We start from the raw sequence: 57,102 nt of genomic DNA, 5'->3' as shown, positions 1-57,102 counted from the left end.
ATCGAGGCCGGGTTCCAGTGCACGGGCACGGCCTCCGACGCCGTCTGCGTCGCCGTACGGGACACCGGGGCGGGCGGCCGGCCAGGGGACGGCACAGGGGATGGCACGGTGGATGGCACGGTGGATGGCACGGGAGAGCTCTTCGGCGGCCCGAGATCCACGTGGGGTGCGCGGATCGCCCGAGCCGTGCACCGGGCTGTGCTCGCGGGAGCCGAACAATGGACGGCGACGCACCTCGGATGATGGAATTTCGTGATCCGCACCTGCATGCCCCACACGCGGCCCGGCCAGACCCCCCCACGCCAGCGCACCCGGAGAGCCTCCATGACCTCAGCGTTAGAGATCACCGGACTGTCCAAGACCTTCGCTGACAAGGTCGCGGTCGACGGCATCGACCTGGTGGTCCCCCAAGGTTCGTTCTACGGTCTGGTCGGTCAGAACGGCGCGGGCAAGACCACGACGCTGTCCATGGCCGTCGGCCTGCTGCGGCCGGACGCCGGCGGCTCCCGGATCTTCGGCGCGGACGTCTGGACCGACCCCTCCACGGCCAAGGCCCTGGTCGGCGTGCTGCCCGACGGTCTCGCGATGCCGGAACGGCTGACCGGGCGCGAGGTGCTCACCTATCTCGGGCTGCTGCGCGGCCTGCCCAGGGACGTCGTCGCCGAACGCGCCCACGAGCTGCTCGCGGTGCTGGAGCTCGACGAGGCGGAGAAGACCCTCGTGATCGAGTACTCCACGGGCATGCGCAAGAAGATCGGGCTGGCCATCGCCCTGCTGCACGCCCCGCGGCTGCTCGTGCTCGACGAGCCCTTCGAGGCCGTCGATCCCGTCTCGGCGGCCACGATCAAGACGATCCTGCGGGGCTTCGTGGCGGGGGGCGGCTCCATCGTCCTGTCCAGCCACGTCATGGCCCTGGTCGAACAGCTCTGCGACCACGTCGCCGTGATCGACAAGGGCAGGGTCGCCGTGGCGGGGCCGCTGGAGGAGGTCAGGGGCGGCCGATCCCTGGAGGACACCTTCGTCGAGCTCGTCGGAGCGTCCGACCTCGGGACGGAGGAGCTGTCGTGGCTGTCGCGCTGACCATGGTCGCGATGAAGGCGGCCATCCTCCGGAACTCGATGACCGGCCAGAAGGGCAGCCTCATCGCGACCGGCGGCGGGCTCGGGCTGATCCTGGTGGCCGGGACCATCGCCGCCGCGGTCCTCGACGGCGACCTGCTCGCCGCGGCGTACGCGATCTGGATGCTCGGATGGATCTTCGGCCCGGTCTTCGCCGGGGGCGGCGACGAGACGCTCCGCCCCGAGTACTTCACCCTCATCGGCCTCCCGCCGCGCCGCCTGGCGACCGGCCTGCTGGTGTCGGCCTTCGTCGGCGTCGCGCCCGCGATCAGCCTGCTCGCCCTGACCGGGCTCGTGGTCGTCGGCGTACGGCAGAGCCCGCTGGCGGGCCTGGTCGCGCTGCCCGCCATGGCCCTGCAACTGGCGATCTTCGTCCTGCTGTCCCGGGTCGCGGTGGCCGTCCTGGGCATCGCCCTGCGCTCGCGTGTGGGCGCGATCAGCGCCGGCCTGATCAACGGCGTGATCCTGGCCGCACTCGGCCAGGGCTGGATCCTGGCGGTGGCCCTCGGCCAGGCGGGCGGGCTCCCCGCGGGGGTGTCGGCGACGGTCCGCTACCTCCCGTCCGGCTGGGGGCTGATCGCGGTCGAGGCGGCGGGCGCCGGTGACTGGGGGCACACGGCCCTCGCGGTCGGCGCGATGGCGGTGCTGGTCGTGCTGCTGCTGGCCGCCTGGGCGGCGCTGCTCACCCGGCGGGCGGGCGCCACCAGACCGTCCACCCGAGGCCGGCGGCCGATGAGGGCCTCGACCGTGTCGGGCGCCGTGCTGGCCAAGGAACTGCGCACCTGGTCGCGGGACCTGGTGCGGACCCACCAGCTGACCTTCGCCCTCGCCTACGGCGTCTTCTTCACCGCGGCCCCGCTCGCCCTCGGGTGGAACGGCATGCTGCCCCTGGCCGGGCCGATCTTCATCGTCATGGCCGCCGCCATGTCGGCCAACGTGTACGGCATCGACGGCACCGCCTTGTGGCTCACGCTGATGTGCCCGGACGCGGCCGACGTGCGGGGCAGGCAGCGGGCCTGGCTGCTGACCGTGGGGCCCGTGGCGGTGACGCTGACCCTGGCCTTCACCTCCGTGACCGGAGGGCCGTGGCCGCTGGTGCTGGCGCTCACGCCGGCCCTGCTCGGCGGCGGCGCCGGGATCGTGGTCCTGATGTCGGTGTACGGGCTCATCCCCGGCACCGATCCGCATCGGCGCGGCGGCAACCCGCTGCGCTTCACCGAGGACGACGGCGCCATGACCGGCCAGGCGTACGCCGTACTGGCCCTGGTGGCGCTCACCGGGGCGCCCGCGGGGGTGGCGGCGGCGTTGTCCGGCTGGCCGGGCGTGGCCGTGGGCGTGGTGACCGGCGTCCTGTGCTTCTGGTTGTTCGGGCTGCTCGCCCAGCGGCGGCTGCACAGCAACGGGCCCGAACTGCTCCACATGATGCGCACGGGCAAGCGGCCCCCCGCCGCACCCGGGAGCCGATGGGGCTGGGTGAGGTTCGAGGATCTCCCGCGCCGCGTGCGGATCGTCTCGGTCGTCTGCTGGTCGACCGGAGCCATCCCGCTGTTCCCTCAAGGCATCGTGGCCGGCGTCTTCAAGATCAACGCAATTTCGGAACGGAGCTGGTTCCTCGCGCTCTATCTGCCCGAGGCGCTCCAGTGGCCGGTGATCGTGCTCATGGTCCTGCTCGGCCTCTCGATGTACGGCCTGGGCCTGTGGCTGCCCTACCGTCACCGCGCCCGTCACCGCGACAGCACGGCCTCGCGCGGTGACGTCCAGAGCCTCACGGAGTGAACTGCACGGTGTTGACCATGTGGTCGATCAGGCTCTGGTCGCACTTCGCGCAGAAGAACGTGATCAGGACCGACGACTCCCCGGTCTCCTGCCGTACGACGTAGGCGGAGAAGTCGAGCCGGCCGCCCTGCTGGGGGTCTCCCGCCACGCCCGTCAGCTTCACGGCGGGCCGCGCGCCCACCGTGACCGCCATGGGAGCGCCGGTGAAGGCGACGTTCCCTGGTAGCGCGGACTGCAGGCTCTGCTGGAGTTCCACCGGTGAGTCCGACGTGCTCAGGGCGTTGTTGACCTGGGCGAAGATCCCCGAGGCGCGTTCCGGCTGCCCGCTGATGATCGGGTTGACCGTGGACCAGTCGGTGTTGCCCGGGATGGCGAACAGCGCGTTGAATTCGTCGGTCGCGGGCGTTGCGATCATCCACTGGTCGCCGTTGGTCTTCGCGGTCCCCCAGGTCGACGGGTAGGCGATGGTGAAGGGCGCCGCGACAGAGCCGGGATAGGTGTTCCAGCTCGCCGAGGTGTCCCCGCCCCGGGTGAGGATCAGCGCGGCGGCCACCACGATCGAGACCAGTACGGCACACCCGCCGATCAGCGGCCCCAGCGGCAGCCGGCGGCCCCGCTTCGCCGGGGCGGTGGCCGCGCCGTCGTCCCGTGACCCGGGGGGATTCGACGTGGGATGCGACGTGGGATGGGACGTCGGGGGATACGACGTGGGAGGACGGGAGGTGGACGGGTGTGACACGGGAGGGTACGACGTCGACGCCGACGATCCCGGCGGGTAGGACGAGTGGCCGGAGGAGGGGCCGGACGCGAAGCCGGGCCGCCCGTGCGCCGGGCTCGCCGCCGCCTCGTCCCCGTCGCCGCCACGAACGCCGCCATGAACGCCGCCGGAACCGCTGATCGCGTCGCGCAGGGCCGAGACGAACGCCTGGCACGTCGGGTAGCGCTCCTCCGGTGACTTCGCCAGGGCACGCGCCGTCACCTGGTTGACCGCGTGCGGCAGGTCCGGGCGGTACGGCGTGAGCGGGGGCGGCTCGTGCGAGACGTGCGCGTACAGCAGGGCGAGCTCCGTGTCCCGCTGGAACGGCGGGAGCCCGGTGAGGGCCTCGTACGCCACGCAGGCGAAGGCGTACAGGTCGCTGCGCCCGTCCACGGGCAGTCCGCGTATCTGCTCGGGGGCGACGTACCGCGGCGTGCCCATGAAGTGCCCGTGACTGGTCAGTCCCGCCTCGGCGGACGAGCTCTTGGTCAGCCCGAAGTCGGTGAGGTAGACGTGGTCGTCGTCCGCCACCAGGATGTTGGCCGGTTTCACGTCGCGGTGGACCAGCCCGTTGGCGTGCGCGGAGTCGAGCGCCGAGGCGATCTGCGCGAACAGCCGGTTCGCGCGCGCCACCGGCAGCGGTCCCGCCGACTGCACGAGCCTGCGCATGTCGCTGCCCTCGACGTACCGCATGGCGATGAACAGCAGCTCGTCCTTCTCGCCCGCCTCGTAGATCGGGATGATGTTGGGGTGGTCGATGCTCGCGACCAGCCGCGACTCCCGGACGAACCGCTCGCGGAACCTGTGGTCGTGGGCGAGTTGCGGCGCCAGGATCTTCAGGGCGACGGCACGCCCGAGCCGCCGGTCCCTGGCGCGGTAGACGGTGGCCATCCCGCCGCGGCCGACGACCGCCTCGATCGTGTAGTCGCCCAGCGTGCGGCCGACCAGCCCGGCCGGCGTCGAGGGTCCTTCGGTCATCGCGAGTCCGCCGGATGCCCGCAGAATCCGCAGAACCGGTGGCCCTGCCCGAGCCGCATCCCGCACTGCGTGCAGAACTTGAGCTGCGCCTGTCCGCGCGGCGGTGACGGGTCGCCCGGGGGCCGTACATCCAACGGCCGGACCTCGACCGGCCGCGCGTCCTGCGCTCTCTCCGGGACCTCCGGCGTGCCGGAGGCGGGCGTCGCGGACACCGGCACGTCGAACGAGGGCGCGTCGAACGGATGGGCCTCGAACACCTGGGTCCTGGCGGGTGGCCAGGACGAGACTGGCACGGCGTCCTGACGTGGTGCCGCCTCCTGATGGCCGTCCTCGTGCCGTCCGGGCTCCCACAGGCCGTCCGGAGCGGGCGCGGGCTTCCCGGCGCCGGACCCCCTGCGGCGCAGCACGGCGGGTACGGCCACCGCCGCGATCACGATGATCACCGCGGCTCCGCCGCCCACCCAGAGCAGCGGTGACACCCCGGACGACCGCTTCTCCGCGGGCCCAGCCGACGGCGACGGCCGGTTGCCGGTGTCCTCGGCGGTCCCCGCCTTGGACCTGGCGACCTTGAGGTGGTCGAGCGCGACCGCGTGGTCCGGCCGCAGGTTGAGCACCTGGAGCAGCACGGGGACCGCTCCGGCGTAGAGCTTGTTGTGGTAGGACGCCAGCGCGCTCTCGTACACGACGTCGACCGGGCCGCGGCGGGGCGTGACCCCGGCGGCGACCAGCGAGGTGCGGATCTCCTCGACCGGTGTGATCGTCAGAGGGGTGCTGGAGTCCCCGGCCAGCAGTCCCACGACCTCGCTCTTGTTGTCGTCGATGAGCGCTCCGCCCGCGGCGCCGTCCTTGAGCAGCTTGGCGAGCTTGTCCCGGTCCTCCTGCTTGAACGTGCGGGTTCCGGGCGGGTCGAGGTGGGCGGTCTCCGCCTTGGCGGGCTGCTTCGCCGACGGGCGGCCGGCGAACGAGATCACGTCGAGGGCGACCGCGGACTGGCCGAGCGAGACGCCCATGGGGACGGTGGGGAGGGTCTGCTTCTCACCGCCCTTGGTGACCTTCAGCACCGCGGGGGCGGCGGGGGAGGTGCCGGTCGTCAGGATCTGCGCGGGCAGCCCGTCCGGTAATGGGGGGTCGAGATAGGGGAAGACGGTCACGTTCGTGGTAACGGTCGCGATGCACGTCGAGTTCGGACCCTGTGGCGGGTAGCAGGCCTGTAACCGCCGGTTCAGGTCGGCGTCGTCGAGGGAGTGCCGGGAGAAGTCCGCCGGGACCTTGACCTTGAAGTACTCGGCGAAGACCTTGTTCGCGGCGTAGACCCTGGGGTCGCGGCTCGACTGCACCACGCCGGTCGCGGTGACGACCACCCCGTCCGGGGTGACCGTGAACCCGCTGCCGTCGGCCAGGTCGGTGTCGTACTCCCGGACGATCTGCTGGATGACGCTGCGGTCGTCGAGCAACGTGATCGAGACGTGCGAGGTGGACTCGACGCGTACGGCGCCGGGGGTGACCCGGTCCGTGGAGCCGCTGGGATGGGGGTGCAACGGCAATGAGAGCATGCCGAGGGCGCCCAGCCCCGCAATGAGGGAGTGCAGGGAGGGCATCTCCGCCTCCTATGACCCGGTGGGAACAGTCCAAGGGTCCCAGTGCGGAGAGTGATGTTCAAGGGTCCGCACAGTGACCGACATTCAGTTGATACCGGTGCTCGATCGCGCGGCCACTTGTAAATGGCTTGGCAACGAATTGAAGACGTGGTCAGGCCCGTATCCCCGACAAGTGGGGCATATTAGTGTGCCCCGTATGCCCTCCCTCATCCGGCATCTACGTACGCTTCCCCTGGTCGATCTCCTGATCGGCGTCGCGGTGATCGTTCTCGGCACCGTCGAGGCGCTGACGGTCGCGACGTCGTACGGCGCGGCGGAGAACCCGGAGTTCTGGTGGATGCTCCAGGCGATCGTCACCGGCGTGCTGGTCGTCTACCGCCGCAGGTTCCCCGTGGCGGTCTTCATCCTGATGCTGCTCGCGCAGTACGCGTGGCACCGGCAGGGGAACGAAGAGTGTCCGGTCTGGCAGCTCGCCTCGCTCCTCATCGTCTTCCACACGCTCGGCGCGAAGCTGCCGCCGAAGCCGGGGGCGTCCTGGGCGATCGTGGGCATCCTCGTCTTCGACTCGGGCGCCGTGGACCACCGGACGCTTCCCCTGGAGGAGGTCATCTTCTTGACGGTCATCTTCGGCTCCGCGTACCTGACCGGGCTGGCCCTGCGTGGCTACCAGATGCGCGCGCAGCGGATGACCGAGCGGGCGGTCCACCTGGAGCTGGAACGCGAGCGACGGGCCGCCGAGGCGGTCGCCGCCGAGCGCACCCGGATCGCCAGGGAGCTGCACGACGTCGTCGCCCACAGCGTGAGCATGATGGTCATGCGGGCCGGGGTGCTGCGCCGCAGCCTCGGGGGCGACAACGAGATCCTCTCCGGCATCGAGCAGACCGGCAGGGAGGCCGTCGAGGAGCTGCGCATCATGCTCGGGGCGCTCAGGATGCCGCAGGACGAGGCGCTGCCCCAGCCGGGCCTGGACATGGTGGACAGCCTCATCTCCACCGTCGGCTGGTCGGGGCCGCGCATCGGCCTCACCGTCGAGGGCGACCCGGTACGGCTGCCGCCCGGTCTCGACCTGTCGGCGTACCGGATCATCCAGGAGGCGCTGACCAACGCGGTGAAGTACGCGGGCGAGGCCGAGGTCGCGATCAGGATCGCCTACCGAGAGGACGTCGTGGAGCTGGACATCGTCGATAATGGCACGACCGGCCAGCCTGCGGCCGGGACCGGGCTGTCCACCGGCAACGGCCTCATCGGCATGCGCGAGCGGGCCGAGCTGTTCGGCGGCTCGCTCGAGGCGGGCCCCACGGCCGAGGGCGGTTTCCGGGTCCACGCCAGGCTTCCCATCTCCCAAGGGATCTCCATGAGCGAGCGTGCGCGATGAGCGCCGAACCCCCGATCCGCGTCGTCCTCGCGGACGACCAGGCCATGATCCGCGCCGGGCTGCGGATGGTCGTCGAGAGCGAGCCCGGCATGGAGGTCGTGGGCGAGGCCGCCGACGGCGTCGAGGCGGTGGCCATCGCGCGGCGGTTCCAGCCGGACGTCGTTCTCATGGACATCTCGATGCCGCGGCTGGACGGCCTGACCGCGGCCAGGCAGCTGCTCGACACGCCCCGGCCCCCGAAGATCATCATGTTGACGACCTTCGACACCGACGAGAACCTGTACGCCGCGCTCCGCGCGGGGACGAGCGGGTTCCTGCTCAAGGTGTCGCCGCCGGAGCAGCTCGTCGAGGCCATCAGGGTCGTCGCCGGAGGCGACGGGCTGCTGGACCCGGCCGTGACCACCCGGGTGATCGCCTCCTTCGCCGGGCGGCACGAGCCGGTCCGCCCACCGCAGCTCGCCGAGCTGACGCCGCGCGAGCTGGAGGTGCTGCGGATGCTCGCCCGCGGCCTCACCAACGCCGAGATCGCCGGGGAGCTCTTCGTCGGCGAGGCCACGGTCAAGACCCACGTGGCCCGCGTGCTCATGAAGCTGAACCTCCGCGACCGCGCTCAGGCGGTCGTGTTCGCGTACGAGTCGGGCGTGGTGACCCCGGGGGCGGCGGGGTAGTAGGCCGCCCACGCGTCGTCGCCCATGCGCAGCACCTTCAGGCCGACCGCGCCGAGAGCGACGACGGGCAGCGCCCAGAAGAGGATCGTGAGCGGGCCGTACGGCACGGGGAACGACGCGATGTAGCCGATCGCGACCGTGAGCGGCACCCACCAGTGGACCGCCCCGGCCCGCCACACGGCGGTCAGCAGCAGGGGCAGGGAGACGAGGCCGATCATCCCCGGGAGCACGAAGGCGAAGGTCTGGTGCGGCAAGTCCATCATCTCGTTCAGGATGCGCTGTGCCTCCTCCGGCGGGTAGTGCTGTCCGAGCCACCACTCGACCGGGTCGGTCATCAGCAGCGATGACAGGTTGATGTAGCCGAGGACGGTTATCACGCCGGCGATGTGGCCGAACACCACGGCGCGGCGGCGTACGAAGTGGAGCAGGCCGACGGCCGCGACGGCCATCAGCAGCCAGCTCCAGTGATAGAGCGCGGATTCGAGCTGGGCGAGGGCGGGGTTGGCGCCGTAGCTGACCGCCTCGCGGTCGTCGCCCCAGGTGCCGGGGTCGACGATCACCGCGATGAGCTGCAGCAGCGGAGCGAGGATCAGCAGGGTGCCGGTGGCGACGCGCCTGAACCGGGTCGAGTTCTTGAGCATGGACGTTCCTCACGATGACGCGCGTGCGATCGCGTTCCGATCGCGTTTCGATCGCAGCGGGACGTTAGGTCTCCGTCCCGCCGGCGTACGTCCACCGGCGGGGTGATTCACGGTCCACCGCTCGGGTGACTTGTGGTCACAGGTGTCGGTATGTGTATATTTTCCTGCAGATAGGTCCTGATTCGGGAGATATTTCATGACGACGTTCCCCTCGATCCTGTTCGACGAGGCACACAGCGAGGCATGGACCATCCGCCGTGAGGTCGCGGAGGCCATGAATCCGGCGCATCCCGACGACAACAGCTACGCCAGAGCCGCGGCGACGCTGCGGGAGCTGGGCCACGCGGTGACCGCCCACACCGGGGGGCCGATCACGCCCTCGCTGCTGAGCGCCCACGACGTCTTCGTCGTCGCGCACCCGTCGGGCGAGCTGTGGGAGCGGACCACCGGGCTGGGCAGCCCCGTCTTCCCCGCCGAGGAGCTGGACGCGATCGAGGCGTACGTCGCCGACGGCGGCGGGCTGGTCGTGCTGGCCGAGTGCGAGCAGGAGAAGTACGGCAGCAACCTCGCCGACCTCCTGGCCCGCTTCGGTGTCGGCATCGAGCACGTCACCGTTCAGGATCCCGCTAACTGCCACAACAAGGTCGCCACGTGGGTCCTCGGCACTCCGCTGACCGGCCCCGTGCCGGCCGCCGCTCCCGCGAAGAGCGACGAGCCCGCGCAGGATCTGCTCGCGGGCGTCCGGCGGGCCTGCTTCTACCGTTCCGGCACGTTGGTCCCGCCGCTCGGCGCGACCGTGCTGTTCGAGACGTCGGCCACCGCTGATCCCGCCCGTCGCCCGCTCGCCCTGGCCGTACGGCACGGCAGGGGACGGGTGGTCGTGCTGGCCGACTCCGACCTCTTCGGGGACGACTCGATCGGCGAGTTCGACCACGAGCGCCTCTGGGGGAACCTCGTCACCTGGGTGGCCAGGGACCCCGCCGAGACCGCCCACGCCGCACGGCCGGCGGAGGGCTCCGGCCAGAACTCCGCCGAGAACTCCGCCGAGAACTCCGCCGTGAACTACGCCGAGGTGTTCGCCGGGCTCAAGGCGGCCGTCGAGGAGCTGCGCGGCCTGCAGGCCAAGGACGGGTCTGTGGTGGGCGACCGTGACCGGGCCGTCGCGCTCGTCGGCGACATCGTGGACCACGTCGTACGGCTCATGCCGCGCTTCCCGCACGACCGCGTGTACCTGGAGGCGGTCGTCGCCGACTTCCGCACGTGGGTGGCCGACGGGCTCGGCGTGCCCGACTTCCTCGACTCCCTTGAGGCGTTCCACCCCGACACCCAGCGTGTGGACGGGCTGGAGCACCTCGTCGTCTTCCCGATGTACACCCAGAACGGCAACCTCGACCGCAACATCGAGGCCGTCTGGATCCGCACCGTCTGGCCCGAGTGGCTGGCCGAGCTGGAGCGCGGCGGCTACGACAACCCGATGTTCGTCCCGATCGCGTTCGAGGACTTCACCTCGGGCTACGACACCAACTCCGCCGTGCTGTTCCCCGAGACCGTCGCCGTCAGGCGCACTCCGCCCGCGTTCACCTGGGGCGGCATCTTCTGCGACCGCGAGGCGGCCAGGTTCCGCGTGGTGAGCCGGGCCGCGGCGGCCACGCTGAAACTGGCCCTGCCGCCGGACGCGGCCCGGCTGCTCGCCTCCCAGCAGCTCGCCCAGGACACGTTCGTGCTGTGGGACCTCGTCCACGACCGCACCCACAGCCACGGCGACCTCCCGTTCGACCCCTTCATGATCAAGCAGCGGATGCCGTACTGGCTGTACTCGCTGGAGGAGCTGCGCTGCGACCTGACCGCGTTCGGCGAGGCGGTGAAGCTGGAGGCGGACGGCGTTCCGCAGGCCAGGTACGTCCAGTACGCGATCCTGTTCGACCGGCTGTTCCGCTTCCCGATCACCGGTGACCGGGTGCGCAACTACGACGGGCTCGGCGGGCAGCTGCTGTTCGCCTACCTGCACAGGAACGACATCGTCCGGTGGACGGACAACCGGCTCACGATCGACTGGGACCGGGTCGCCGGCGGTGTCGCCGACCTGCGCGGCGAGGTCGAGAAGCTCTACCGCGACGGCATCGACCGGGCCAAGCTCGCCCACTGGCTCGCCGCGCACCAGCTGGTGGCCGCCTACGTCGAGCCGCATCCCGCCTCGGTGTGGCACAAGGGAGTGGACGCGCTGCCGGTCGAGGGCTTCCCGAAGGCCGTCGTGGACGCCGTCCTCCCGGACGAGTTCCCCCTGAGCATGTTCTACGAGGCCCTGCGTCGTAAGCTCGCCGATGTCGTCGAGTCCACCAGGGGTATCCGGGCGTGAGCCGGTCCACCCGCACGAGCCGTACGCGAGAGAGTGAGTGAGCGATGAGCAGAGTGATCCTGGTCGCCGGCGCGGCCGGTCCGGCCGGGCAGGCCGTCGTCCGCCGGTTCGAGGAACTCGGTGACACCGTGATCGGCGTCGACCGCACCGGCGCCGACGGGTGCCTTCCGATCGACCTCCTCGACGAGCAGGCCGTACGCGAACTGGCGAAGCGGATCGGCGACGAGCACGGACGGGTGGACGGCATCGTCCACCTCGTCGGAGGGTGGCGCGGGTCGAAGACCTTCGCCGAGACCTCCCTCGACGACTGGAACCTGCTGCACGACCTGCTCGTCCGCACGCTCCAGCATGTCTCGCTCGCGTTCGAGCCGCTGCTGCGCGCCAGCGACGACGGCCGGTTCGCGATCGTCTCGGCCAAGGCGGCGCAGGCGCCCACCCAGGGCAACGCGGCGTACGCGACGGCGAAGGCGGCGGCGGAGGCGTGGACGCTCGCGCTCGCCGACGCCCTGAAGGGCACGGCGTCGGCGGCGACGATCCTGGTGGTGATGGCCCTGGTCACCGAGGCCATGCGGGCGGCCAACCCGGATCGGCCGTACAAGGGGTACACCGACGTCGCTACCCTGGCGAAGGCCGTTTCCGACCTGTGGGAGCGTCGCCCCGAGGACGTCAACGGGCAGCGGATCGACCTCACGGCCGTCTGAGTACGCCTGAGGAAATGTGAGAGGACAGGGGGAGCTTTCGTGACCACGGATGCCGTTCGGCGGCACGATCCCGAGATCAAGACGTTCGCGAGCGACAACTACGCGGGCGTGCATCCCGAGATCCTGGAGGCCATCGCTCTCGCCAACGGCGGTCACCAGGTCTCCTACGGCGACGACGTCTACACGGAGGCGACGCGGGAGATCTTCCGCGGGCACTTCGGCGAGCAGGCGGACGTGTGGCCGGTCTTCAACGGCACCGCGGCCAACGTCATCTCACTGCGCTCGATGTGCTCCCCCTGGGAGGCCGTGGTGTGCGCGGAGACCGCGCACATCAACACCGACGAGGGCGGCGCGCCCGAGGTCACCGGTGGGCTGAAGCTGCTTCCCGTGCCGACCCCGGACGGCAAGCTCACGCCCGAGCTGATCGACCGCCAGGCGTGGGGGTTCGGTGACGTGCACCGGGCGCAGCCGCGGGTGGTCTCGATCTCGAACACCACCGAGCTGGGCACGCTCTACACGCCCGGCGAGATCAAGGCGATCTGCGACCACGCCCACGAGCTCGGCATGCTGGTCCACATGGACGGTTCGCGCGTCACCAACGCGGCGGCCGCCCTGGACGTGCCGCTGCGCGCGATCACGACCGACGCCGGCGTGGACGTGCTCTCGTTCGGCGGCACCAAGATCGGCCTGCTGCTGGGAGAGGCCGTGGTCGCGCTCAACCCCGCCGCCGTCGCCGGCCTGCCCTACCTCCGAAAGACGAGCATGCAGCTCGCCTCCAAGATGAGGTTCGTCTCGGTCCAGTTCGAGGCGCTCCTCGGCGGCGACCTGTGGCTGCGCAGCGCCCGCCAGGCCAACGCGATGGCGGCCCGGTTGGCACACGCGGTCCGGGACATCCCCGGCGTGGAGGTTCCGCGGCCGGTCGAGGCGAACGCGGTGTTCGCGATCCTGCCCGCCGACGCGGCCGACCGGCTGCGCAAGCGCTTCCGGTTCTACAACTGGAACGAGCAGATCGGCGGCGGCCGGGTCGAGGTCCGCTGGATGTGCGCCTTCGACACGACGGAGGCGGACGTCGACGCCTTCGCGGCCACTCTCGCCGCCGAGATGCACGCCTGAGCGTGTCCGGACACCCGGGCCGCTCGTGAGGGATCCGGAGACCGGCCACAAGCTCTGCGCCCGCAGGCTCAGAGCTTGTGGCCGGTCTCTTTCTCGAAGGCCGTGAGCTGCTGTTCGAGCGCCTTCATCAGTTCGAAGACCTGGGCCGGTGGAAGCCGGATCCGGCTGACGATCCGCGTCGGCACGCTGACGTACGGCGTGCCCGACTGCGGGTCGTCCGCGAGAGCCGGTGGCCGGGTGATCACCGCGAAATCCAGGATGAACCCGTCACGGGTATGCCAGACCGAGGCGAAGTTGGCGTACTGCCCCGCTTCGACCTCGGCCGAGATGCTCACCTCGAGGCGGCTCTCCGGCTCTTCAATCAATGTTCGACTCTCCTCCGGACACTTCCCCTCATGTTGCCCTGGCGAGCGCGATTCCGCGCGTTATGACACGACTCGATTCCCAGAGGTCGATTCATCGCGTACCGGCGGACGATCGAGGGTGACTGAGGGCGACTGAGGGCGACTGAGGGTGACTCAGGGGTGATGCGCGGGAGTTCTGAAGGGGCGGCTCAAGGAGTCAGGATCGACGCGAGCGGCTGCGCGCCGCGCGCGCGGAGGAAGTCCTTCATCAGCGTGATCTCGGCGGTCTGGCCGTCGACGATGTGCTGGGCCAGCTCCCTGACCTCGGTGCGGTCCGACAGCCGCACGACACCCCTGGCCATGTCCACGCCGCCCTCGTGGTGACGGATCATGAGCTGAAGGAAGAGGATCTCCGCGTCCCGCCCCTTGGCCGCGCGCAACCGGTCCATCTCCTCCGGCGAGGCCATCCCCAGCATCGCGCCCTGCGCTCCGTTCACGGCCGCGCTCTGGGTCGTGGCGCCGTGGCCGTGGCCCGACATCCACGCCATCGGCGGGCGGTCCGACGCCTGGTCGAGGCCCCACTGCTGGAGCCAGCCCATGAAAATTCCACGCTGGGTGGACTGCGTGGTGATGATGTCGTAGGCCAGGTTCCTGATCGGGCCGTCCGTGCTCACGTCCCGGACGGCGAAGGCCATCTCGACCGCCTGCGCGTGGTGGGTGGACATGTCCCTGGCGAATCCGGCCTCCGGCGACGTGTCGCCCGGGGTCCCCGACCCGCCCATCAGCAGCAGGAGCGCGGCCGCCGCCGCCACGAGGGCGATCAGGACCACCAGGAAGGCGTTCCTGCGGGGCCGCGCCGCCATGCCGGCCGCGGGATCGGCGGCCGGTTCCGCGGCAGGGGGAACGGTCTCGGTGCTCATCGCTCCACAGGCTACTCGGCGCGACGGCGCGACGCGGCCTCACGACGGGGGCATCGCGCGGGGCGCCGACCGCTCCGGCCAACCCACTATTCTCCATACGCAATGCGGGGCGTTTCGTGACCAGTTGCTGGAGGACCGATGAGTAAGGAAAAGGCGCAGGCGCGGCGCGAGCACCTCGCCCGCATGCGTGCGGAGCAGAAGCGCAAGGAGCGGCGCTCCGCGCTGCTGATGTGGGGGATCGGCGGTCTCGTCATCATCGTGCTCGTCGGCCTCGTCGGGTTCTACGTCATCAACGACCAGGCGCAGAAGTCGCTGACCGGTGTGAAGACGTTCGCCTACAAGGGGTCGGAGCACACCTGGGACAAGGTCTCCTACACCGAGTCCCCGCCGGCCGGAGGCCCGCACAACAACTACTGGCAGAACTGCGGCATCTACGACCAGCCGATCCATAACGAGCACGGCGTGCACTCGCTTGAGCACGGCGCCGTGTGGATCACCTATCGGCCTGGGCTGCCGCAGGGCGACGTGGACGCGCTCAAGTCCCTCGCGTCGAGTGACTACATGCTCCTCAGCCCGTACGAGGGGCTGAAGAGCGACGTCGTGGTGAGCTCGTGGAACCACCAGCTCGCCCTCAACGGCGCCGACGACCCCCGCCTCCCGGCGTACATCAAGAAGTACAAGCAGAACCCGACCTACACCCCCGAGTTCGGTGCCGCCTGTGACCGGGGCATCGGCACCACGTCGGCCCAGCAGGCGCTCCCGACGCCCGACCCCTCGGCCGATCCGCACTCCGACGCCACGGCCCAGCCGTCCACTGAGCCGTCCACTGAGCCGTCCGCCGCTCCGAGCCCGGCCGCTTCCTGAGCCGTCACGCGAACGCCTGCTCCAGGGGCACCGCCTCCAGCCCGTGCGCCTCGGCCACTGGCCGGCTGGTCAGGTGCCCCTCGTGGGCGTTGAGCCCCCTGGCGAGCGCGGGATCGGCCATCAGCGCGTCCCGCCAGCCGAGGTCCGCGATCGCCAGCGCGTACGGCACCGTCGCGTTGGTCAGGGCGAACGTCGAGGTGTGCGGCACCGCGCCCGGCATGTTGGTGACGCAGTAGAACACCGAGTCGTGCACGCGGTAGACGGGGTTCGCGTGCGTCGTCGGCCGTGAGTCCTCGAAGCAGCCGCCCTGGTCGATCGAGATGTCGACCAGGACGGAACCGCTCTTCATCCTGGAGACCAGGTCGTTGGTGACCAGCGTGGGCGCCTTGGCCCCCGGCACCAGCACCGCGCCGATCACCAGGTCCGCGTCCAGCACCGCCCGCTCGATCTCGTACGCGTTGGACGCCACGGTCTGGCAGTGCCCCTGGTAGATGACGTCGGCCTGGCGGAGCCGGTCGATGTCGAGGTCCAGCAGGAGCACCTCGGCCTGCATTCCGAGGGCGATCACCGCGGCGTTCATGCCGGAGACGCCCGCGCCGATCACCACCACCTTGGCCGCGTAGACGCCGGAGACGCCGCCCATCAGCACCCCGCGTCCTCCGCCCTGCCGCATCAGGTGGTACGCGCCGACCTGGGGGGCGAGCCGGCCCGCGACCTCGGACATGGGGGCGAGCAGCGGCAGCGCCCCCGTCGCCGTCTGGACGGTCTCGTACGCGATGGCGGTGACGCCCGAGTTCAGCACGGCCCGGGTGCACGGCTCCGACGCGGCCAGATGCAGGTAGGTGAAGAGGACCTGTCCCTTGTGCATCCAGTGGTATTCCTGGGGGACCGGCTCCTTGACCTTGAGTACGAGCTCGGCGCGGGACCAGACCTCTTCGCCCGATTCCAGGATCTCCGCGCCCGCCCCGATGAAGTCGTCGTCGGTGATGGCGGATCCGACACCGGCCCCCCTTTCGACGAGGACCGCGTGGCCGTGCCGTACCAGCTCGTGGGCGCCGGCGGGGGTGAGGGCGACACGGTATTCGTGGCTCTTGATCTCGCGCGGAACTCCGACCTTCATGCCTTCACTGTCCGTGCCGTGGAACCGTAGCGGCAGGTCACCCGACGCAACCGATTGCATATCGTTCGTCACAAATTGTGGTGAATGTGTATTCGTGAAATACCGCTGATCATCCGATTACCTCGCCATGGCATAGCTCGATAGGCTCTGCGACGATGTCAGGGATCGAGGTCGGGATGCAGAACACGCCGGTTCCAGGTGACCAGGGGCCCGATCACAGGCCGGACGGTCCGCAAGCCCCGCCGGGAGCCCCCCTGGCGGCCCCATCGCCGGCTCCGCCGGGCGCCGATGGCCCGCCAGGGCCAGGTGCCGCACCGGGCCCCGCTCCGGCCGTCACGCCGGGCTTGCCGGGTATGCCGGGTATGCCGGGTACGGCCCAGCAGGGTCCCGCGCAGGCGACCCGCGGGACCACGATCGTCCTCGCCGTCGCCCTCGTTCTCGTCGTCGTCATGACCGGCGTGCTCGGCGCGGTCGCCGTCCTGATGACCCGCAACCAGGACACGCCCCCGCTGTCCCGTACGGCGCCGCGCACCCTGCAGACGTCGATCCACTTCGCGCCGGTCACCGGGGTCCGCCAGGGGCCGTGCACGGGGACCGACGCGGTGCCCGACGACGCGGGGACCACCTGTTACCAGCTCGATCCGGGGGTCACGGTCACCACCGTCCAGAAGATCGAGCCGGTGGCGGAGCAGAACGGCACGTACTCCATCCGCGTGGTGCTCTCGCCCGCCACCCGCGAGCAGGTCGCCGAGCTGACCCGGGAGACGGTGAAGCAGCAGCTCGCCATCGTCGTGGGGGAGAAGGTGGTCGCCGCGCCGCGCGTCGCCCAGGAGATCACCCAGGACAGCCTCAGCATCGCGGGTTTCACGAAGGCCGACGCGGACGCCCTGATCGCCCGTCTCCTCGGCAGCGGCGCGGGAGACACCGGCACGGGCACGACCGGTGACACCGGCGGCGGTGCGGGAGACACGACCGGGGGCACCGGCGACACGACCGGAGGCACCGGGGGGCCGAACCCGCAGCAGTCCACAGCCGGGACCCAACCGCCCGGCCCCACCGGAGCCGCCACGGGCGCCGACACCGGCAACACGACGGGCAACACGACGGGCAACACGACGGGCAATACGACTGGGGCGACGCAGGGCCATGTCACCCAGGGCGGCCAGTCGAGGGAGCCCGGACGCTACGCGACCTGCAAGGAGGCCCGTGCGGCCGGCTACGGGCCGTACACCAAGGGCGTCCACGAGGAGTACGCCTGGTACGTCGACGCCAACAACGACGGCGTCGCCTGCAACTCGCCCGACCTCTGACCTCCTTGGTGAGGCGCGGCCCGGGAGCTCACCACCGCGCCGAGGACGGCCGGATCGGACGAAACGATCCGGATGCCGCCGATCAGCTCGCGCGGCCGAACGCGATGTCGTCGGGGCGGATCGGGACGCGGGGCAGCCCGAGCCCCGTCGCCGCCCGTACGGCCGCCGCCACCGCGGGCGTGGACGACAGCGTGGGCGGCTCCCCGGCCCCGCGCAGGCCGTACGGCGCGTGGGGGTCGGGGTTCTCCAGGATCGACAGCCGCATCGGCGGCATGTCCAGGATGGTCGGGATCAGGTAGTCGGTGAACGACGGGTTCGTCACCTTTCCATCGCGCACCTGGATCTCCTCCATCAGGGCGAGGCCGAGGCCCTGCGCGGAGCCGCCGTGGATCTGGCCCTCCAGGGCGAGCGGGTTCAGGATCCGCCCGACGTCCTGTACGGCGGCGAGTTCGACGACCTTGACCAGACCGAGGTCCACGTCCACGTCCACGACCGCCCGGTGGACGCACAGCGCGAGCTGGGTGTGCGAGTCGCCCTGACCGGTGACCGGGTCCATGGGGAACGTCGGCCGGTGGCGGTACTCCCGCGTCTCCTCGACGGGCCCGAACCGGTCGAGCAGCTCCTCAAGGGAGAACCCGGGGTTGGCGGCGCCGAGCTCGTCCAGGCGTTCCCGTACGGCCGCGCACGCGGTCTTGACCGCGCCGCCGGTGACGTAGGACTGGCGTGACGCGGACGACGAGCCCGCGGAGCCGACGGAGGTGTCCGCAGGGGCCACGGTGACCCGGTCGACGCCGAGCTCGGTGCGGGCGATCTGCGCCTGGACCGCGACGAGGCCCTGCCCCACCTCGGCCGCCGCCGTGTGCACGAGCACGTGCGGCTCGCCGCCGAGGAGCTCGATCCGGACCCGGGCGGTCGAGTAGTCGTCGAAGCCCTCGGAGAAGCAGATGTTCTTGATGCCGACGCCGTACCCGACGCCGCGCCGTACGCCCTCGCCGTGGGTGGTCTGGGCGACGCCGCCCGGCAACGACCGCAGGTCCGCGGGCCCGGGAAGCGGCCCGGGAAGCGGCCCGGGAAGCGGCCCGGGAAGAGGCATCGCCTCCAGCTCGCGGAGCATCGAGGCGAGCGGCGCCGGGGTGTCGATGAGCTGCCCGGTGGCCAGTCGCGACCCCTGCGCGACGGCGTTGCGCACCCGGATCTCGACGGGGGACAGGCCGCATGCCTCCGCGAGCCGGTCCATCTGCGACTCGTAGGCGTAGCACGCCTGGACCGCGCCGAAGCCGCGCATGGCGCCGCACGGCGGGTTGTTGGTGTACGTGCCGTACGCGTCGATCGACACGTTCGCCACCTCGTACGGCCCGACGCCGAGGGAGGCGGCGTTGCCGACGACGGCGGGTGAGGACGAGCAGTAGGCGCCGCCGTCGAGCAGGATCTCGGCCCGGACGTAGACGAGCCTCCCGTCTGCGGTCGCCCCGTGCTCGTAGCGCATCCACGCGGGATGCCGGTGGACGTGCCCGAAGAACGACTCCTCACGGCCGTAGACGATCTTCACGGGGCGGCCGGTGCGCAGGGCCAGCATCGACGCGTGGATCTGCATCGACAGGTCCTCGCGGGCGCCGAAGGCGCCGCCGACGCCCGCCAGTGTGAGCCGTACCTTCTCCTTCGGCAGGCCGAGGCACGGCGCGACCTGGTCCTGGTCCACGTGCAGCCACTGGGTGGCGACGAAGAGGTCCACGCCGCCGTCGTCCGCCGGTACGGCGAGGCCGGACTCGGGACCGAGGAACGCCTGGTCCTGCATGCCGACCTCGTACTCGCCGGTGACGACCACCTCGGCCCCGGCTCCGTCGCTCGTGCGGGCCTCCGGCCCGGCCGATCCCACCCTCACCGGTTGGTGCCGCACGATGTTGCCTCCGGGGTGCACCGGGGGACAGGACGGGTCGAAGGCCGCCCGGCGGGGATCCACGACGGCCTCGCGGACCTCGTACTCGACGACGACGGCGGCGGCCGCCCTGCGAGCCGTCTCGGGGTGGTCGGCCGCGACGACGGCCACCGGCTCGCCCTGGTAGCGCACCTGGTCCACGGCCAGCACCGGCTGGTCCTTGTGCTCCAGGCCGTAGAACTTCTCGCCGGGCACGTCCTCGTGGGTCAGTACCGCGAACACGCCCGGCATGGCGAGGGCCGGGCCGACGTCGATCGAGCGGATCCACGCCGACGGGTGCGGGCTGCGCAGCGTCGCGCCCCACAGCATGCCGTCCAGCCACAGGTCGGAGGCGTAGGCGAACTCGCCGGTCACCTTCAGCGTTCCGTCGGGGCGTGGGGCGCTCGTGCCGACGCCCATGCCGGTGCGGGTCTCGGTCTGCAACGGTCGCTCCCCACTTCCGGCCTGCCTTCACGCCGCCGCCGACCTGGCCGTGTCCGCCGGGCCCGGGGCGTACCGGCAGTACATCAGCCCAGGTCACGGGGGCCAATTGCCGTCGTGATGAAACGCTGTGACCGCAGGGGATGTTGATTGTAGATTTCTCCAAATAATCTGATTCGCATGCTTCTGCTGCGGGATCTGCTGGCCGTCGAGGAACTCCGCCTCGCCCTGCTGGCCGGAGCCGGCGGCGTGGACCGCGAGATCGGCGGCGTGCTGGTCACCGACCTGCCCGATCCCGGACGCTACGTCTCCGCGGGGGACCTGGTGCTCACCGGGTTGATGTGGCGCCGGGATCCCGCCGACTCCCGGGCGTTCGCCGACGCGCTCGTCACGGCCGGTGTGGTCGCGCTCGGTGCGGGGGACGCCCGCCTCGGCATGGTGCCCGACGACCTGGTCGCGGCGTGCGAGGAACGGGGCCTGCCCCTCTTCGCGGTACCCGTCGAGGTCTCGTTCGGCGCGATCGCCGACCTCGTGAACCGGCGGCTGGCCGGGGCCCGCGCGGGGGACCTGCGCAGCGTGCTCGGCAGCCGCCGCAGGATCGTCGCCGCGGTGGCCGAGGGCGCGGGCCTCGACCGGCTCTTCGCGCTCATGGCGAGCGAGCTCGGGGTCACCGGCGCGGTGTTGTCCGCAGCCGGTTCCGTCATCGCGGGAGACCTGCCCGAGGAGCAGGCCGTACGGCTGGCGGGCGAATACCTGCGCGCCATCCGTCTTCCCCGGGTGGTCAGGGCGGGCACGGGCGGGGACGCCAGGCCGTTCACCCTCTTCGCGGTGGACCGCGCACACCGGGCGGCGGGCTGGGTGCTCGCCTGCCGGGGCGAGCTCGACGTCGAGATCGGGTACGAGCTCGCCTCGTGCGTGGCCATGGAGCGCGCCCGCATGGAGGAGGGGCGCCGCGTCGAACGACGGCTGGCCGAGGAGCTCATCGGCCTGGCCACGTCGGGCCGCGCGGACCTGGCCGAGCTCTCCGCCAGGCTCAGGACCTGCGGGATCGACGCGGCGGAGCCGTACGCCGTGGTCGCCGCGACGGTGACGCGGCCGGGAGCGGCGGACGGTCCCGACCCGGCGACGCTGGGCGGCCAGGTCGTCGAGGAGGTGCTCGGCCGCCGGGCGGTGGCCGCGGCCGGGGCGGACGGCGCGGTCGCGCTGGTGCCGCTGCGGGATCACGGTACGGCGGCCGCGCTGGCGGCCGAGGTCGGGGAACGGGTGGCGGTGATCGCCGCGGGGCTTCCGCGGGTTCGCGTGTCCGTGGGGGTGAGCGCCGGGCTGGCCGGGGCCCCGGCGATCCGCGGCGGCACCGAGGAGGCGGGGTACGCGAGGCGGATGGCGGAGATGCGCGGAGGCGGCGTCGTCACCAGCGACGAGATCTACACGCACGCGCTGTTGCTGGCGACGGTGCCGGACGGGGTCCGCAGGTCGTTCGCGAGCCGGTTACTCGACCCGCTCTTCGACTACGACCGGAGCCACCAGGCGGAGCTGGTGCTGACCCTCGGCACTTTCCTCGACTGCGCGGGCTCGTGGAACGGGTGCGCGGAACGGCTGCACGTCCACGTCAACACGGTGCGCTATCGGATCCGCCGCATCGAGGAGTTGATCGGTAAGGATCTCTCCTCGATGGCGGATCGGGTCGATCTCTTCCTTGCGTTGCGGGCGGGATGACGTCGGTCGCCGGACAGTGTCGTGGACCCGATGGATGTGGAGGCTAGATAACGACTCAGCAGCACCAGTCGGCCACCACGTACTTGGGGGAAGACGTGTCAGCACTGGCGGCCGTAGCATTTGCCCCGACAACCACACCGGTTGCGCAGAGAACGGCCAGGACAGAGACGATGAGTCGGCGGCGCATGAGCAGCTCCTGTCGGGAAATCGTCTGATTTAACACCATTCTTGCAGGGGGAGCCCGTGACCAGTCAAGATCTAGTAGGCCAGCGCATCAAGATGATCCGCCGCCAACGTGGTCTTTCTCAGGCTCAACTGGCTCATCCGGAGCTCTCGGACAGCTACGTCTCCCTTATTGAGAGCGGCAAGCGGACGCCCACTCCGGCCGTTCTGGAACTGCTCTCGCAGAAGCTCGATTGCTCGCTCACTTATCTGGTCAACGGCGTGACCGCCGAGCAGATGGAGGAGCTCGAACTCGGCCTGCGCTTCGCCCGGCTCGCCCTGGACAACGGTGAGGTCGAGGAGGCCAGGCGCCGCTTCGGCGAGCTGCTGGCCGACCGGAGCCTGGTCGGCCTCTCCCAGCTGCACCAGGACGCCGAGTTCGGCTACGCGCTCGCCACCGAGGCGTGCGGCCACCTCGGTGAGGCCGTCACGATCCTTAACGGCCTCCTCGAGACCGAGGCCGGGGCGATGCCCGAGGACCGCCGGGTGGCGATCGCCGTCGCGCTGTGCCGGTGCTACCGCGAGAAGGGCGACCTCGGGCTGGCCGTCCAGGTGGGCGAGACGATGCTCAAGGACATGAACCGCGCCACCTGGACCGACGACCTGATCGAGCTCGCCGCGACCCTGCTCGCCGCGTACGGCGTGCGCGGCGATCTGCTGCGCGCCAGCCAGTTCGCGAACGAACTGCTGGCCGCCGCCGACCTGCTCGGCACGCCCCGCGCGACGGTCGCCGCGAACTGGAACGCGGCGAGGATCGCCGAACTCACCGGGCGCGGCGAGGAGTCCCTCGCGCTCGCGGAGCGCGCGCTCGCCGTACAGGGTGAGACGGGCGACTCACGCAACCTCGCCCGGCTCCGCCTGGCGTACGCCATCCTGCTGCTCCGGGTCCGCCCGGACGATCTGGAGACCGCCCGTGACCTGATGGAGCGGACCCACCGCGAGCTCGGCGAGTCGGCGGCGAGCAAGGCGGACATCGCCCGCTGCTCCGTGTTCCTGGCCCGCACCGAGCTGGCGCTGCACCACCCGGAGCAGGCCGCCGAGCACGCCCAGGCCGCGAAGGACCTGCTGGAGGAGCCCCTACGCGAGCTTCGGGCCGAGGCGCACCTCGTGCTCGGCCAGGCGTACGAGCAGCTCGGCAGGCGCGACGAGGCGGCGGCCGAGCTCGCCGCGGCCGGCGAGTGGCTGGAGCGGTCGCCCAAGGTCAGGATGGCGGCGCAGGGTTGGCTGGAGGCGGCCGAGGCGTTCCAGCGCATCGAGGACCACTCCGCCGGCGCCGTCGCCTACCAGCACGCGCTCGCCTGCGTCGGCCTGTAGCCGCTCGGGCCGCTCGGGCCGCTCGGGCCAGTACGTCCTCCGGCCTCCGGGGCGTCGATCGCGTCGCCCCGGAGGCCGCGAGGCCGGTGCCGTGGGGATTCCGGGCCGGGTGGGACGCCGGGGTCGGCGGGGACGTGGCGTTACGCGAGTGTCCCGTCTCTGTGGGTGACGCGGGGTAAGGACCGGACCCACGCGTCGGTAGCCTTGGAGCTGCCATGAGAAAATCCCCGCTTGCGGCCCTGATCGCGTTCGTCGCGACTCTCCTGCTGGGCACGGCTCTCGCCATGCCCGCGCTGGCCCACACCTCGCTCAAGAGCAGTGACCCGAAGGAGAACGCCCGGGTCGACGGCCTCACGAAGGTGAGCCTGGTCTTCACGGAATCGGTCCGCTTCCCGGTCGTGCTGGTGCGCGGCTCGGACGGCAAGCGATACGAGACCGGCGACCCGACTCTCGACGGGCCCAAGGTGACCCAGGCCGTCGCCGACTCGCTGCCCGCCGGCGCGTACAGCGTGGCGTGGCGGGTGGTGTCCACCGACGGCCATCCCATCGAGGGGGAGATCCCGTTCACCGTGGTCGCCTCCGAGGCGGCGCGGGCCACCCCGGACACCGATGCGACGCCCACGGCGTCGGCCCCCACTCCCGGCATCGAACCGAGCGTCCAGCCGAGCGTGGAGCCGAGCGTCGAACCGACGGCCGGGCCGACCTTCGTACAGGCGGGTGACGACCAGGCACAGGACGCACAGGACGAGGGCGGCCAGGGTGGCGTCCCCGCCTGGGTGTGGATCGCGGTCTTCGGAGTGGCCGGCATCGGCATCGGAATGGCGCTCAGCATGCGGAAGAAGCCGTGAGCCGGACCGCGCGCCTGGCGGTCGCCGCGATCTGCGCGGCGGCCGTCGCGTTGATGATCGGGATGGTCGCCGGTGGCGCGGCGACCCCCCGGATCATCCCCGGGCTGCCCGACGAGGGCACGCTCACCCGGTGGATGCTCCCGCTGTCCAAGCTCGCCATGGACGGCGCCGGGCTCCTCACCGTCGGCCTGCTGCTGATGAGCGCGGCGTTCCTGCCCAGTGACAAGGGCCTGCTCGGCAAGCCCGCCCAGGACTACGTCAAGGCCGCCTCGTGGTCGGCGTGCGTCTGGGCGGCCGCGGCCGCGTCCACGCTGGTCTTCAGCCTGTCGGAGACGCTCGGCATGCCGGTCGGGGACGTCCTCGGCGGCAACGAGCTGACCAGCTACGCCAGCCAGGTCCCGCAGGGTATCGCGCTCACCCTCGTCGTGCTCTTCGCGGTCGCCGTCGCCCTGTTCGCGCGCGGCGCGATCACGGTCGGCTCGGCGGCGGGGCTGCTGGTGTTCGCGCTGGCCACGCTGCTGCCGCCCGCGCTGACCGGGCACTCCTCCTCGTCGCCCAACCATGGGCTCGCCACCACGTCGGTGGCCTTCCACGTGCTCTTCCTGGCGCTGTGGGTGGGCGGGCTCGGCATGCTGTGCGTGCACTCCTTCCGCGACGGCACCCGGCTCGACGTCGCCGCCTCCCGGTTCTCCCGGATGGCACTGTGGTGCTTCGTCGGGGTCGGCGTCTCCGGCGTGGCGAGCGTCCTGGCCCGGCTGGCCTCCGTCGAGGCGCTGTTCACCACGCCGTACGGCCTGCTGCTGGTGGCCAAGATGGCGGCGTTCGTCGCCCTCGGCGTGATCGGCTGGTGGCACCGCCGCCGCACCGTCCCCGCGCTGACCGCGGGGCAGCCGGGATCGTTCTTGCGGCTGGCACTCGGCGAGATCCTGCTGATGGCCGCGACGACCGGTGTCGCCGTCGCCCTCGCCCGCACCGCCCCGCCGGAGATCAAGGGCCCGATCGACCGCGCCTACGAGCTGCTCGGCTACATCGTGCCGCCCCCGATCTCGCTGGGCAACCTGGTGACGCTGTGGTGGTTCGACCTGTTCTTCGCCGTGGTCGCCGCCGCGCTCGCCGGCCTCTACGCGGCCGGTGTCGTACGGCTGGCCCGTCGCGGTGACTCGTGGCCGCACGGCCGGACGGCCTCCTGGTTCCTCGGCGTCGTCATCCTGGTCCTGGCCACGCAGAGCGGCATCGCGAAGTACGCGCCGGTCCTGTTCAGCGTCCACATGGCCGAGCACATGGTGCTCGCCATGCTGGTGCCGATCCTGCTGGTGCTCGGCGCCCCCGTCACGCTCGCGCTGCGCGCGCTGAAGCCCGCCGTACGGCGCGGCGACCGCGGCCCGCGCGAGTGGATCACCGTGATCCTGCACAGCCGGTACGTCAAGTTCGTCGCACACCCGGCCATCGCGACCGCGATCTTCATCGTGTCGACGTACGCGCTGTACTTCACCCCGTTGTTCGCCTCCGCGATGCAGGAACACCTGGGGCACATCGCGATGACGGTGCACTTCCTGGTCAGCGGCTGCCTGTTCTTCTGGGTGATCATCGGGGTGGACCCCGGGCCGCACCGGCTGCCCCACGTCGGGCGACTGCTGCTGCTGTTCATCACCATGCCGTTCCACGCGTTCTTCGGCATCGCGCTGATGAGCATGGGCACGGTCCTCGCCGCGGACTGGTACAACCAGCTCGGCCGCACCTGGGGCGCGTCGTCGGTGTCCGACCAGCAGACCGGTGGAGCGATCGCCTGGGGCTTCGGTGAGATCCCCACCCTGATCGTGGTCATCGCCCTGGCGATCCAGTGGTGGCGGGCCGACGACCGGGTGGCCCGCAGGGCCGATCGCCGGGCCGACGAGCGGGCCGCGAAGACGGGCGGCACGGGCGACGCCGAGCTGGACGCCTACAACGACTACCTGGCCAAGCTGCACAAGCGCGACACCGCCCAGTGACGCGTCGTCGCGCCGTCGCGCCGTCGCCGGGTCCGCCCGGTCGAGTCGGTCGTTGACCCGTCCTCTGACGCCGCCCGCGGGTACGGTGGAAGCGCGTGACCTGCTCGGAGAACGGGCATAACCACGTGTGCGACCGGCCCGTGCCCTGGGCGGAGTCATGTGGTCGGTAAGCCCGTTCAGAGCTCGTGCCGTTGGCGTCCGCGTCGCCGTCCGCCGGGATGACGGCACGGCGATTGAGGAGGGGCGGGTTGGCGGAAGAACTGCGGATCCGGTCGAACGGCGATCTGGCGTCGGCTCTGGAGGACTATCTCGCGGAGTGGTCTGGCCGTTCGGGCATCGCGGTCGAGATCTGGGCGCTGCCGGGTCAGGCGGTCTCGCGGCGCGTCGCCCAGGCGGTGTACGCCACCGTCGTCGAAGCCCTGGCGAACGTCGAGCGGCACAGCCACGCGCGGCTGGTCTCCGTCGCCGTCACCACGGGCAAGGCGGGCCTGCGGATGACCGTGAGCGACGACGGCGCCGGGTTCGCCGTGGACGAGGCGGCGCCGAACGCGGCGCGGGGGCTGACCGCCATGCGCGCCCACTTCGCCGGCGTCGGCGGCACACTCACGGTCAACAGCGTCCCCGGTGGCGGGACGACCGTCACCGGGGTGGTCCGCGCCGGCTGACCCGGAGGTCGGGAGGGCGCTAGGGCAGCGTGAGGATCTCGTGGCCGGAGTCGGTGACCAGGATGGTGTGCTCGAACTGGGCGGTCCGCTTGCGGTCCTTGGTCACGGCGGTCCACTGGTCCGGCCAGATCTCGTAGTCGATGGTCCCGAGCGTGAGCATGGGCTCGATCGTGAACGTCATGCCGGGCACGAGCGTGACCGCGAGGGAGGGATCGTCGTAGTGCGGGACGATCAGGCCCGAGTGGAACGACGTGCTGATGCCGTGGCCGGTGAAGTCGCGGACGACGCCGTAGCCGAATCGCTTCGCGTACGCCTCGATCACCCGGCCGACCACGTTGAGCTGGCGTCCGGGCACGACCGCCCTGATCGCGCGCATGGTGGCCTCGCGGGTGCGCTCGACCAGCAGCCGGGACTCCTCGTCCACGTCGCCGACGAGGAACGTCGCGTCGGTGTCGCCGTGCACGCCCCCGATGTAGGCGGTGATGTCGACGTTGACGATGTCGCCGTCGTTCAGCACGGTGTCGTCCGGGATGCCGTGGCAGATCACCTCGTTGATGGAGGTGCACAGCGACTTGGGGTAGCCGCGATAGCCCAGGGTCGAGGGGTAGGCGCCGTGGTCGAGGAGGAACTCGTGACCGATCCGGTCCAGTTCGTCGGTGGTGACGCCGGGAGCGACGTGCTTGCCGACCTCCTCCAGCGCCTGGGCGGCTATCCGGCCGGCGACCCGCATTCTCTCGATCGTCTCGGGAGTCTGGACGTCGGTGGTGCCCTTCTTCGGGGCGGCCTTCCCCACGTACTCCGGGCGTTCGATGTGGGCGGGGACCTTACGCATGGGCGACACTCGCCCTGGCCGGAGGAGTGTTGTCATGCCGCCAAGTCTAGATGCGGTACGGAGGGGGAGGATTAGCCCCGTGAGCGATCAATGGTGGTTCTGCCTCAAGCACATGCGTGTCGAGCCGGACGAGGGTTGCCCCAACAAGGATCGTATGGGCCCGTACGCCACGGAGGCGGAGGCGGCGAACGCCCTCCAGACGGCCTCCGAGCGGAACGAGGTATGGCAGGCCAAGGATGAGGAATGGGACGACTAACGCCTTGACCTGAAATTGGGGGACATGCCCGCCGATGGCCTGCGAAGCTGGCCTGGGGCGGGAGGTGGTACATGGCGGAGCCCAAGGAGCCCGGTGCTCTGAGCGGTGTGGACGAGGGCGCGCGCCGCATGTCGGGCGCGGAGCGCCGCGTGGCGGCGCTGCTGGCCGCCGAAGGACACCAGGTCGTCGCCGTCGCCCCCGTCGACGGCCGGAGAACCGGTCACCGGCATCCGGCCGGCCGCGCCGACGCCCTCGTCGACGGACGGCCGACCGACTTCGTCGTGCTCACCGAAGGGGACACGGGTGTGGCGGTGACGATGGCGCTCAGCCGCGCCGCCCGCCACGCCGACCGCGCAGTGATCGACGCGCGCGGCACCGGGCTCGGCCGGGCCGCCGCCGAGGCCGGGGTCCGCTGGTTCACCGCGGTCCCGCACAGCCACGTGCTCAGCGGATGGCGGGTCGTCGGCGACGGTTACGACATCCGCTTCGACGCGGACCTCGACCCCGGCCCCGACGCCCGGACGGATGCCGGGCCCGTGCCGTCCGGCTCGCCGCCCCGCCCCACCAGGCGGCGGATCAGTCCGGGACGCGCGGCCCGCTGACCCGGTCCATGAGGCGGGCCAGGCGTTCACGCAGGCCGAGCCGCCGGACGTCGCCCGCCGCGCTGCTCACCAGATGCTGGGCGCCGTCGAAGCTGAGCGGGCCCTCCAGGCGCGGTACGGCCAGCGAGTCGTGGGCGAGCGACTCCAGCGTGGGATCCCCGACGTCGAGCGCGAGGATCGTCGCGCCGGTCCGGCGCGCGTCGTCCACACGCTCCAGGAGTGGCACCGGAGCCCGCTCCTCCGCGACCACGAAGAGCGTCTCGCCGCGCCGGGCCTCGCGCAGCCGGTCCAGACCGATCCGCAGATGGGCGGGCGCGTTCGCGGGCGGTGACCAGCGCAGCAGCGTCGGGGAGAGTTGGGGGAGGCCGGACAGCCGCGCCTCGTCGGACAGGTGGGCGGTCAGGTGCCAGGGTTCGTCGTCGGGCGTCCCCACCAGGAGCAGACCTCCGGGAGAACGGGTCGCGCGCAGGGCCAGCCCCAGCTCCCGGGTGCGCTCCAGCCAGCCGGTCGAGGCGAGCACCTCGCGGAGAAGGCCTACCGAGTCAGCATCCACGAAGCCCATGGTGCCTGACAGGTTCGGACGCGGTCCGGTGAATCCCGATCTCGGCGCGGTGCTCCGCGCCGCCCCTGCCAGCGGCGAGCCGGAAGCGCCCTGGCATGATCTGCCTATGGCAGATCTGAATGACTTTCCGGACGTTGCGGACCTCTCCATCGGGATCCTCGGAGGCACCGGTGACCAGGGCAAGGGCCTGGCGCGCAGGTTCGCCCTGGCCGGTCACACCGTACTGATCGGTTCCCGCAGCGCCGAGCGCGCGCGGGAGGCCGCAGAGAGCATCGGCGTACGCGGCGCCGAGAACGCCGCCGTCGCCGCCGAGGCGGACATCGTGATCGTGGCCGTGCCGTGGGACGGGCACAAGGCCACGCTGGAGTCGTTGCGCGGCGAGCTGGCCGGGAAGATCGTCGTCGACTGCGTGAACCCGCTCGGTTTCGACAAGCAGGGCGCGTACGCGCTTCCGGTCGAGGAGGGCAGCGCGGCCCAGCAGGCGGCGGCCGTACTGCCGGACAGCCGCGTCGTCGCGGCGTTCCACCACGTGTCCGCGGTCATCCTGCTCGACCCGGAGGTGGACGAGGTCGGACTGGACGTTCTCGTGCTCGGCGACGACAGGGAGGCCACGGACCTCGTGCAGGCGCTCGCGTCGCGCATCGCGGGCGTGCGGGGCGTCTACGGCGGCCGGCTGCGAAACGCGGGCCAGGTGGAGGCGCTGACCGCCAACCTGATCTCGATCAACCGCCGCTACAAGGCGCACGCGGGATTCCGGATCACCGACGTCTGACGGTCCCCGCGCACCCCGAGATCATCCCCTGGTGGCGGATCTGATCAGCCACGAGGCGACCGACTCGGGGTCGGTCAGCTGGTGCAGATGGCCGCCGGGAATGCGCTCGACCGGCCACCCGCGCTCGCTCGCCTCCTTCGCCGTCTCGGCGTACGGCGAGTCGAACCACAGGTACGCGCCGCGGACGTGGTCCCAGCGCGAGGGGACCGGGATGTCCAGCAGGTAGTAGTCGAGCGGCAGGCGGGGCTGCTCGGCCACGACCACGCGCCGCGTCGCCTCGTCGGGGAAGAGGTCCGCGACCACCTCGTCCGGCCACCAGTCCGTCCAGCGGGGCAGGATCCCCGCGTCGTCGGCGAGATCGCGCAGGAAGGCGGCCGGCTCGGGAGGCTCTCCCGGGACCGGACCCCTCCGAGGCGGGAGCGCGGCGTCGACGAACAGGCAGGCGGAGATCCGGCCGCGCAGGGCCTCCGCGATGAGCGGGACGAACCGGCCGGCGTTGCTGTGCGCGACGATGACCAGCGGGCCGTCCGGCGGGGCGGCGGCCGTCACCGCGTCGACCACGCGCGGCCAGTACGGCGCGGGCCCGGCGGTCACGTCGACGAGCGACGGCACCACGGCGGCATGGCCGCGGGCGCGCAGGACCTCGGCCACGGGGTTCCACGTCGAGGGGCCGACGGAGGGGCTGTGGACGAGCATGAAGGTGTCCATGCCCGCCAGCATTCACAATCCCGGCCGGCCCGGACAGGGTGATCCTCTGAGCGCGTAACGGTTTCCCCGCCACGCGGTGACGGCTCCCTGATCTGACATCGTTCGGGAAACCAGGTAATTCTTGTAGGTATGACCTCTTTGCGCCCGGAGACGCGAGCCGTCCACCTGCCCCGACCGGATCTGAACGGCAGTACGCCGATCACGATCCCCATCTACCAGACGTCGGGTTTCGCGTTCGACAGCCCCGCCGTCTTCGCCGACGGGATGGGTCGGCCGGACGGCGCCTTCGTCTACGGGCGGCTCTCGAACCCCACCGTGCGGGCGCTTGAGGAGGCCGTCGCCGGGCTGGAGGGCGGCCCGGGCGCCATCGCCACCGGTTCGGGGATGGGCGCCATCAACACGGTGCTGCTCGCGTTGCTGCGGCCGGGCGACCACGTGATAGCCCAGCGGGCCCTGTACGGAGGCACCGCGCACATGCTGGCCGACCTGACGGCGCGGTTCGGCATCGACGTGACCTACGTGCACGAGGCGGACCCCTCGGCGGTGCGCGACGCCGTACGGCCGGAGACGAAGCTGCTCTACCTGGAGACGATCGCCAATCCGATGACGCAGGTCGCGGACCTGCCCGGGATGGCGGCCGCCGCGCGCGCGGCGGGGTTGCTGACCGTCGTGGACAACACCTTCGCCTCGCCGATCCTGTGCCGGCCGATCGAGCACGGGGCCGACGTGGTGGTCCACTCCACCACGAAGTACCTCTCCGGCCACACGGACGTCCTGGGCGGTATCGCGGTATTCGCCTCCGATGACCTGCACCGGAAGGTCTGGTCGTACGCGATCGAGCTCGGGGCCACGGCGGATCCGTTCGCCGCCTGGCTGACCCTGCGCGGGACGCAGACCCTGGCGCTGCGCATGGAGCGCCATTGCGCCAACACGCGCCTGCTGGCCACCCGGCTCGCCGAGCACCCCGCCGTGGCCGCGGTCCACTGGCCCGGCCTGCCCTCGCATCCCTCGTACGAGGTGGCCGCCAAGCTGCTGCCCGACTTCGGTGGCGTGTTCTCGTTCGACCTGACCGGCGGGCGGGCGGCCGGTGAGGCGTTCATGAGCTCCGTACGGCTCGCGCTGCTCGCGCCCTCGCTGGGCGGTGTCGAGACGCTGATCCTGCACCCCGCGACGACCTCGCACCGGTCGCTCGACGCGGCGGGGCTGGCCGCCGCCGGGATCGGCGAGGGGACGGTCCGGGTGTCCGTCGGCATCGAGCATCCCGAGGACCTGTGGGCCGACTTCGAGCAGGCGCTCGGCTGACGACCCGGATCAACCGGCCCTGATCACGACGGCCCTGATCACGACGGCCCCGGCCACGGCGTACGCGTGACCGGGGCCGCCGGGCGGTGGCGCCGGGAGATCAGTGGTAGCTGTGCTCCGGAGCGGGGAAGACGCCGGACACGACCTCGTCGGCGTACGCGCGGACGGCGCGGTCCATCTCGCCCGCGAGGTCGAAGTACTTCTTGACGAACTTGGCCGGGCGCGGCGTGAGCCCCATGAGGTCCTGCCAGACGAGGACCTGGGCGTCGGTGCCCGCCCCCGCGCCGATGCCGATCGTGGGAACGCTGAGTGACGCGGTCACCCGCTCGGCCAGATCGGTGGGTACGCACTCCAGGACCACGCCGAACGCCCCGGCGTGCTCCAGGGCCTTGGCGTCGGCCATCAGCTCGTCGCCCGACTGGCCGCGGCCCTGCACGCGGTACCCGCCGAAGACGTTCACCGACTGCGGGGTCAGGCCGATGTGGGCCATGACCGGGATGCCCGCCGAGACGAGCATCTCGACCTGGGACAGCACACGACGGCCGCCCTCCAGCTTCACCGCGTGGGCCCCGGCCTCCTTCATGAAGCGGGCGGCCGTCTCCAGCGCCTGCTGCGGCGACGCCTGGTAGGACGCGAACGGCAGGTCGGCGATCACCATCGCGCGCTTGGAGCCGCGGACCACGGCGGCGGTGAGCGGGATGAGGTCGTCGACCGTCACCGGAAGGGTCGAGTCGTACCCGTAGACGACCATGGCGGCCGAGTCGCCGACCAGCAGGACGGGAATCCCCGCCTCGTCGAACACCCTCGCCGTCATCGCGTCGTACGCGGTGACCATCGGCCACCGCTCATGACGCTCCTTGGCCGCGGCGAGATCGCGGACGGTCACCCTGCGTCCCGACGCGCCCCCGTAGAGCGCGGTGGACGCGGCGGATGCAGCGGAAACAGAGGACATGGCTACCTCCAGGTCTCGTGGCGCCCCTGTGGCGTCCCCGGACAGTCAGATCATCGCATGCGACCCGCAAATAGAACACCCGAGGGACTGGCCGTAATCCAGTGGAAACCATGTCGGTGGGACACGGCACAATGCCATTCCGGAGGTAGACAACCAAATGGCACTCGAACCTTACCGGAGGGTTCTCGCCCTGCCGGGCGTCCCCGCGCTGCTGCTGGTCGGCATGCTCGCCAGGATCCCGATGACCGGCACGGGCATCACACTCACCCTGCACGTGGTCAACGGGCTGGGGCTGGGATTCCTACAGGCCGGATTGATCGGCGCGGCCAACCTCGTGGGAGGCGCGATCGGCGCGCCGCTCGCGGGACGTTTCGTCGACCGGCGCGGCCTGCGTCCGGTGTTCGCGGTGACCACCACCGTGCAGTTCGTCTTCTGGTGCTCGGCACCGTGGCTCCCGTACGAGGCGCTGCTTCCTGGCGCGCTCGTCGCGGGACTGTTCAACCAGCCCGTCTTCGGCGCGCTCAGGCAGTGCCTGGGAGCGATGGTCCCGGCGGAACGCCACCAGTCCGCGTTCGCCCTGGACTCGATGGCCGTCGAGTTGTCGTACATGGTCGGGCCCGCCCTGGCCGTGGCCATCTCGACCGGCTTCTCCAGCACGGTGACGATGTACGCGGTGGGCGTCGGCCTGGTGGGCACCGGCGTCGCCCTGTACGCGCTGAACCCGCCGACCAGTTCCCCGGGCGATGACGCCGCCGTGGCGGTGCCGCGGCGGAGGTGGCTCACGCCCGGCCTGCTCACGCTGTTCGGCGTCGCCTCGTCGCTCACGTTCGTGCTGACCACGACGGAGCTGTCGGTCGTCGCCATCCTCAAGACCGACGAGGCCACGCGGTGGACCGGTCTGGTGCTCGGGCTGTGGTGCGGATACTCGCTGATCGGCGGATTCGTGTACGGCGGGCTCTCCCGCGGCTCCTCGCCGCTGCTCCTCACCGGGATCCTCTGCGCGTTCACCGCGCCCCTCGGGATCGTCGGCGGAGGCTGGTGGTGGCTCTGCCTGGCGCTGATCCCCGCCGGCCTGCTGTGCGCGCCCGCGATGTCCTCCACCGTGGCGGCGGTCAACGGGCGGGTGCCCGCGGGGGCGCGCGGCGAGGCGATGGGCCTGCACGGCACGGCGCTGCTTATCGGCGGCGCCTGCGCCGGACCGGCGGCCGGAGCCGTGGTCGACGCGCACGGTCCGGGCTGGGCGTTCGCGGCCTCGGGCGCGGTCGGGCTGGTGCTGGTCCTGATCGCCCTTCCGTTCTGGAACGAGGCCCGGCGGCCCGCGTCCGATCCCGTGACCGCGAGCGTCTGACCCGCGCTCCGGGCCGCGCGGCCCGGAGCGCCGTCCGCATTATGAAACGCGACGGTTGCGTATCGAATATCGAACCGCTACGGTAGCGTTCCGAAACTCATGCGTATCGAAATTTGACTGGGGGACCCTTGGACGCGCATACCGGCCACCCACGCCGCTGGCAGATCCTCGGCGTGATGGTGTTCAGCCTGCTGGCCGTCGTGCTCGACAACACGATTCTCAACGTCGCGATCAAGACCATCGCCGACCCGGTGCACGGTCTGGGAGCCACCCAGAGTGAGCTGGAGTGGGCGATGAACTCCTACACGCTCGTCTTCGCGGGCCTGCTGTTCACCTTCGGCGTGCTCGGCGACAGGTACGGCCGCAAGAAGATGCTCCTCGTCGGCATGGTGATCTTCGGTCTCTCGTCGCTGGTCAGCGCGTACGCGCAGGACCCGACGCAGCTGATCCTGGCCAGGGCGCTGATGGGGCTCGGCGGCGCGGCCATCATGCCGGCCACGCTGGCGATCATCTCGAACGTCTTCCCGATCCACGAGCGGGGCAAGGCCATCGGCATCTGGGCGGGCGGCGTCGGCATCGCCGTCGCCATCGGGCCGATCACCGGCGGCCTGCTCCTCGAGCACTTCTGGTGGGGCTCGGTCTTCCTCGTCAACATCCCGATCGTGCTGGTCGGCCTGGCGCTGATCGCCACTCTCGTGCCGGACTCGAAGGACCCGGGCAAGACCGGTCTCGACCCGGTCGGCGTGCTGCTGTCGATCGTCGGTCTGGTGGCCCTGGTCTACGGCATCGTGCGGATCAGCGACCTCGGCACCTTCGCCGACACCTCGGTCATCGTCCCGTCGCTGATCGGCCTCGCCATCCTCGGTGTGTTCTTCTGGTACGAGCGGCGCATCGACCACCCGGCGTTCGACGTGCGCAACTTCAGGAACGCCGCCTTCTCCACCGCCATCGCGAGCGTCGGCCTGGTCTTCTTCGCGGCCATGGGCGTGATGTTCTTCATGGCCTTCTACTGGCAGATCGTCCGGGGCTACTCCCCGCTGCAGTCGGGCGCGCTGGTCCTGCCGTTCGCCGTGGCTCAGCTGATCTTCGCGCCGCGGAGCGCCAAGGTGGTCGACAAGTACGGCGCCAAGACGGTCGGCACGATCGGGATGATCGTGATCGCCGCCTGCCTCGCGGCCTACGCCCTCGTCGGCGTCGACACGCCGATCTGGATCCTGCTGGTCCTCACCTTCGTCCAGGGGTCGGCGATGGCCCACATCATGCCCCCGGCGACCACCGCCATCATGAACGCCCTGCCCCGGGAGAAGGCCGGTGTGGGTTCGTCCATGAGCAACGTCGTCCGGCAGGTCGGCGGCACGCTCGGCATCGCCATCCTCGGCGCGGTCCTGTCCGCGAGTTACCGGAACGGCATGGAGGGCGAGGTCACCGCGGTTCCGGAGCAGCTCCGCCACGTCGTGACCGAGTCGATCTCCGGTGCCGCCGGTGTGGCCGCGCGCCTGGGCGGCCAGGGAGCCGGCCTGATGAGGGCGGCCAACGAGGCGTTCGTCTCGGGCATCCACTGGGCGGCGCTCGGCTCGGCCGCGGTCGCGCTCATCGGTGCCCTCCTGATGGCGCGCTGGATGCCCGGGAGGCCCGCAGCCGCGGTGGAGGCGCAGTCACCCGAGGCGGACAGGGAAGCGGCGGTAGTGTGAGCGCACGATGATGACGCGGCAGACGGCGGAAGGGGCGGCCCGTGCCGCGGGGCGCCCGCGCAGTGAGAAGGCAGAGAAGTCGATCATCGAGGCCACCCTCGAACTGATCGGCGAGGGCGTCGCGGTGTCCGAGCTGTCCATCGAGGGCATCGCGGCCAGGGCGGGCGTCGGCAAGACGACGATCTATCGCCGCTGGTCCAACAAGGAGGACCTCGTCGTCGACGCCCTGACGACGCTGAAACCGCCGATCCCGCCGTTGCGTGGGGACTCCGTCCGGGACGACCTGGTCGCCTACCTCTCGGTCATGAGGGACGAGGCCCGGCACACCCACACCCGCTGCATCATGAACATCGCGATGAGCGACTCAGATCGGCACCCCCGCCTCGCCGCGCGGTTCGACGAGCTGGCCATCCAGCCGCGCCGCGCCGTCATGATGGAGGTGCTGCGGCGCGGCATCGAGCGCGGGGAACTGCGCCCCGACCTCGACGTCGAGATGGCGATGGCGATCCTGAGCGGTGCGATGTTGTGGCACACCAAGTGGTCGCACCGGGCCACCACACTGCCCGACGACCTGGCCGAGCGGATCGTGGACGAGGCGCTGCGCGGCTTCCGTCCCCGCTGACCGCCCGCCGCCGGAGATGCGTCCGCCGATGGCAGCCACCGAGTCGGCTGATCAGGCGGACTCGGTGCCCGGTAACCGCCGGTGAGCGAGCACGTTCGTCCGCTGAGCCCTCCTCCGTCATGGGCGGAGGAGGGCTCAGGTCTGAGGCCGGAGATGCGGGAGAGACGGATCAGCGGGTCGTCTCGCGCCACCGGTTCGTGATCGGCAACCGACGGTCACGGCCGAAGTTCTTCGGTGTGATCTTCGGGCCGGGCGGATACTGGCGCCGCTTGTATTCCGCCAGGTCCACCAGCCGGATGATCCGGCTGACCAGCTCCGTGTCGTGGCCGGCGGCGACCAGCTCCTCCCGGCCCATGTCTTTTTCGACGTAGTCGTCCAGCAGCCGGTCGAGCACGTCGTACGGCGGGAGCGAGTCGGAGTCGCGCTGGTCGGGCCGCAGCTCGGCGCTCGGCTCCTTGGTGATGGAGTTCTCCGGGATGGGCGGCTCGCCCGTGCGGAGCCGGAAGAACTCGTCGGGGCCGTGGGCGTTGCGCCACTCCGACAACTTCCAGACCAGGGTCTTCGGCACGTCCTTGATGGGCGCGTAGCCGCCCGCCGAGTCACCGTAGAGCGTGGAGTATCCGGTGGCCAGCTCGCTCTTGTTGCCGGTGGTCAGCACCAGGTGGCCGTGCTCGTTCGACAGGCTCATCAGCAGCATGCCGCGCACCCGGGCCTGGAGGTTCTCGGCCGCGAGACCGTGCAGGTCGATCTCCTTCTCGAACGCGGTGACGATGTCGGCGATCGGGACGGTCCGCGCGGTGACGTCCTGCCGCCGCACCAGCTCCTCCGCGTCGCCGACCGAGTGCTCCGAGGAGTAGCGCGACGGCATCAGCACCACGTTCACCCGCTCCGGCCCGATGGCGTCGGACGCGATCGTCGCGGCGAGGGCCGAGTCGATGCCCCCGGACAGGCCGAGGATGACGGAGCGGAAGCCGTTCTTGGTGACGTAGTCGCGCACGCCGAGGACGAGCGCGTGGTAGATCTCGGCGAGGTCGTCCAGCCGGGGCGCCACGGCGGGCGCCTCGGGGGCGTACGGCGCGACGGGTTCACCCGAGAGCTCCACCCGCTCGACCGTGATCGTCGTCCCGTCATGGGCGTCGACCGGGAACTCGCCGGGCTCGCCGGTGCCGAGCGGCAGTTCCAGGTCGGCGACGAGCAACTCCTCCTTGAACTGCGGGGCGCGGGCGACCAGCTCGCCGGAGGAGTCCACGATGACCGAGTCGCCGTCGAAGACGAGCTCGTCCTGGCCGCCGACCTGGTTGACGTAGGCGAGGGCGCAGCCCGCCTCGCGGGCCCGCCTCCCGACGAGCTCCAACCGCACGTCGTCCTTCTCCACCTCGTACGGAGAGGCGTTGGGCACGACGAGCAGCCCCGCGCCGGCCCGCGCGACGACGGAGACGGGGCCGCCGTCCTGCCAGAGGTCCTCGCAGACGGCGACGGCGACGTCGACCCCGCGCACCCGCACGACGGGCAGCCGGTCACCGCGCACGAAATAGCGGTACTCATCGAAGACGCCGTAGTTGGGCAGGTGGTGCTTGGCACTCCGGGTCACGACGCGGCCGCCGTGCAACACGGCCGCCGCGTCGAGCGGGGCGCCCTTCGGCTGGCCGGCGCGGGGTTCGAGATTCGCCCGGTCGACGTAGCCGGTCACGACGGGGATGTCGCCGAGGCCCTCGTCGGCGAGGCGCCGCGCCACCGTCTCCAGCGTCGCGATCGAGGCGTCCACGAAGGAAGTCCGCAGCACCAGGTCCTCCACGGGATATCCGGTCAGGAACATCTCCGTGAAGACCACCAGGTGCGCGCCTCGCTCGGCGGCGCGGCGCGTCCACTCGACGAGCCGGTCGGCGTTGCCGCTGAGGTCGCCGACGACGGGGTTGGTCTGGGCCAGGGCGATACGTAGTTGTGCCACAGGCCCAGCGTAGAACCCTCCGTCATTTGTCGTCAAAGCGACGATAAGTCAGCTCTCGGGAGACCCGGGGCTGACCAGGCCGCTCTCGTAGGCGAGGACGACGAGCTGCGCCCGGTCCAGCAGCTCCAGCCGCCTGAGCAGCGCGGCCACCTCGTCGGCGATCTCGTGTTCCGGGACGGCCAGTGTGACGGCGATCTGCCGGTTGGTGAAGCCGCGTGCCACCAGCTTGATCAGGTCGAGATCGGAGTCCGAGAGGCCCGCCGGAGCCGCGGGGTCGCGCCGCCCGGCGAAGGCGGCGATCAGATGCGTCGTGACCGCGGGGTCGAGCAGGGCGTCGCCGGCGACCGCGGCCCTGATCGCCGCGACGAGCTGTTCGGGAGGCGAGGTCTTGAGCACGAAGCCGCTGACCCCCGCGCGCAGCGCGGCGTACAGGTTGTCGTCGGTCCCGAAGGTGGTCATCATGATCACCTTCGGTGGCCCCTCGGCCGCCAGGATCCGCCGCGCCGCGGCCAGGCCGTCGAGGCGGGGCATCTGGATGTCCATCAGGACCACGTCCGGCCGCGTCGCCTGGACGACGGCGATCGCCTGCTCGCCGTTCTCCGCCTCTCCCACGAGTTCGAGGCCGGGCTCGAACTCGAGGACCACCTTCAGGCCGGTGCGAACCAGCGCCTGGTCATCGGCGATCACGACCCGGAGCTGTTCCGCCGAGACGGAGTCCGCCGCGGAGCCGGTTCCCGATCCGGTCGCCGTACCGGCCCCGGAGAGGGTGACGAAACCCGGCCCGGACCCGGCGGCGGACCGGTGGCCCGCCGCGGCGCCCGATGCGCCGGAGTCCCGGGGAGCGGGCGCGTCCAGGTGCGGCGCCTGCGAGAAGATGTCCTGCTCCAGCCGCTGCAGCGTGGGCCCCAGGTCGAGGCCCAGCTCCTCGCGGAGCACCTCGCGGGCCCGGCGCAGGGCGCCGAGCGCGTCACCCTGCCGTCCCGCTCGGTAGAGCGCGAGCGCGAGCAGCCGCCAGGCCTCCTCCCTGAGCGGGTACGCCGAGGCGTGCGCCTCCAGGTCGGGGATCAGCGCGCTGGTCCTGCCGAGCCGTACGGCGGCGTCGCCGCGGCGTTCGACGGCGAGCAGGCGCAGCTCCTCGAGTCGCTGACCCTCGGTCACCGCCCAGGGCAGGTCGAGGAACTCGGCCAGCGCGGGGCCCCGCCACAGGGCGAGCGCGGCCTCCATCTGCTCCAGCGTGCGCACCGGGTCGTCGCCGTGGTCGCTCTTGACGAGATGATCGAACCGCCAGGAGTCGACCTGCTCGACGGTGGCGCGCAGCGCGTATCCCGGAGGAGCCGAGACGAGGATCCCGGCCTGCTCGCGGGGCGCGCGGTCCGGTTCGAGCGCGCGTCGCAGCCGCGACACGTACCCCTGGATGGTCGAGAGCGCCTGCGCGGGCGGCTCGCCCGGCCACAGCTCGTCGATGAGCACGCCCACCGGTACGGCCCGGCCGCCCGCGACGAGCAGCCGGGCCAGCACGGCCTGCTGCCGTTGACCGCCCAGGTCGAGCACCTGACCATCGGATTCCGCCTGGAACGGCCCGAGAGCACGAAATTTCACCATCGCACCGGTAAGCGTAGGGCCATCCGGGAGAAGTGAGCAGTGCTCGATCCCGTCCAAAGGACGGACCGTTAACGGAGCCCGGCCCGGCCGGATCCCCGGTGGTGTCCGGCGAGCGACTCCGGCTGATCCCCGGAAAGCGGTTCGCCGAGGGCGGCCGTCAGGGGGAACCTGGCCTCGACGACGGTCCCACCCTCGGGGACGGCGACGATGAGGCAGCTTCCGCCCAGCTCCGCGGCGCGTTCCCGCATGGAGGACGTGCCGACTCCGGCCCGCCTGCCCTCGGGCAGGCCGATCCCGTCGTCGGTGACGCAGACCCGCAGGTCGGCGGCGTCCCGGCGCAGCGTCACTCGCACCCGGGTGGCCTCGGCGTGCCTGCGGACGTTGGTCAGCGCCTCCTGGACGACGCGGTACGCGGCCACCTCGACGGCGGCGGGCAGTCCGGTCGTCTCCCCCTCGATCACGACCTCCGCCGCGGGCGGCCCCTCCTCCGCCAGGGCGCGTACGGCGCCCGCCAGCCCGAGGTCGTCGAGCGCCGGGGGCCGCAGGCCGTACACGAGCTCGCGGATGTCGCTGGTGACGGCCTCCATGCCGGTGCGCAGGTCGCGCAGCAGATCGTCGGCCGTCGCGGGGGAACGCTTGAGGCTGAGCCGTGCCATGTTGATGGTCATCGCCATGCCGGACAGGGTCTGCCCGAGCCCGTCGTGCAGGTCCCGGCGGAGGCGGCGGCGCTCCTCCTCGCGGGTGGCGAGGATCCGTTCCCGGGACCTCTGGAGGTCGGCGGCCATCCGTACGGCGTGGGCGACGTCGGCGACGTGGGGGAGCAACGTGGCGATCACCCGCTCGTCGTGGGCGGCGGCGAACCGCCGCGCTCCCGGCTCGCCGATGAGGAGGCGGCCCACCGGCTCGCCGTGCCACACGAGGGAGATCTCCCGGGGGGAGCCGCCCACGTCACCGCTCTCGACGTAGCCGGGCCGTCCGTCGGTCACCTCGACGGCGGCGCCGTCGACGGCCAGGCCGTCCCTGACGACCGCGACGACGGCGGCCAGCGCGTCGGCGGGGTCGGCCCGGCGGACCTCCTGGGTGAGGCGGTCGGTGAGCACCCGGGGGTCGCCGACCCGGCCGTAGAGCATCCGGTCGACCGCGCGTAGGAGGGCGCGGCGCAGCGGCTGGAAGAACGCGCCGGAGAACAGCGCCGCCGCCAGTCCGGCGACCTGGTGGTATCCCGACGCGAGCAGGCTGGACAGCCCGCTCACCCCGAAGTAGACACCGCTGACCACGGCCAGCACACCCGCCGCGACGAAGGTCCTGCTGATCACGGTGTCGATGCCGTACAGGCGGTAGCGCAGCGCGGAGAAGAGGATCGCGAGGGGGATGATCGCGGTCCACGCCGAGGCGAGCACCACTGCGGACTCGCCGGCCAGGTAGAAGGCGACGTAACCCGCGAAGGCGACCAGCGGCCAGGCGATCTGGCGGCGGGTGACCGGGTCGGCGCGACGCAGCCGCACCACGAGGGACAGCAGCGCGGCCACCACGCACACCTGGACCGCGTAGAGCAGGACCTGCAGGACCAGGTCGTAGTACGGCGCGAGCGCCTCGATCGCCAGGGCGTTCGGGATGACAACGGGCCACGCGTAGGTCGCGGGATCCGGTGTTGGCCGCACGACGATCAGCACGATCTCCGCGACGGTCGCCACGGCGCCGGCCACGACCACCGGCCGCCAGCGGCGCGAGGGGAGCCGGCCGGTCGGCGAATAGAGGGGGAGCACGATCGCCAGCAGGAAGCCCGCGACGGCCCAGAACGCCACGTCGATCCAGCGGAGGACCCCGGCGACGGCGAACTCGCCCCACGCGGCGTAACGGAGCATCAGCGCCGCGAAGATCACGTTGCCCGCGCCGAGGAGCCCGCCGACACACATCAGCCAGGCGAGGCTCAACCGCGGACGCTGCCACACCAGGAAGGCGCCGACGAGTGGAAAGGCGAGGCCGACGCCGAGATCCGGGGACACCATCACCGGAGACCGCCACTCCGGAGGCAGCCGGAGTTGGACCAGCAGGCCGAACGACGTCAGGGCGAGTGCCGTAGCCGCCATGACGCTCGCGACCGTCCGGCCCCGTCGTTCGTCCATGCTGAACGGAAATTATGTCGGCATAAGTCGCTCATTGCCAGCGCGCCGACGGATCGCCGGGGCGAGGGCGACCATTCCGGCCGCGGCGAGGACGGCCAGCCCGCCGCAGGTGATCCACAGGATCGGCGCTCCGAGGGCGAGCAGCCGGGTGCCGACCAGCGGCGCGAGCATGGACGCGACCGACCACGCGAAGCCGTTCAGCCCGGCATAGCGGCCCCTCAGATGAGCGGGCGCCAGGGCGGCGACGATCGTGCCGGGAATGCCCGCGAGGACGATCTCGCCGAGGGTCCAGACGCCGACCGCCGTCCCGTGGCCGAGCGGCGACGACATCAGCGCGGTGAGCGCGAAACCGGCGCCCACGACCGCGAAGCCGACGGCCAGCACGAGGCTCGGGTCACGACGGGCCAGCCATGCGGTCGTCAGCGGCTGCACGAACACGATGAGCACGCCGTTGACCGCCATCGCGCCGCCGTACGCGCTGGTGGGGAGGCCCTGACCGGTCATCGCGAGCGGCAGCGTGGAGAAAGCCTGGAGGTAGACGAACGCGTACGCCAGGTTGATCAGCGTGAACCCGACCATCAGCCGGTCGCGCAGCACGTCGCCGAAGCCGCCGGGAGGGTTCTCCCCCTTGTCCGGCCGGGTCTCGGGGATCGCCCGCCACACCATGGCCCCGAAGACCGCGCAGGTGATCGCGTCGATCCAGAACAGGGTGGTGAACCCGCTCTCGGCCAGCCAGCCGCCCGCGACCATCGCGAAGGAGAAGCCCAGGTTGAGCGCCCAGTAGATCAGGCCGTACGCCCTGGGCCGGTCCTCGGGGGAGACCAGGTCGGCGACGAGCGCCTGTGAGGCGGGACGGTAGGCGTCGATCACCACGCCGAGCACGAACATCCCGGCCACGATCCCCGGGACGCTCGTCGTGTATCCGAGAGCGAGCATCGCGACCGCCGTCATCACCATGGCGCCGGTCAGCGTCACGCGCCGGCCGAAGCGGTCGGCCATCCAGCCCGCGACCGGCTGCGAGGCCAGTGATCCCGCGCCGAACACGGTCAGCACCAGGCCGGTCGTGGCCAGCGGCATGCCCCGCGACTGCGTCAGGTAGACGCCGATGAACGGCTCCACCATCGTGCCGAGCCGGTTGACGAAGGTGCCGCCGAAGAGGACCCAGAACGGGCCGGGGAGGCCTCCGATCCGTGATCGGAGGAAACCTGCCTTGGCGATGGTCGTGCTTGTCACCGGGCAAGCGTCGGACATGTGTTCGGTATTATGCGAACGATTTAGCCTGGACTAAAAGCCGCGTTCCGCCGGGGAAGTCGAGAAGGGGCCGGACATGACGATCGAGTGGCGCTTCGGCCCGGGAGACGTGGCGCGGCTGAGGTTCGCGTTCTCACCTCTGTGGGAGGTCGTGTCGAGCCTGCGGGTGTTGCGCGACCCGGCCGGGCACTCGCTCCACCTGCCGTGGCTGCGCGTCGTACGGCCCCGCCTGGCCGGGCTGGACCTCACCGAGTTGTTCGCGCTGGTCCCCATGCGGGGATACCTTCCGGACTTCCTGACGCCGCCGCCGGACACGCCGCTCCCGGACTTCGCCGTCGAGCTCGAGACGGTGCGGCGCACGCGGCCGCGGACCGCGGCCGAGGAAGTGGCCTGCGTGCGCTCCTCCGACCCGGAGACGCTCCGGCGGTTCGCGAAGGACCCGGAGGCCGGCATCCAGCGGGTGGCCGACACGCTTCGGGCCTACTGGAGGCTGGCCTTCGAGGAGTTCTGGCCGAAGGTCTACGGCCTGCTCGAGGCGGACGTCATGTGGCGTTCGCGCATCCTCGCGACCGGGGGAGTGCGTGAGCTCTTCGCCGATCTGCACGAGGCCGTCACCTGGCACGGCGACCGGCTGATGATCGACAAGTGCCACGACTTCGCGGGCCCGATCTCCGGAGACGGCCTGCTCCTCGTGCCGAGCGCCTTCTACTGGCCCGGCGTCGCGATGATGCACGAGCCGTACCAGCCGTTGGTCTACTATCCGGCGCGGGGCGTCGGAAATCTGTGGACGTCGGGGCGGCCGTGCACCCCCGGAGGGCTCGGCGCGCTCATCGGCCGGACCCGCGCGGACATCCTCACCGCGCTGGAGGAGCCGGCCTCGACCTCCGCGCTGGCCCGCCGGATGGAGCTCACGCCGGGCGCGGTGAGCCAGCACCTCTCCGTGTTGTCCGGCGGCGGCCTCGTCACCCGGCGGCGGATGGGCAGGGAGGTGCTCTACCGGCGCACACCCATCGGAGACGCCCTGGTGAGCAGCGCCTGACGATCGACGGGAAGCCGGGCGGTCACGGTGGTGCCCCGCCCCGGCTCCGAGGTCACGGCGCAGGTTCCGCCCAGCTCGGCGGCGCGCTCCATCATCGACGACATGCCCACGCCCGACCGCCGGTCCCGGGGAAGTCCCACGCCGTCGTCCGCGACCACCACGCGCAGCTCGCCGTCGCGGCGCAGCGAAACCCGCACCCGTCCGGCGCTCGCGTGCTTGCGTACGTTCGTCAGCGCCTCCTGCACGATCCGGTAGGCCGCCACCTCCGCCGCGGCCGGCAGCCCCGTGAGATCCCCCTCGACCTCGACGTCCGCCGCGAGGCCGGGGCCCGCCGCCTCCGCCAGCGCCCGTACGGCTCCCGCCAGCCCGAGGTCGTCGAGCGCCGGGGGCCGCAGGCCGTACACCAGTTCCCGGATGTCGGCGGTGACCATGTCCATGCCGGCGCGCAGCTCGCGCAGCAGGGAGTCGGCGCCCTCCGGCGAGGTCCGCAGGGTGAGCCTGGCCATGTTGATGGTCATCGCCATCGACGTGAGCGTCTGGCCGAGGCCGTCGTGCAGGTCCCGGCGCAGCCGCCGGCGCTCCTCCTCACGCGCGGTCAGGATGCGCTCCCGGGACCGGCGGAGCGCCGTGGTCAGGCGCATCGCGTGCGCGGCGTCGGCGACGTACGGCGTCAGCACCGCGATCACCCGCTCGTCGTGGGCGGCGGGGAAGCGGCGCCTGCCCGGCGGGCCGACCAGCATCAGGCCCACCGGCTCGCCATGCCAGACCAGCGGGATCTCCCTGGCCACCCGGCCGGCCTCGCCCGAGGTCGTGGTGGTCCCGTCGATCTCCACCGCGATCCCGGTGACCGACAGGCCCTCCCTGAGGACGTCCAGGCAGGCGAGCAGGCCGTGCGCGGGGTCGGCCTGCTGGAGCCGTCGCCGCAGCTCGGCGGCCAGCGTCATCGGGTCGCCGCGCGAGCCGTACAGCATGCGGTCGGCCAGGCGCTGGAGACCGTGCCTGAGCGGGTGGAAGAACGTCCCGGCGAACAGCGCGGCGGCCAGCCCGGCCAGCCGGTCCACCTCGGACAGGAACAGGCTGGAGGCGGCGCTCGCCAGCATGTACACGCCGGCCACGACGCCGACCAGCCCGGCGCCGACGAGGGCGCGGCTGATCAGGGTGTCAATGCCGTACAGGCGGTAGCGCAGGACGGCGACCGCGATGGCGGCGGGCACCAGCGGGATGGTGAACGAGGCCGCCCACCAGATCGGATCGCCGACCAGCCAGGGGACGATGAGACCGGTGAAGGCCGCCAGCGGCCAGAGGATCTGGCGGCGCTCGGCCGGGCCGGCCCGCCGGAACCGCACGGCCAGCGACGCGAGGGCCATCCCCATCCCGGCCGTCACCGCGCCGTCCAGCACCCGGGCGACCACCTCGTGGTACGGCGCGAACGCGGCCACCGCCCACGGGTTGTGCCCGGTCAGCGGGGTCGCGGGGCCGATCAGGTCGCACACCCATCCGAGGACGAGGGCGGCCGCGGCGAACCCTCCGGGGATGCACCAGCGCTTCGACAGGATGCGGCCGGTCGGGTAGAGCAGCGGCAGCAGGACGCCCAGCGCGTACGTCGTCAGGCACCAGACCGCGTGCGCGAAGAGCACGATCGCGGGGACCGACGGATGCCCGCCGTTCTGGACGATCAGGGCCGCGACGTTGAGGCTGAGGATGTTGACGGCGGCGCCGAGTCCTCCGAGGCAGAGCAGCCAGCCGAGCACGAGCCGCGGCCTGGCGATTACCAGCAACGCCCCGAACAGCGGGAACGCGGTGCCCGCCATGTCCTCGGGTGCGAACGGCAGCGGCGTGTAGGACGGCCGCGGGAGTCGCGCGGTCACCCAGACGTCGGTCAGTTCGAGGCAGGCCGACACGACGGCGATCGTGACCGCCGCGGCCCTGGCCCACGATTCGGGCACTCGCATGTACCGGGACGCCACGTTCCCATGGTCTCCGGTGTCAGGTTCGTCACTCATGGGCTCCCCGGCCCCTGGCTCGCGCACGGCCACCGCCCTTCAACCGGCACGTTGATCACGGGCACCGTAACGGCCGCGGATCGCCTCCGAATGAACGACCGATCAACGGCGGTGTGCCGTTCCCTCGTAATGCAGGCGAAACACGCAGGGGGCACACTGGTACGAGACCAGACGTGTAGTTTCCGAGGGGTACGCCGTGGACCGCCAGCAGGAATTTGTGCTCCGCACGCTCGAAGAGCGCGACATCCGGTTCATCCGGCTGTGGTTCACGGACGTGCTCGGCTTCCTCAAGTCGGTGGCGATAGCGCCCGCCGAGCTCGAAGGGGCCTTCGCCGAGGGCATCGGGTTCGACGGGTCGGCGATCGAGGGCTTCTCGCGCGTCTACGAGTCCGACATGCTGGCCAAGCCGGACCCGTCCACCTTCCAGATCCTGCCGTGGCGCAGCGAGTCGCCGGGGGCGGCCCGCATGTTCTGCGACATCCTCATGCCGGACGGGTCGCCGTCGCACGCCGACCCTCGCTGGGTGCTCAAGCGCACGCTGGCCAAGGCCGCGGACATGGGGTTCACCTTCTACACCCACCCCGAGGTGGAGTTCTTCCTGTTGCGTGACCGGCCCGAGCGCGGGGAGCGGCCCATGCCGGTGGACGAGGGCGGCTACTTCGACCACACGCCGCACAGCGCGGGCCACGACTTCCGCCGCAACGCGATCATGATGCTGGAGTCGATGGGCATCTCGGTGGAGTACAGCCACCACGAGGGGGCTCCCGGCCAGCAGGAGATCGACCTGCGGTACGCCGACGCGCTGACGACGGCCGACAACATCATGACCTTCCGCCTGGTGATGAAGGAGGTCGCCCTGGAGCAGGGCGTCTGGGCGTCCTTCATGCCCAAGCCCTTCACCGAGTACCCCGGCTCCGGCATGCACACCCACATGTCGCTGTTCGAGGGCGACAGGAACGCCTTCTACGAGCCGGGCGCCGACTACCAGCTCTCCAAGGTCGGCCGGTCCTTCATCGGCGGCCTTCTCAGGCACGCCGCCGAGATCACCGCGGTCTGCAACCAGTGGGTCAACTCGTACAAGCGGCTGTGGGGCGGCGCCGAGGCGATCGCCGGAGCTGGCGGCGAGGCGCCCTCCTACATCTGCTGGGGCCACAACAACCGGTCCGCGCTGGTCCGCGTCCCGATGTACAAGCCGCACAAGGGCGGGTCGACCCGCATCGAGTTCCGGTCGCTGGACTCCTCGTGCAACCCCTACCTCGCCTTCGCGGTGATCCTCGCCGCCGGGCTCAAGGGCATCGAGCAGGGGTACGACATGCCGCCCGGCGCGGAGGACGACGTCTGGGCGCTGACCAGCGGCGAGCGCAGGGCGCTCGGCATCCAGCCGCTGCCGCAGTCGCTGGACGAGGCGATCTCGGTGATGGAGCACAGCGAGCTCGTGGCCGAGACGCTGGGAGAGCACGTCTTCGACTTCTTCCTCCGCAACAAGCGGAGCGAGTGGAGCGAGTACCGCCGCCAGGTCACCGAGTTCGAACTCGGACGGTACCTCCCGATCCTCTGACGGCCGGCCGGCGTCGTCACCTCGCGTCACGACCCGGTCGGCGCGGGGGATCCGTTGCGTCATCGTTCCGTCACGCACGGCCAACATGGCCGACATCCGGGTCTGTTTAACTTCTCTTAATCGGAGAAGCGTAAAATCGGATAGTTGGTTACGACTGATGCGGATGGACCGTAATTGGTACGTAGCGTTGGAGGGTGTTGCATGACGACGGCTGCCGGGCTGCAGACCGTTCTGACCGTTCCGGAGCGCTTCCGGGGCCCCGAGGGAACAGCCAACGGCGGCTGGATCTCGGGAACGCTGTCCGGTCTGCTGACCGGCGTGGGTCATGACTCGGCCGTCGAGGTCACCCTCCATAGACCGGTGCCGCTGGAGACGGAGCTCGGTGTCGCGCACGTGGGCAACACCCTCGCCCTCGGCGACGCCGAGCGGCATCTCGCCGAGGCCATTCCGGTCGCCGAGCACCTGACGCCGCCGCCGTTCGTGCCGTTCACCGACGCCGCGCGGGCCGAGGCGGGCTTCGCCGGTCTGCGCGGGCACGCCATCGCCGGATGCTTCGCCTGCGGGCTGCGCGAGCCGGGCGACGGCCTGCGCATCTTCCCCGGCCCGGTCCCGGAGGCCGGCGCCGTCGCCGCCGGCTGGCGGGTCCCGGTCAACGTGACCGACGAGGACGGCGTCGTACCCGACTCGATCATCTGGTCCGCCCTCGACTGCGTGACCTTCTGGGCGCACTTCGGCGGGCCGGACGCGTCGCCGGACGACCACCCCCAGCCGGGCCAGTCCGCCCTCCTCGGCCGCCTGACCGCGCAGGTCTACCGCCGGGTCTACCCCCTCGGCAGGTACTCCGTGGTCGGCCGGGTCTCGGGCCGCGAGGGGCGCAAGCTCTTCGGCGAGAGCGCGGTCTACGAGGTGGACGGCACCCTGGTCGCCGCCGCCAAGGCCACCTGGATCGTTCCGCGCGCCTGAGCCGGTGGCATCCGGCCCGACGAGCGTCCGGCGGCCCGTGGTCCCCGCGAGAGCGGGTGAGACCACGGGCCGCCGTCCGTTTCCCGGGCGGGCCTTCCCGAGGGCGGTCCTCCCGAACGGTGGTCAGCCGGTGGTCAGCCGGTCCACGACGGTACGGACGCAGCGGTCGTCGAAGACGATCGTGTAGTGGTTGCAGTCCTCGACGACCTCGTCCTTGAGACCGGGGAGCCGGCCGGTCCAGTGCGCGGCGAGATCGTCGGGGAGCATCCCGACGTCCTGGTTCAGCAGGCCGCGCGGCGCCCGCAGCAGGCTGAGCGGCACCGTGATGCTCTCCAGCGCCGCGCCGATCTCCTCCGCGCCGGTCAGCAGCCACCGGCCGTCCTGCCGTACGGCGTCCTCCTGGGCGCGGGACCTGACGGCGTCGGACGGGCCGGTCGCGTCGTACCGTACGTACTCCTCCACGAGGGGAGACCAGCCTCCGGCGAACGCCGGGTGGACCTTGAAGAAGCCGATGTAGTCGTCCACGCTCGGATAGGTCTGGCTCAACCGCGCGATGGCGGGGCCGAGTGTGAGTTCCAGCACCGCGTCCGGATCGGCCCCCGGCGGCATCGGCAGCGGAAGCCCGCCGTCGATCAGGACCACCCTGGAGTAGTCACGCCTCGCGCCGTGCAGGGCGGCGACGTACGCGCCCATCGAGTGGCCGGTGAGCACCGCGGTGTCGTCCGCGCCGACGTGCTCGGCGACGAGGTCCAGGTCCTCCGCGTGCCGCGGCAGGCCGTACGGGCCGGGGACGTCCGCGCTGTGGCCGCGCCCGCGCAGGTCGACGGCGACCAGCGACCATCCGGCCGGGAGCGCCTCGCCCACCGCGCGCCAGGCCATGAGAGAGGCGGTGATGCCGTGCGCCGCGATGATCTGGCGCGGTCCCTCGCCGAACGTGGCGATCCGCAGCTTTCCACCCGGTACCGCGACCTCGTCGAACCGCATCGGCTCCTCCTGCAATGAAAGATCTTTCCGGCACTGTTCCCGGCACTGTACGGCAGCGACACCACAAAAGGTACGTCCAGTGACAGACGTGTAATTTCTTCCCCCTTATGCTCGTCGGCATGAGCGAACGTGTCGTCGTGATCGAGCATGAGGTCGGCGCGGGCCTGGGATTCTTCGCGGGCTGGCTGGAGGACGCGGGGATCGGATACGAAATCGTCCGGCCCCACCGGGGAGAGGCCGTCCCCACGGACCCCGGAGCCGGGCTGGTCGTGCTCGGCGGATCACCGTCGGCGTGGGACGACGACGGGTGCGCCTGGCTGCCGGACGTCCGGCGCCTGATCGTCGGAGCGGTGGAGAGCGGCGTCCCGACGCTGGGCATCTGCCTCGGCGCGCAGCTCATGACCATCGCGTGCGGCGGCACGGTCGAGCGCGGAGCGGACGGCCTGGAGATCGGGCTCTGTTCCGTCGAGCTGCTCCCCGAGGCGGCGGGTGACCGGCTGTTCGGCCCGGTCGCGGAGGCGATGCCGGAGCCGGAGGCCGTGCAGTACCACTACGACGCGATGACCGAGGTTCCCCCCGGCGCGGTACGGCTGGCGACGGGATCGCGCTACCCCAACCAGGCGTACCGGCTCGGCGAATCCGCGTGGGCGGTGCAGTTCCACCCGGAGGCGACGGCGGAGATCTTCATGAGCTGGACCGCCGAGGGTGAGCTGGCCGATCAGGACGTCGCGGAGCTGGACCGCGGCGTGAAGGAGGGCGAGGCGAACCTCCAGGCGGCGTGGCGCCCGCTGGCCGAGGGCTTCGCCGCGGTGGTGCGGGAGCGCCTCACGGGAACACCGTGAGGCGGGAGGCCCGCGCCCAAAGCGCGTGATGGCCTGATTACGCAGAGAAACCGCTAAGGACGGCGCACAAGCCCACGGGTTACCGTGTGCGCCGGGGGCGGCGCGCGGTCCGGCGCGCCAGAGCCGATCTTAGCGAGGAGGCTTCTCCCGCCATGTGTACCGTTGCTGGGAAGGCCCGTCCACGATGGCCGATGTGATGATCGACGTCGAGCTGGAAGAAGGCACGGTGAACGCCGACTCCCGGATGCAGACCACCGCGGGGCGCCTGGCCAGGCTCGGATTCGCCGACGGTGCCAGGGCCGAGCGGCTGCTGGACGAGCTCGGTCCGGAGGCGGTCGGCGACCTCGGCCTGCTCGACGACCTGATGGCGACCGCCGACCCCGATCTCGCGCTCACGTCGCTGAGCCGCCTGGTCGAGCGTGACCCGAGCGTCCTCGGCGCGTTCCGGGCCGATCCGGCGCTGCGCGCAAGGCTGCTCCGCGTCTTCGGCCTGAGCGCCGCCCTCGGTGACCACGTCGTCCGGCACCCGGAGCACCTGCGGCTCCTGGAGAACACCCCCGAGAGCCCGGACCGGCCCACCGACCGCGAACTGCGGGAGGAACTGTCGGCCGCGGTCTCCCCGTTCCCGAACGACCACCGGGCCGCGATCGAGGCGCTCCGCGTGGCGTACCGGGGCAGGCTGCTCCACCTCGCGGCACGCGACGTGATGAGGGAGTCCTCGTTCGCGGAGACCGCCGCCGAGCTGTCCGACCTGGCCGGCGCGGCGCTCGACGCCGCCCTGACCATCGCGCGCGCCGAGGTCGCCGACGCGGGTGACGTGCGGCTCGCCGTCATCGGGATGGGCAAGTGCGGCGCGAGGGAGCTCAACTACATCTCCGACGTCGATGTGATCTTCGTGGCCGAGCCAGGGGACGGCGCCGACGAGACGAAGGCGCTGCAGATCGCGACCAGGCTGGCCCAGACCATGATGCGGGCCTGTTCGGAGAGCACCCCCGAGGGCTCCCTCTGGGAGGTCGACGCGGGCTTGCGTCCCGAGGGCAGGATGGGCCCGCTGGTCCGTACGCTCGACAGCCACCTGACGTACTACCGCCGATGGGCCAAGACCTGGGAGTTCCAGGCGCTGCTCAAGGCGAGGCCGGTCGCCGGAGACCTGGAGCTCGGCCAGGAGTACGTCGCGGCGGTCAACGAGCTGGTCTGGCAGGCCGCGGCCAGGGACAACTTCGTCGAGGACGTGCAGGCGATGCGCCGCCGGGTGGAGGCCCAGGTCAGAGCCGGCGACGCCGAACGCCAGATCAAGCTCGGGCCGGGCGGCCTGCGCGACATCGAGTTCGCGGTCCAGCTCCTCCAGCTCGTGCACGGGCGATCCGACCCGCTGTTGCGTCGCCGGGCCACGCTGTCCGCGCTCGCGGCCCTGTCCAGAGGCGGATATGTCGGGCGGGAGGACGCCAAGGCGCTCGCGGAGGCGTACACCTTCCTGCGCCAGGTCGAGCACCTGATCCAGCTCCACCGGCTGCGCCGTACGCACGTCGTGCCGTCGGAGATCGCCGACCTGCGCAGGATCGGGCGCGGGCTCGGGATGACGAGCGATCCCGTCGGAGAGTTCACGACCACGTGGAAGCGGCACGCGCTGGAGGCGCGGCGGCTGCACGAGAAGCTGTTCTACCGGCCCCTCCTCCAGGCCGTCGCGCGGTTGCCCGAGACCGAGACGCGGTTGTCCACCGCGGCGGCCACGGCCCGGCTCGAAGCGCTCGGATACACGGACGCCGAAGGCGCGCTGCGCCACATCGCCGCCCTCACCAGCGGAGTGTCCCGCCGGGCCGCGATCCAGCGCACCCTGCTGCCGGTCATGCTCGGCTGGTTCGCCGACGCCCCGGATCCGGACGCGGGCCTCCTCGGGTTCCGGCAGATCAGTGACAAGCTCGGGGCCACCCCGTGGTACCTGCGGTTGCTGCGCGACGAGACCGCCGTCGCCGAGCGGCTCGCCCGGCTGCTCGGGACCAGCCGCTACGTGACCGGGCTGCTGTTGCACGCGCCCGACGCCGTCGCGATCCTCGGCTCCGACGCCGAGCTCGCCGTACGGCCCGCAGCGGCCCTGGCGGGCGAGGCCGCCGCGGCGGTGGACAGGCACGGCGAGGAGGCGGAGACCGCCGTCGCCGCGGTCCGCGCGCTGCGCCGCAGGGAACTGCTCCGTACGGCGTGCGCGGATCTGTCCGCACTGCTCGACATCGAGCAGGTGGGGCAGGCGCTCTCCGCGCTGAACGACGTGACCATCCAGGCCGCGCTCGACGCCGCGATCAACAAGGTGAGCGTCGAGCGGCGGGAGGTGCCCCCGACCAGGATCGCCGTGATCGCGATGGGCCGGCTGGGCGGCATGGAGAGCTCGTACGCGAGCGACGCCGACGTGATGTTCGTGCACGCGCCGCTGCCGGGAGCCGCCGACCGGGAGGCGACGGACGCGGCCCACGCCGTCGCCGAGGAGCTGCGCAGGCTGCTCGCCCTGCAGGCCCCCGATCCGCCGCTGCTGGTGGACGCCGGGCTGCGTCCCGAGGGAAGGCAGGGGCCGCTGGTCAGGACGATCGCGTCCTACAAGGCGTACTACGACCGCTGGTCGTCCCACTGGGAGGCCCAGGCGCTGCTGCGGGCCCGGTTCTGTGCCGGGGACGCCGCGCTCGGCGCCGAGTTCATCGACATGATCGACCCGGTACGGTACCCCGCCGAGGGCATCCCGGCCGACGCGGTACGGGAGATCCGCAAGCTGAAGGCCCGGATGGAGGCCGAACGGCTGCCGCGCGGCGCCGACCCCGCCCTGCACACCAAGCTGGGCAGGGGCGGGCTCTCCGACGTGGAGTGGGTGGCCCAGCTCATCCAGCTCCGCCACGCGGGAGCCGTACCCGCGCTGCGTACGACGCGGACGCTCGACGCGCTGCGTGCCGCCGTGGCGGAGGGACTGCTGTCGAGCGAGGACGAGGCCGCCCTCGACCGGGCCTGGCGGTTCGTCTCCCGGATCAGGGACGCCATCATGCTCGTCAGGGGCCGCGCCGGGGACATGATCCCCACGGCCGTCAAGGAGCGGGCGCTGATCGCGCGGGCGCTCGGCTACCCGCCGGACGGTTCCGAGGACTTCATCGAGGACTACCGCCGCGTCACCCGCCGGGCGAGGGCGGTCGCGGAGCGCGTGTTCTACGAGGACTGATCGTCAGGGCCGGACCGCGTGATCTTTCTGGTGCGGCGGTGACGCGTGCCGTGATGTGCCGAGTCCGTTGCGCCCCGACGACACGCGGGTGTATCAACAGTCCGGTTGGCGTCCTCCCCTTCGTGAAGAGATCGACGTACACGACCGTTCCGTGTTCCCCCCCCGGCCTGAAGGCCTCCGCGCTGTAGATTCCCGGTGATCTCTGTGATCTCGTATTACACCGACCTCGCCCTCGGCCTGGTGCTCGCCTTCCTGTTGTTGTCGCTGCTGGTCAGCGGCCTGAACGAGGGCATCGTCCGGCTGCTCGGCATCCGTAGCAAGTTCCTGTGGGCGTACCTGCGCGACACGCTCGACGGCGCGGAGGTCGCAGGCAAGGTTCCGGCGGTGCTCCGGTGCCTGATGCGCGCGCTCGACCGGTTCAAGGGCGTCGGGCGCTGGCTGCGGAACCGCCTGGCCGACCTGCTCCCGCAGTCCGGCACGGGGCGGTCCAGGCTGCCCGCGACCGTGCTCGGGGTGTTCGCCATGCTGCCGTTCGGCCGGGATCCGCGACCGGCCTTCAGCGCCCAGCCCGCACCGGTGGAGAGCCCGCCGCTCGCGCCCGCTCCCGGCACGGTCGCCGCCGAGGCCGTCGCCGCCGACATGACGGCCGGCATGACGGCGGATCTGACGGCGGATCTGACGGCGGACAAGACGGGGGATCTGACGGCGGCACCGGCCCACGGCCTGTCGGGCCTCGCCGTCCTCTCGACGCAGGGGATCGCGACACCGGACATCGCCGGCGTCGGGCTCGCCGACCCGGCGCACGGGCCGGGACAGGCGGACCCGGAGGAGACCGGACCATCCCCATCCCCATCCCCCTCCTCGTCCGCCGACCCGGCTCAGGCGGGGGCACAGGCGGGAGTTCCGGAAGGGACTGATTCAGGGACTCAGCCGGTGGTTCCGGCGGGGGAGGGCAAGTCCCTGGCCGAGCTCCTCCACGAGCGGCTGCAGGAGATCGACCATTCGACGCGGGGCAGGACGAACATCGCCCAGATCCCTCCCTCCCGCTTCGCCGTGGCGATGATGGAGATCGCCACCGACATGGGCGGCGTCGAGCGGATGATGCGGGACCTCGACACGCTCAAGAGTCCGCTCTACCGGCCGCTCAAGGCCGTATGGGACCGGGCGTCCCACGACGTCGACGCGTTCCGCAAGGGTGTCGAGGACTGGTTCGACGGCGAGATGGAGCGGCTGACGATTCTCTACCGGAGGTACGTCCGCTGGGTGATCGCCGTGCTCAGCCTCACCGTCACGGTCCTGTTCGGCATGGACGCCCTGGAGTACGGCAAGTCGCTGCTGAACGACAGCGCCTACCGCAGCTCGGTGGCGGCGTTCGCCCAGTCGGGCCCCGACGCGCTGGCACCGTTGAAGGAGCGGTGCGAGGCGGGCCAGGACACGTACTCCTGCGTGACCGAGGTGCTCAGCACGCCGGCGTTCGTGCAGATCTTCACGCACGCGCCGGTCGCGGTCGACATGAGCGCCGACGCCGGACCGGCCTGGACGTGGCGCGGCGGCGACTGGTGGAGCCGGGTGTCGTCCCCGGCCCACTGGCCCGGCTATCTCATCACCCTGATCGCGCTGCTGTTCGGCGCGCCCTTCTGGTGGGACATCCTGCGCCGCGTCACCGGCATCCGCTCGCGCTTCTCCACCCCGGAGAAGTGACCGTCAGCGCGTGAGCACGCATTGGGACGGGGTCAGTCGCCGGTGACGCCGTCGGCCATCTCCCTGAGGATGTCGATGTGCCCGTTGTGCCGGGCGGTCTCCTCGATCAGATGCATGATGATCCAGCGCAGTTCGACGTGCTTGCCGTCCCGGACCGGGCGCTTCGCCAGGGTGTCCAGCTCCATGGACGCCACCAGTTCGCGGTAACGGGCGCACTGGGCCTCGTACTCCGCCAGCAGCTGGGCGATCGGGAAGTCCGGGCCGATCCGCATCTCGCGGTCGGGGTCCTCGCGCGTCCACGGGCCCTCGTCCTCCTCGCCGAGGAGAACGACCTGTATCCAGGAGTACTCCACCCAGCGCAGATGGCTGACCAACCCGGAGATCGTCATGAGCGGCGAGCCCGGGAGGGGAGCACTGGCGGCGTTCTCGTCCGAGAGCCCCTCACACTTGGCGTGAACGGTGGCACGGGCGTAGTCGAGGAAGGTCGTCAGCATGGTGCGCTCATCGAAGGACGAGGGCATGTCGGTGCGTGTCATGCGTCGCATCCTTCATGGGCGCGTTCAGGCTGTCCAGCCAATAAGCCCGGGGCCGGACAACCTTGGTGCGCCGACGGCTCCTCCGTACGGGCCGGCCTCCCGCGGTCAACGAGTGTGGCGGGTACCCGGCTGGTAGAGGCGGGTGGCGTATCCGGGCCCGTAGTACTGCTCCAGCTCCTCCAGCGTCTCCTCCGTCTGCTGGACGCTCTTGACGATCCGCGCGTGCGACGGCAGCACGTCTGGATTCCACGTCTCCGGCTTCCACAACGACGAGCGGAGGAACGCCTTCGCGCAGTGGAAGAAGATCTGCTCGATCTCGACGATGAGGGCCAGCTGCGGCCGGTGCTCCTTGACGATCATCTGGTCGAAGAACGGCGCCTCGCGTACCAGCCGGGCCCTGCCGTTGATCCGCAGTGTCTCCGTACGGCCCGGCACCAGGTAGATGAGGCCGACGTGCGGGTTGGCCAGCACGTTGAGGAAGCCGTCCGCCCTGCGGTTTCCCGGCCGTTCCGGGATCGCGATCGTGGTGTCGTCCAGGACGAGGGTGAACCCCGCCGGGTCGCCCTTCGGGGAGACGTCGCAGGTCCCGTCCGCGCCGGCGGTGGCGATCAGGCAGAACGGCGAGGCGGCCAGCCACTCCCGGTCCCGTTCGTGCAGTGACACACGCTCCTTGGTGACCGCCCTCGGCATCGGATCGCCCAGCAGCTCGCGGAGCTCGGCCTCCGAAGTGATCTCCACCAACTCTGTGAACCCGGCGCTTTCCGGCATGCCCTCTCCCATCGTTGTGTGCGATCAGCCGTTGCCGAGCATACTTCGTGGCTTTTCGTCCGATTGGGTGTCTCCGTCGTCCACGGCGTCGCACGCGTTCGACCTCGCACTCCGAGCGCCTCCTGCTTCGCCGGACGAAGCCGGCGCGATCCGAGTCAGGGGGTGGGCGTATCAGTCGTGGGGGTGCGGCGGG

The 57,102-nt window shown here is 71.4% G+C and carries 47 protein-coding genes (1 of these 47 only partly in view); 28 read left to right on the top strand and 19 right to left on the bottom strand.

From position 1 onward, the window contains the following. From IMZ11_RS25355 to IMZ11_RS25345, 3 genes are all read left to right on the top strand, one after another. Positions 1 to 243, top strand: partial view of an adenosylcobinamide amidohydrolase gene (locus IMZ11_RS25355; RefSeq protein WP_374462710.1) — the end only. Its footprint begins 492 nt before the window's first position; only the last 243 of its 735 coding nucleotides appear in the window; its start codon lies off the left edge, out of view; the stop codon is at positions 241 to 243. Positions 244 to 324: 81 nt separating this feature from the next. Beyond that, complete coding sequence (locus tag IMZ11_RS25350) at positions 325 to 1,080, top strand: ABC transporter ATP-binding protein (protein WP_228644845.1); 756 nt, start codon at positions 325 to 327, stop codon at positions 1,078 to 1,080. Next, complete coding sequence (locus IMZ11_RS25345; protein WP_228644844.1) at positions 1,065 to 2,894, top strand: hypothetical protein; 1,830 nt, start codon at positions 1,065 to 1,067, stop codon at positions 2,892 to 2,894. Before IMZ11_RS25350 ends, IMZ11_RS25345 begins: the two co-directional genes overlap by 16 nt. Here the strand turns inward: IMZ11_RS25345 and IMZ11_RS25340 are convergent. After that, a complete protein-coding gene (locus IMZ11_RS25340) occupies positions 2,884 to 4,629 on the bottom strand; it encodes a serine/threonine-protein kinase (RefSeq protein WP_228644843.1) in 1,746 nt (581 codons plus the stop codon). The genes IMZ11_RS25345 and IMZ11_RS25340 overlap by 11 nt on opposite strands. Further along, entirely contained in the window at positions 4,626 to 6,227 is a 1,602-nt protein-coding gene (locus IMZ11_RS25335) for a zinc ribbon domain-containing protein (protein ID WP_228644842.1), read from the bottom strand. Before IMZ11_RS25335 ends, IMZ11_RS25340 begins: the two co-directional genes overlap by 4 nt. 196 nt (positions 6,228 to 6,423) lie before the next feature. Here IMZ11_RS25335 and IMZ11_RS25330 point away from each other — a divergent pair, with 196 nt between their 5' ends. Beyond that, positions 6,424 to 7,602 carry a sensor histidine kinase gene (locus tag IMZ11_RS25330; RefSeq protein WP_228644841.1) on the top strand — a complete coding sequence of 393 codons (1,179 nt, stop codon included), beginning with the start codon at positions 6,424 to 6,426 and terminating at the stop codon, positions 7,600 to 7,602. Beyond that, positions 7,599 to 8,270: a response regulator transcription factor gene (locus IMZ11_RS25325; RefSeq protein ID WP_061256343.1), complete on the top strand. Its 672-nt coding sequence runs from the start codon at positions 7,599 to 7,601 to the stop codon at positions 8,268 to 8,270. Before IMZ11_RS25330 ends, IMZ11_RS25325 begins: the two co-directional genes overlap by 4 nt. Here IMZ11_RS25325 and IMZ11_RS25320 read toward each other — a convergent pair. Further along, positions 8,213 to 8,911 carry a hypothetical protein gene (locus IMZ11_RS25320; protein WP_228644840.1) on the bottom strand — a complete coding sequence of 233 codons (699 nt, stop codon included), beginning with the start codon at positions 8,909 to 8,911 and terminating at the stop codon, positions 8,213 to 8,215. The two genes, IMZ11_RS25325 and IMZ11_RS25320, sit on opposite strands and share 58 nt — an antisense overlap. A gap of 196 nt (positions 8,912 to 9,107) precedes the next feature. Here IMZ11_RS25320 and IMZ11_RS25315 point away from each other — a divergent pair, with 196 nt between their 5' ends. Genes IMZ11_RS25315 through IMZ11_RS25305 form a run of 3 tightly spaced genes read left to right on the top strand, consistent with a single transcriptional unit; the run spans position 9,108 to position 13,081 of the window. Further along, positions 9,108 to 11,267 (top strand): DUF6421 family protein, encoded by a 2,160-nt coding sequence (locus IMZ11_RS25315; protein ID WP_228644839.1) that lies wholly within the window; start codon positions 9,108 to 9,110, stop codon positions 11,265 to 11,267. 44 nt (positions 11,268 to 11,311) lie between these two features. Next, complete coding sequence (locus IMZ11_RS25310) at positions 11,312 to 11,968, top strand: SDR family NAD(P)-dependent oxidoreductase (RefSeq protein ID WP_228644838.1); 657 nt, start codon at positions 11,312 to 11,314, stop codon at positions 11,966 to 11,968. A 39-nt stretch (positions 11,969 to 12,007) separates the two neighbouring features. Beyond that, positions 12,008 to 13,081: a low specificity L-threonine aldolase gene (locus tag IMZ11_RS25305; RefSeq protein WP_228644837.1), complete on the top strand. Its 1,074-nt coding sequence runs from the start codon at positions 12,008 to 12,010 to the stop codon at positions 13,079 to 13,081. Positions 13,082 to 13,149: 68 nt separating this feature from the next. On the opposite strand, the gene IMZ11_RS25300 is transcribed toward IMZ11_RS25305, so the two are convergent. After that, positions 13,150 to 13,446, bottom strand: a complete 297-nt coding sequence (locus IMZ11_RS25300; RefSeq protein ID WP_061256352.1) for a DUF3467 domain-containing protein — start codon at positions 13,444 to 13,446, stop codon at positions 13,150 to 13,152. Positions 13,447 to 13,634: 188 nt separating this feature from the next. Beyond that, a complete protein-coding gene (locus IMZ11_RS25295; protein ID WP_228644836.1) occupies positions 13,635 to 14,345 on the bottom strand; it encodes a DUF305 domain-containing protein in 711 nt (236 codons plus the stop codon). 138 nt (positions 14,346 to 14,483) lie between these two features. Here IMZ11_RS25295 and IMZ11_RS25290 point away from each other — a divergent pair, with 138 nt between their 5' ends. Continuing rightward, a complete protein-coding gene (locus IMZ11_RS25290; protein WP_228644835.1) occupies positions 14,484 to 15,209 on the top strand; it encodes a DUF3105 domain-containing protein in 726 nt (241 codons plus the stop codon). Between the two features lie 4 nt (positions 15,210 to 15,213). Here IMZ11_RS25290 and ald read toward each other — a convergent pair whose 3' ends face one another. After that, complete coding sequence (gene ald / locus IMZ11_RS25285; protein WP_228644834.1) at positions 15,214 to 16,329, bottom strand: alanine dehydrogenase; 1,116 nt, start codon at positions 16,327 to 16,329, stop codon at positions 15,214 to 15,216. Positions 16,330 to 16,682: 353 nt separating this feature from the next. Here ald and IMZ11_RS25280 point away from each other — a divergent pair, with 353 nt between their 5' ends. Continuing rightward, the gene (locus IMZ11_RS25280; RefSeq protein ID WP_228644833.1) at positions 16,683 to 17,639 is read left to right on the top strand and encodes an excalibur calcium-binding domain-containing protein; all 957 of its coding nucleotides are present in this window, start codon (positions 16,683 to 16,685) and stop codon (positions 17,637 to 17,639) included. 82 nt (positions 17,640 to 17,721) lie between these two features. Here the strand turns inward: IMZ11_RS25280 and IMZ11_RS25275 are convergent, their stop codons facing one another. Continuing rightward, entirely contained in the window at positions 17,722 to 19,974 is a 2,253-nt protein-coding gene (locus tag IMZ11_RS25275; RefSeq protein WP_228644859.1) for a molybdopterin cofactor-binding domain-containing protein, read from the bottom strand. Between the two features lie 201 nt (positions 19,975 to 20,175). On the opposite strand from IMZ11_RS25275, the gene IMZ11_RS25270 reads away from it, so the two are divergent. From IMZ11_RS25270 to IMZ11_RS25250, 5 genes are all read left to right on the top strand, one after another. Next, complete coding sequence (locus IMZ11_RS25270; protein WP_228644832.1) at positions 20,176 to 21,711, top strand: PucR family transcriptional regulator; 1,536 nt, start codon at positions 20,176 to 20,178, stop codon at positions 21,709 to 21,711. 243 nt (positions 21,712 to 21,954) lie between these two features. Then, positions 21,955 to 23,247 carry a helix-turn-helix transcriptional regulator gene (locus IMZ11_RS25265; RefSeq protein WP_308066844.1) on the top strand — a complete coding sequence of 431 codons (1,293 nt, stop codon included), beginning with the start codon at positions 21,955 to 21,957 and terminating at the stop codon, positions 23,245 to 23,247. A 215-nt stretch (positions 23,248 to 23,462) separates the two neighbouring features. Further along, positions 23,463 to 24,095 carry a copper resistance CopC family protein gene (locus IMZ11_RS25260; RefSeq protein WP_228644830.1) on the top strand — a complete coding sequence of 211 codons (633 nt, stop codon included), beginning with the start codon at positions 23,463 to 23,465 and terminating at the stop codon, positions 24,093 to 24,095. Then, positions 24,092 to 26,083, top strand: coding sequence for a cytochrome c oxidase assembly protein (locus tag IMZ11_RS25255; protein ID WP_228644829.1), 1,992 nt, complete (start codon positions 24,092 to 24,094; stop codon positions 26,081 to 26,083). The genes IMZ11_RS25260 and IMZ11_RS25255 overlap by 4 nt, the downstream gene beginning before the upstream one ends. A gap of 248 nt (positions 26,084 to 26,331) precedes the next feature. Continuing rightward, positions 26,332 to 26,748, top strand: coding sequence for a sensor histidine kinase (locus IMZ11_RS25250; protein ID WP_061256369.1), 417 nt, complete (start codon positions 26,332 to 26,334; stop codon positions 26,746 to 26,748). 19 nt (positions 26,749 to 26,767) lie between these two features. On the opposite strand, the gene map is transcribed toward IMZ11_RS25250, so the two are convergent. Further along, positions 26,768 to 27,616, bottom strand: coding sequence for a type I methionyl aminopeptidase (gene map / locus IMZ11_RS25245; RefSeq protein WP_228644828.1), 849 nt, complete (start codon positions 27,614 to 27,616; stop codon positions 26,768 to 26,770). A gap of 43 nt (positions 27,617 to 27,659) precedes the next feature. Here map and IMZ11_RS25240 point away from each other — a divergent pair, with 43 nt between their 5' ends. Together IMZ11_RS25240 and IMZ11_RS25235 are read left to right on the top strand one after the other, a co-directional pair. Further along, entirely contained in the window at positions 27,660 to 27,836 is a 177-nt protein-coding gene (locus tag IMZ11_RS25240) for a hypothetical protein (RefSeq protein WP_228644827.1), read from the top strand. A 71-nt stretch (positions 27,837 to 27,907) separates the two neighbouring features. Next, complete coding sequence (locus IMZ11_RS25235; protein ID WP_228644826.1) at positions 27,908 to 28,438, top strand: hypothetical protein; 531 nt, start codon at positions 27,908 to 27,910, stop codon at positions 28,436 to 28,438. Here IMZ11_RS25235 and IMZ11_RS25230 read toward each other — a convergent pair. Next, the gene (locus IMZ11_RS25230) at positions 28,413 to 29,000 is read right to left on the bottom strand and encodes a hypothetical protein (RefSeq protein ID WP_061256379.1); all 588 of its coding nucleotides are present in this window, start codon (positions 28,998 to 29,000) and stop codon (positions 28,413 to 28,415) included. The two genes, IMZ11_RS25235 and IMZ11_RS25230, sit on opposite strands and share 26 nt — an antisense overlap. Before the next feature lie 106 nt (positions 29,001 to 29,106). Here IMZ11_RS25230 and npdG point away from each other — a divergent pair, with 106 nt between their 5' ends. Further along, positions 29,107 to 29,772, top strand: coding sequence for an NADPH-dependent F420 reductase (gene npdG / locus IMZ11_RS25225; RefSeq protein WP_228644825.1), 666 nt, complete (start codon positions 29,107 to 29,109; stop codon positions 29,770 to 29,772). A gap of 21 nt (positions 29,773 to 29,793) precedes the next feature. Here the strand turns inward: npdG and IMZ11_RS25220 are convergent, their stop codons facing one another. Then, positions 29,794 to 30,480: an alpha/beta fold hydrolase gene (locus IMZ11_RS25220; protein ID WP_228644824.1), complete on the bottom strand. Its 687-nt coding sequence runs from the start codon at positions 30,478 to 30,480 to the stop codon at positions 29,794 to 29,796. 129 nt (positions 30,481 to 30,609) lie between these two features. Here IMZ11_RS25220 and IMZ11_RS25215 point away from each other — a divergent pair, with 129 nt between their 5' ends. Next, positions 30,610 to 31,782, top strand: coding sequence for a PLP-dependent aspartate aminotransferase family protein (locus IMZ11_RS25215; protein ID WP_061256383.1), 1,173 nt, complete (start codon positions 30,610 to 30,612; stop codon positions 31,780 to 31,782). A gap of 100 nt (positions 31,783 to 31,882) precedes the next feature. On the opposite strand, the gene panB is transcribed toward IMZ11_RS25215, so the two are convergent. After that, a complete protein-coding gene (gene panB / locus IMZ11_RS25210) occupies positions 31,883 to 32,734 on the bottom strand; it encodes a 3-methyl-2-oxobutanoate hydroxymethyltransferase (RefSeq protein WP_228644823.1) in 852 nt (283 codons plus the stop codon). A gap of 157 nt (positions 32,735 to 32,891) precedes the next feature. Between panB and IMZ11_RS25205 the strand changes: the two genes are divergently transcribed. The 3 genes from IMZ11_RS25205 (at position 32,892) to IMZ11_RS25195 (ending at position 36,395) form a co-directional block, all read left to right on the top strand. Further along, positions 32,892 to 34,082 carry an MFS transporter gene (locus IMZ11_RS25205; protein WP_228644822.1) on the top strand — a complete coding sequence of 397 codons (1,191 nt, stop codon included), beginning with the start codon at positions 32,892 to 32,894 and terminating at the stop codon, positions 34,080 to 34,082. A gap of 128 nt (positions 34,083 to 34,210) precedes the next feature. Then, complete coding sequence (locus IMZ11_RS25200) at positions 34,211 to 35,773, top strand: MFS transporter (protein ID WP_228644821.1); 1,563 nt, start codon at positions 34,211 to 34,213, stop codon at positions 35,771 to 35,773. Positions 35,774 to 35,780: 7 nt separating this feature from the next. Beyond that, positions 35,781 to 36,395, top strand: a complete 615-nt coding sequence (locus IMZ11_RS25195; protein ID WP_228644820.1) for a TetR/AcrR family transcriptional regulator — start codon at positions 35,781 to 35,783, stop codon at positions 36,393 to 36,395. Positions 36,396 to 36,564: 169 nt separating this feature from the next. On the opposite strand, the gene IMZ11_RS25190 is transcribed toward IMZ11_RS25195, so the two are convergent. The 4 genes from IMZ11_RS25190 to IMZ11_RS25175 form a co-directional block, all read right to left on the bottom strand. Continuing rightward, a complete protein-coding gene (locus IMZ11_RS25190; RefSeq protein WP_228644819.1) occupies positions 36,565 to 38,343 on the bottom strand; it encodes an NAD+ synthase in 1,779 nt (592 codons plus the stop codon). A gap of 48 nt (positions 38,344 to 38,391) precedes the next feature. Continuing rightward, the gene (locus tag IMZ11_RS25185; RefSeq protein WP_228644818.1) at positions 38,392 to 39,945 is read right to left on the bottom strand and encodes a BTAD domain-containing putative transcriptional regulator; all 1,554 of its coding nucleotides are present in this window, start codon (positions 39,943 to 39,945) and stop codon (positions 38,392 to 38,394) included. A 68-nt stretch (positions 39,946 to 40,013) separates the two neighbouring features. Beyond that, positions 40,014 to 42,071: a sensor histidine kinase gene (locus IMZ11_RS25180; protein ID WP_228644817.1), complete on the bottom strand. Its 2,058-nt coding sequence runs from the start codon at positions 42,069 to 42,071 to the stop codon at positions 40,014 to 40,016. Positions 42,072 to 42,083: 12 nt separating this feature from the next. Then, positions 42,084 to 43,304, bottom strand: coding sequence for an MFS transporter (locus IMZ11_RS25175; RefSeq protein WP_228644816.1), 1,221 nt, complete (start codon positions 43,302 to 43,304; stop codon positions 42,084 to 42,086). A 94-nt stretch (positions 43,305 to 43,398) separates the two neighbouring features. On the opposite strand from IMZ11_RS25175, the gene IMZ11_RS25170 reads away from it, so the two are divergent. After that, positions 43,399 to 44,361, top strand: coding sequence for a DUF5937 family protein (locus IMZ11_RS25170; protein WP_228644815.1), 963 nt, complete (start codon positions 43,399 to 43,401; stop codon positions 44,359 to 44,361). Here the strand turns inward: IMZ11_RS25170 and IMZ11_RS25165 are convergent. Beyond that, complete coding sequence (locus IMZ11_RS25165) at positions 44,316 to 46,364, bottom strand: sensor histidine kinase (protein WP_228644814.1); 2,049 nt, start codon at positions 46,362 to 46,364, stop codon at positions 44,316 to 44,318. The genes IMZ11_RS25170 and IMZ11_RS25165 overlap by 46 nt on opposite strands. 196 nt (positions 46,365 to 46,560) lie before the next feature. Between IMZ11_RS25165 and IMZ11_RS25160 the strand changes: the two genes are divergently transcribed. Together IMZ11_RS25160 and IMZ11_RS25155 are read left to right on the top strand one after the other, a co-directional pair. After that, positions 46,561 to 47,922, top strand: coding sequence for a glutamine synthetase family protein (locus IMZ11_RS25160; protein WP_082776950.1), 1,362 nt, complete (start codon positions 46,561 to 46,563; stop codon positions 47,920 to 47,922). Between the two features lie 201 nt (positions 47,923 to 48,123). Further along, positions 48,124 to 48,885 (top strand): hypothetical protein, encoded by a 762-nt coding sequence (locus tag IMZ11_RS25155; RefSeq protein WP_228644813.1) that lies wholly within the window; start codon positions 48,124 to 48,126, stop codon positions 48,883 to 48,885. A 123-nt stretch (positions 48,886 to 49,008) separates the two neighbouring features. On the opposite strand, the gene IMZ11_RS25150 is transcribed toward IMZ11_RS25155, so the two are convergent. Further along, positions 49,009 to 49,869, bottom strand: coding sequence for an alpha/beta hydrolase (locus IMZ11_RS25150; protein ID WP_228644812.1), 861 nt, complete (start codon positions 49,867 to 49,869; stop codon positions 49,009 to 49,011). A 119-nt stretch (positions 49,870 to 49,988) separates the two neighbouring features. Here IMZ11_RS25150 and IMZ11_RS25145 point away from each other — a divergent pair, with 119 nt between their 5' ends. From IMZ11_RS25145 to IMZ11_RS25135, 3 genes are all read left to right on the top strand, one after another. Then, positions 49,989 to 50,711: a type 1 glutamine amidotransferase gene (locus IMZ11_RS25145; protein WP_228644811.1), complete on the top strand. Its 723-nt coding sequence runs from the start codon at positions 49,989 to 49,991 to the stop codon at positions 50,709 to 50,711. Between the two features lie 196 nt (positions 50,712 to 50,907). After that, complete coding sequence (locus IMZ11_RS25140) at positions 50,908 to 53,904, top strand: bifunctional [glutamine synthetase] adenylyltransferase/[glutamine synthetase]-adenylyl-L-tyrosine phosphorylase (RefSeq protein ID WP_228644858.1); 2,997 nt, start codon at positions 50,908 to 50,910, stop codon at positions 53,902 to 53,904. A 195-nt stretch (positions 53,905 to 54,099) separates the two neighbouring features. Further along, a complete protein-coding gene (locus IMZ11_RS25135) occupies positions 54,100 to 55,605 on the top strand; it encodes a hypothetical protein (RefSeq protein ID WP_228644810.1) in 1,506 nt (501 codons plus the stop codon). Between the two features lie 32 nt (positions 55,606 to 55,637). On the opposite strand, the gene IMZ11_RS25130 is transcribed toward IMZ11_RS25135, so the two are convergent. Further along, positions 55,638 to 56,141 (bottom strand): DinB family protein, encoded by a 504-nt coding sequence (locus IMZ11_RS25130; protein WP_228644809.1) that lies wholly within the window; start codon positions 56,139 to 56,141, stop codon positions 55,638 to 55,640. A gap of 105 nt (positions 56,142 to 56,246) precedes the next feature. Continuing rightward, positions 56,247 to 56,909: a pyridoxamine 5'-phosphate oxidase family protein gene (locus IMZ11_RS25125; RefSeq protein ID WP_228644808.1), complete on the bottom strand. Its 663-nt coding sequence runs from the start codon at positions 56,907 to 56,909 to the stop codon at positions 56,247 to 56,249. Between the last annotated feature and the right edge of the window lie 193 nt (positions 56,910 to 57,102).

This window comes from Microtetraspora sp. AC03309 (genome assembly GCF_020826795.1).
Lineage (GTDB): Bacteria > Actinomycetota > Actinomycetes > Streptosporangiales > Streptosporangiaceae > Microtetraspora > Microtetraspora glauca.
The sequence above is the reverse complement of the archived record's forward strand: the minus strand, read 5'-3'. Positions and strand labels throughout refer to the sequence as shown.

What these genes read in the sequence shown, in the direction of transcription:
- IMZ11_RS25270 (WP_228644832.1), top strand. Translation starts at nt 20,176, where the DNA reads ATGCTTCTGCTGCGGGATCTGCTGGCCGTCGAGGAACTCCGCCTCGCC.
- IMZ11_RS25295 (WP_228644836.1), bottom strand. Translation starts at nt 14,345, where the DNA reads ATGAGCACCGAGACCGTTCCCCCTGCCGCGGAACCGGCCGCCGATCCC.
- ald (WP_228644834.1), bottom strand. Translation starts at nt 16,329, where the DNA reads ATGAAGGTCGGAGTTCCGCGCGAGATCAAGAGCCACGAATACCGTGTC.
- IMZ11_RS25290 (WP_228644835.1), top strand. Translation starts at nt 14,484, where the DNA reads ATGAGTAAGGAAAAGGCGCAGGCGCGGCGCGAGCACCTCGCCCGCATG.
- IMZ11_RS25310 (WP_228644838.1), top strand. Translation starts at nt 11,312, where the DNA reads ATGAGCAGAGTGATCCTGGTCGCCGGCGCGGCCGGTCCGGCCGGGCAG.
- IMZ11_RS25145 (WP_228644811.1), top strand. Translation starts at nt 49,989, where the DNA reads ATGAGCGAACGTGTCGTCGTGATCGAGCATGAGGTCGGCGCGGGCCTG.
- IMZ11_RS25180 (WP_228644817.1), bottom strand. Translation starts at nt 42,071, where the DNA reads ATGGACGAACGACGGGGCCGGACGGTCGCGAGCGTCATGGCGGCTACG.
- IMZ11_RS25205 (WP_228644822.1), top strand. Translation starts at nt 32,892, where the DNA reads ATGGCACTCGAACCTTACCGGAGGGTTCTCGCCCTGCCGGGCGTCCCC.
- IMZ11_RS25280 (WP_228644833.1), top strand. Translation starts at nt 16,683, where the DNA reads ATGCCGGGTATGCCGGGTACGGCCCAGCAGGGTCCCGCGCAGGCGACC.
- IMZ11_RS25315 (WP_228644839.1), top strand. Translation starts at nt 9,108, where the DNA reads ATGACGACGTTCCCCTCGATCCTGTTCGACGAGGCACACAGCGAGGCA.
- IMZ11_RS25185 (WP_228644818.1), bottom strand. Translation starts at nt 39,945, where the DNA reads ATGGTGAAATTTCGTGCTCTCGGGCCGTTCCAGGCGGAATCCGATGGT.
- IMZ11_RS25165 (WP_228644814.1), bottom strand. Translation starts at nt 46,364, where the DNA reads ATGAGTGACGAACCTGACACCGGAGACCATGGGAACGTGGCGTCCCGG.
- IMZ11_RS25325 (WP_061256343.1), top strand. Translation starts at nt 7,599, where the DNA reads ATGAGCGCCGAACCCCCGATCCGCGTCGTCCTCGCGGACGACCAGGCC.
- IMZ11_RS25235 (WP_228644826.1), top strand. Translation starts at nt 27,908, where the DNA reads ATGGCGGAGCCCAAGGAGCCCGGTGCTCTGAGCGGTGTGGACGAGGGC.
- IMZ11_RS25195 (WP_228644820.1), top strand. Translation starts at nt 35,781, where the DNA reads ATGATGACGCGGCAGACGGCGGAAGGGGCGGCCCGTGCCGCGGGGCGC.
- IMZ11_RS25260 (WP_228644830.1), top strand. Translation starts at nt 23,463, where the DNA reads ATGAGAAAATCCCCGCTTGCGGCCCTGATCGCGTTCGTCGCGACTCTC.
- IMZ11_RS25220 (WP_228644824.1), bottom strand. Translation starts at nt 30,480, where the DNA reads ATGGACACCTTCATGCTCGTCCACAGCCCCTCCGTCGGCCCCTCGACG.
- panB (WP_228644823.1), bottom strand. Translation starts at nt 32,734, where the DNA reads ATGTCCTCTGTTTCCGCTGCATCCGCCGCGTCCACCGCGCTCTACGGG.
- npdG (WP_228644825.1), top strand. Translation starts at nt 29,107, where the DNA reads ATGGCAGATCTGAATGACTTTCCGGACGTTGCGGACCTCTCCATCGGG.
- IMZ11_RS25125 (WP_228644808.1), bottom strand. Translation starts at nt 56,909, where the DNA reads ATGCCGGAAAGCGCCGGGTTCACAGAGTTGGTGGAGATCACTTCGGAG.
- IMZ11_RS25140 (WP_228644858.1), top strand. Translation starts at nt 50,908, where the DNA reads ATGATCGACGTCGAGCTGGAAGAAGGCACGGTGAACGCCGACTCCCGG.
- IMZ11_RS25150 (WP_228644812.1), bottom strand. Translation starts at nt 49,869, where the DNA reads ATGCGGTTCGACGAGGTCGCGGTACCGGGTGGAAAGCTGCGGATCGCC.
- IMZ11_RS25155 (WP_228644813.1), top strand. Translation starts at nt 48,124, where the DNA reads ATGACGACGGCTGCCGGGCTGCAGACCGTTCTGACCGTTCCGGAGCGC.
- IMZ11_RS25320 (WP_228644840.1), bottom strand. Translation starts at nt 8,911, where the DNA reads ATGCTCAAGAACTCGACCCGGTTCAGGCGCGTCGCCACCGGCACCCTG.
- IMZ11_RS25275 (WP_228644859.1), bottom strand. Translation starts at nt 19,974, where the DNA reads ATGGGCGTCGGCACGAGCGCCCCACGCCCCGACGGAACGCTGAAGGTG.
- IMZ11_RS25170 (WP_228644815.1), top strand. Translation starts at nt 43,399, where the DNA reads ATGACGATCGAGTGGCGCTTCGGCCCGGGAGACGTGGCGCGGCTGAGG.
- IMZ11_RS25350 (WP_228644845.1), top strand. Translation starts at nt 325, where the DNA reads ATGACCTCAGCGTTAGAGATCACCGGACTGTCCAAGACCTTCGCTGAC.
- IMZ11_RS25215 (WP_061256383.1), top strand. Translation starts at nt 30,610, where the DNA reads ATGACCTCTTTGCGCCCGGAGACGCGAGCCGTCCACCTGCCCCGACCG.
- IMZ11_RS25130 (WP_228644809.1), bottom strand. Translation starts at nt 56,141, where the DNA reads ATGACACGCACCGACATGCCCTCGTCCTTCGATGAGCGCACCATGCTG.
- IMZ11_RS25330 (WP_228644841.1), top strand. Translation starts at nt 6,424, where the DNA reads ATGCCCTCCCTCATCCGGCATCTACGTACGCTTCCCCTGGTCGATCTC.
- IMZ11_RS25230 (WP_061256379.1), bottom strand. Translation starts at nt 29,000, where the DNA reads ATGGGCTTCGTGGATGCTGACTCGGTAGGCCTTCTCCGCGAGGTGCTC.
- IMZ11_RS25340 (WP_228644843.1), bottom strand. Translation starts at nt 4,629, where the DNA reads ATGACCGAAGGACCCTCGACGCCGGCCGGGCTGGTCGGCCGCACGCTG.
- IMZ11_RS25335 (WP_228644842.1), bottom strand. Translation starts at nt 6,227, where the DNA reads ATGCCCTCCCTGCACTCCCTCATTGCGGGGCTGGGCGCCCTCGGCATG.
- map (WP_228644828.1), bottom strand. Translation starts at nt 27,616, where the DNA reads ATGACAACACTCCTCCGGCCAGGGCGAGTGTCGCCCATGCGTAAGGTC.